Source organism: Nocardia sp. NPDC060255, assembly GCF_042727395.1.
Classification (GTDB): Bacteria; Actinomycetota; Actinomycetes; order Mycobacteriales; family Mycobacteriaceae; genus Nocardia.
Genome location: NZ_JBHXAU010000017.1, coordinates 142,698 through 199,502 on the forward strand (window position 1 = coordinate 142,698; position 56,805 = coordinate 199,502).

The window sequence follows — 56,805 nt, forward strand, 5'->3', positions numbered from 1 at the left end:
CGACGTCAAACTGCGAGCAGCCCGATCGCTTAGGCCGCCGCCACTCGCGCGCATGCGTTCTCACACCGCGCACAAAATCGCCAGCAAACTCGCGCGCGGCCCACAAACTCATGCGCGGCCCACAAACTCACGCGCGGCGCATTCAGAGGCCAACGCTGAGCCTCCCGTCCACTTGCACGGTCGCGATCCCTGCTCGCGCGCAAGTATTCTCACGCTGCGCGTGAAATCGCTGGCTGCGCGCGAGATCGTTGGCGAACTAGTGCGCGGCGGCACAATCTGTGCGCGGGGGCGGGCTCAGAGCAGGGGCTTGATTTCGGCGGCGGCTTCGGCGCCGTAGGCGCCGGCGAGGCGGTCGAGGGCGGTTTCCTTGTTGAGGGTCCACTCCTGGGTGCCCATGGTTTCCAGGACCAGGACGGCGATGAGCGAACCCAGCTGAGCGGAACGTTCCAGGCTGAGGCCCGCGGTGTGGCCGGTGAGGAAACCGGCGCGGAACGCGTCGCCGACGCCGGTGGGTTCGACCTTGGTGGTCTCCGGGACGACGCCGACGCTGAGTTCGGTGCCGTCCTTGTCGACGATGTGCACACCGTCGGCGCCGAGCGTGGTCACCCGGATGCCGACGCGCTGGGCGATCTCGGCCTCGCTGAGACCGGTCTTCTGCAGCAGCAGCGCCCACTCGTACTTGTTGGTGAAAAGGTATGCGGCGCCGTCGATCAGCTGCACGGCCTGCTCGCCGTCGAGGCGGGCCAGCTGCTGGGACGGGTCGGCGGCGAACGGGATGCCGAGCTCGCGGCACTGCGCGGTGTGCACCAGCATCGCATCGGGGTCGTTGGCGCCGACCAGCACCAGGTCCAGCGTGTGCGCCTTGGCGAGCTCGCCGATGGAGATGTCACGGGCCTCGCTCATCGCGCCCGGATAGAACGAGGCGATCTGCGCCATGTCGTCGTCGGTGGTGCAGACGAAACGCGCGGTGTGCGCACGCTCGGAGATCAGCACGCCGGAACAATCGACGCCGTGCGATTCCAGCCACTGGCGGTACTCGGCGAAATCGGCGCCCACGGCACCGACGAGCAGGGGTGTGCGGTTCAAAAGGCCCATGGCGTAGGCGATGTTGCCTGCGACGCCACCGCGGCGGATCTGCAGATCGTCGACGAGAAAACTGAGCGACACGTGATCGAGTTGATCGGCCAGCAGTGCGTCACGGAACCGTCCGGGAAAACGCATGAGGTGGTCGGTGGCAATGGACGCGGAAACGGCGATGGACACGAGGCTGGCCCTTCAACGGTAGGCGGCAGGCGGTGCAGACCGGGAACGGAAGTCCCAGCATTACCGTACCAATGTTGAACGCAGGCTCAGACCCCTCAACCCGGGGGATGACATCGGCGAGATGCCCGGCGCCGCGCGATCGTTGGGCCGGGACGCCCCTCTGAGCAGGGCGCCGAACTGCCCGAATCCTTACGAAATCCGACGCCGCCACGCTGGCCGTGACGCTCCAGGATCACCACGTCCGCTCCCTAGCCCGTCCGCGCCGATCGCCGCGAACGCTTCCACCGGTTCGGACCTGACGCGCGGTGCACGCCACTGGGCCCGCCAGCCATGAGCCCTCGAACGGGAAACAGTGGCAGCAAAGTGTGAGTGGCGCCGCCGTCATGTCCCGTTGGGTGCGGGAGGCGCCTGTTTCTCGGCCACTGCTGCAGTTGTTCGCTGGCCCACATGTAGGCGGCCACTGCCTACGACAATGCGGCGCTGTCGTCGTCGGGCCACGGCACCAGGATGGACACCCGGGCCAGAAAAACGCGTAACCCCACGTGAACGCTTCACGTGGGGCCGGGCTGTTACGCGGTGAACCCGCTTACGACGAGTCGGACGGGTTCGGTCAGTTGAACGAATCGCCGCAGGCGCAGGAGCCGGTGGCGTTCGGGTTGTCGATGGTGAAGCCCTGCTTCTCGATGGTGTCGACGAAGTCGATGGAGGCACCCTGGATGTACGGGGCGCTCATCCGGTCGACGGCCAGCTTGACGCCGCTGAACTCGACAACGATGTCGCCGTCGAGCGAGCGATCGTCGAAGAAGAGCTGGTACCGCAGGCCGGCACAGCCGCCGGGCTGCACGGCGATCCGCAGCGCCAGGTCGTCGCGACCCTCCTGGTCCAGCAACGCCTTCGCCTTGCTGGCGGCAGCGTCGGTCAGCACGGCACCGTGAGTTTCGGTGGCGGTCTCGTTCTGCACAGTCATGAACTCTCCTCGAGGAACCTGTCGTCGACCCGTGAACAGCGCACGGGTCGTGTCGGTCAACACCACTCGGCGGGCTGCTATTCCCCATCTTGCCACCACCGCGCCCGCAGGAACACGCAACCTACGTGACCCGGCACACCTGCGCGAATCGGACCGCATTTCCCGCCGCGTATTCCATCGAATAGCCTGGTCGATGTGAAATTGTTCCGTCGCGGCGAGTCCAGCACCACCGACGCGGCCGCCGATCAGACGGCGGTCGTGGACGGCGGCTCGGCCGCGGGCACCACTCGCACGGCGGTCACCGCCACCGCGGGCAAGGGCCGTCCCACTCCGAAACGCCGTGACGCCCAAGGCAAGCGACGCGGCCCGATCGCGCCGGCACCGCTCACCGCGAAGGAGGCCCGCGCCCGCCGCAAGGCCACTCGCGGCAGCAAGGAGGAGCGCAAACTAGCCTCCGCCGAGCGCAAGGCGGCTGTCCAGGATCGGCGCACGCGCATGCTCGCCGGCGAGGACAAGTACCTGTTGCCGCGCGATCAGGGGCCGGTGCGTGCGTTCGTCCGCGACATCGTGGACGGTCGGCGCAACCTGGTCGGCCTGTTCATGCCGATGGCGCTCGTGCTGATCCTGTCGATGTTCGTGGCACCCGCGCTGCAGACGATCGTCACGCTGGCGATGCTGGTGATGATGTTCTTCATGATCGCCGAGGGTTTCCTGCTCGGGCGGATCGTGAACGGGCGGGTCAGGGAGCGTTTCCCGGACACAGAGGACACCGGTTACAAGCTCGGTTGGTATGCGTTCGTGCGTGCGTCGCAGATCCGGAAGATGCGGGCGCCGAAGCCTCGGGTCAGTCCGGGCGAGGCGATTTAGTTCGTCTGTCGCGGGTCGACGTGGGCCCGATCTGCGTTAACCGCCATTGACAGCCGTGACCGAGGGCGAACCGGACCGGTTCACAATTACCGTGTGACGACCCGGCCTGAGTTGACCGGGATTGCCTGTCCGCCCGAACGGTCGGTTCCGCGCAGCTGATCGTTCAACGCGGGTCCCCCTGAACATGATTGCGGCCCGGCTCGTGGACACGAGCCGGGCCGCCGCCGGTTGCGGGGACATCGGGGGTCAGATGTTGGTGGTTCGGCCGTGCATCGCCGACAGGTCGGCCTGCAGACGCTGGACGTCGCGATCGATGACGTTGGACGATCCGGCGGGTGCGTTGTAGTGCGTCACGAAGGTGGCGAAAGCGACGATGACTGCCATGGTGATCAGGAAAGTAATCATGGCAGTAATTTTGCGCTCGGTGAGTTACCGCCGAAAGTGGCTGGACTGCCACTGTTCGTAAAGATTCAGCCACTACACTGGACGCATGCTGTCGAAGGTTGCGGTCGTGCTGTCCGACCACATGGCCATGTTCGAATTCGGGGTGGTCTGTGAGGTTTTCGGCCTCGATCGGACCGCCGACGGACTGCCCGCGTTCGACTTCAAGGTCTGCAGCGCCACGCCCGGCAAGCCACTGCACTCCAGGACGCCCGGCATCACGGTCACCCCGGAGTACGGCCTCGACGAGCTCGCCAAGGCGGATCTGGTCGCCATTCCGGCCGCCTCCTCGAAGAACGGGTTCGATCCGCGCATCATCGACGCCGTCCGGGCGGCCTCGGCGGCGGGAGCGATCGTGCTGACCGTATGTTCGGGCGCGTTCCTCGCCGGCGCGGCCGGCCTGCTCGACGGGCGTAAATGCACCACGCACTGGACCTACGTCGACGAGCTCGCCGCGATGTACCCCGAGGCGACCGTCGACCCCGACGTGCTGTTCGTCGACGCGGGCAACCTGATCACCAGCGCGGGCACCGCCGCGGGCATCGACGCCTGCCTGCACCTGGTGCGCCGCGAACTCGGCAGCGCGGTGGCCAACGCGATCGCGCGCCGGATGGTCGTGCCGCCCCAGCGCGACGGCGGGCAACGTCAGTTCATCGAGCGGCCGGTCGCCACCTGCACCTCCGACAGCCTCATCCCGACCCTGGAGTGGATGAACGCGAACCTCGACCTCCCGCACACCATCGAAGACCTGGCCGCGCGCTCGACCATGTCCACCCGCACCTTCGCCCGCCGCTTCGCCGCCGAAACCGGAACCACCCCGGTGAAATGGCTGACCAACCAGCGCGTCCTGCTCACCAAACAGCTGCTCGAGGAAACCGACCTCGGCCTCGAGCAAATCGCCGCCCGCGCGGGCTTCGGCTCCGGGGCGCTGCTCCGGCACCACTTCCAACGCCTCGTCGGCATCGCACCCACCGAGTACCGTCGCCGCTTCGGCGCGGAAATGGTCGAAACCCCCGCCTGACCGCACCCCGTGTCAGGATCCGCATCCCGGGAAGGCATGCGGCCATTGCTGACCGGACATCGTTCAAGATCATGAGGAAACGGTGCTGTTGGCCTCTCGGGCGATGCCAGCACCAGTTCCCCATGATCATGAACGGCGTTGATACCGTGCTGACGTGTCGCACAGTGTCTCGTCGGTTGAGCCGCGCCGGACTCTCGTCCTCGGCGGCGCTCGGTCCGGTAAGTCCGGTTATGCCGAGGAGTTGGCCGCGAAGGCGCCCGGGCCGGTCCGCTATCTCGCGACCTCGATTCCCGACCCCGCCGACCTCGACTTCGCCGAACGCATCGCCACCCACCGCGACCGCAGGCCCGCCGACTGGACCGTGCTCGAAAGTGCCGACCCGGCAGCCGTTCTCGGCGCTCCGGGACCGGCGGGCACCACGCTGATCGATGACATCGGCACCTGGCTCACCGCGCGCATCGACGCCCGCGACGCCTGGGCATCCCCGCGCGGCACCGTCGCCCCCGACGCCGACGCGCTGGTCGCCGCCGTCGCCGCCTACCCGCACCGCCTGGTCATCGTGAGCCCCGAGGTCGGCATGGGCATCATCCCCGCCACCCGCTCCGGCCGCCTGTTCCGCGACGAGATCGGCACCCTGAACCAACGCCTCGCCCAAGCCTGCGACGAAGCATTCCTCGTCGTAGCCGGACTCCCCCTGCGCCTCAAGTGAATCGGCGCGGACACCTACGCGTCGTAGTGGTCCACCGAGACCTCGCCATGACTTCGCACAGCGAGTCGTCGGGTGTCGAGCAGTCGGTCGGGTCGACGGGCCCAGCGGAAACCGCCGAGTAGGCGCTCGAACCCGCATGACACTTCGGACATGCCGCAGCACCGGGCGGGACGGCGCACGTGGGCGAGGACACCGGCGGGTTGGGGCGGGTGATGTGCGGGGTGCGGGTCGGGGCGGGCAAGATTGAGCCGCGTATGCGGATATGGACCGTCCTGACCGGAAAGGCTCGACAGTGACACACGGATTTGGACCGGTGACGCCACCTGACGCACAGGTTCGGGCGGCGGCCGAGCAGCGGCAGGCGCAGTTGACCAAACCCGGTGGGGCGCTCGGGCGGCTGGAGGAGCTCGGCAACTGGGTGGCGGCCTGTCAGGGGGTGTGCCCGCCGAAGCAGTTCGAGCGGGCCAGGGTGGTGGTGTTCGCCGGGGATCATGGCGTTGCGCGACACGGGGTTTCGGCGTATCCGAGCGAGGTCACCGCACAGATGGTGGCGAACTTCCTCGGTGGCGGCGCGGCGGTGAACGCGCTCGCCGTGGTCGCGGGCGCCACCGTTCGGGTCGCGGATATTTCCGTCGACGGCGAGACCGATGCGCTCATCGCCAAGCACAAGGTGCGCCGCTCCAGCGGGTCGATCGACCGCGAGGACGCGCTCACCGCCGACGAGGTCGCGGCCGCGCTCGCCGCGGGTAAGGCGATCGCCGACGAGGAGATCGACGCGGGCGCCGACGTGCTCATCGCGGGCGATATGGGCATCGGCAACACCACCCCCGCCACCGCCCTCATCGCGACGCTCACCGACACCGAACCCGTTGCCGCCGTTGGCCGCGGCACCGGCGTCGACGACGCGGGCTGGTCGCGCAAGGTCGCCGCGATCCGCGACACCATGCGCCGGGCCCGTCCGATCGCCAAGGACCCGGTCGAACTGTTGCGCGTCGCCGCAGGCGCCGACTTCGCCGCGATGGCGGCGTTCCTCGCTCAGGCCGCCGCGCGCCGGACGCCGGTCATCCTCGACGGTGTGGTCGTCACGGCCGCCGCACTGGTCGCCGAGGACCTCGCCTCGGGCGCCTCCGCCTGGTGGCTGGCGGGCCACCGCTCCACCGAACCCGCCCACAACCTGGCCCTGCAGCGCCTGCGCCTGGAACCGCTGCTGGACCTGAACATGCGCCTCGGTGAAGCGTCCGGCGCCCTCACCGCCCTGCCGATCCTGCGCGCCGCGGTCGCCACCCTCGCGGAGATGTCCACCTTCGCCGAAGCGGGCGTCAGCACCGCCGACACCGACACCGCCGAAAACACGGAACTCACTGTCCCCGCGGACAACCCGGACCTCACTCCGGATACTCCCCCGGCCACGCCAGACTTGCGGAAATGAGCGACAGGCCGTCGCCGGTCGAAGCGCCCGCCATCAGGCTCGGCGCGCCCATCGGCGACGGCCACCGCGGTTCCCTTGTGACACAGCGTCTTACAACAAGCCGTGACGACGGTTCTTTTCCTCGCGACTGGGGCACTGGCGCACTCACTCATCTCTCCCAGCTCGACCCGAGTCTGGAAGTCGCGCAGACTGCCGACCGCCGGGCCATTACCGCGCCGGCTCGGCAGACATCGGACGGATGCCACAGCTCGGCAACATCGGTGGGTGCGTTCGGGTCGGCGTTGACGACTTGCCGGCGCGTGAATGCTGTGTCATCGAAACCGATCTCACGCAGCCTCCGAACGATCCAGCTCGGCACAGTGCGGCCCGCCGCGAACATGGCATCTCCGTGCGGCACATCAGCATTCGACGCGTCATCGGTGGCCCGGCCATCTCGATCGGCCCGGACGGATGGCGCGGCGGCCTCGTCGGAGGTTTCCTCGCGCACAACCACACCACCGTTGGCGGATGCGACTCTGTGGAGCTATTCGGCTGCGGTACAACGCGTTCCGATTGCTACGCGATCTGCTGCTATGGAGCGGCGCAATCCAGGCCTGCCGGGATGAACGGGCTGCGGCTCGCGGTGTCCTGGCTCACCGTCCTCCCGGTGCGTGGGCCGGAGAGTGTTGATCGGGCGGCGGCCAGGCGGGCAATTGCGTTGGCGCCGTTGGTCGGTGGGCTGCTCGGTGTGGGGGCGGCCGGGCTGCTGTGGTTGTTGGGCTGGGCCGGGGCGAGTTCGATGCTGGCCGGGCTGTTGGTGGTCGGGGCGCTGGCGTTGGTCACGCGGGGTATGCATCTGGACGGGCTCGCCGACACGATGGACGGGCTCGGCAGTTACGGTCCGCCGGAGCGGGCCAGGCAGATCATGAAGAGTGGCGGCGCGGGTCCCTTCGGTGTCGCCGCCATCGTGTTCGCCATTGGCGTCCAAGCGTTTTCGTTCGCGGCGCTGGCCGCGGCGGATCGCTGGTTCGCCGTCGCCCTCGCGGTCACCGTCGGCCGCGTCTCGGTTGTTCTCGCCTGCCGCACCGGCATCGCCGCCGCGCCGGACGCCAACTTCGGCGCCCTCGTCGCGGGCACCCAGCGCCCACTCACCGCCGCGGCCTGGTCCGTCGCTGCCCTCGCCGCCGCCCTCTTCGCCACCCCCGACCGCTGGCAAGGCCCCCTCGCCGTCCTCGTCGCCCTGGCCGCATCGGCCGTCCTCGTCCGCCACTGCGTCCGCCGATTCGACGGCCTCGCTGGCGACACCCTCGGCGCCGCCATCGAACTCACGGTCGCCCTCACCGCCGCCACCCTGTCCTTCTGCCTCTGAGCGGAACCTGTCAGCAGGACGCCCTCGGCCTGCCGTTGATCTTGGACAGCCCCCGGATGGGCGGATGTTTAGGTTCGTGCGGGGTACGGACTTCGGCGTAGCAAACTATTTGACGCGGCGGCGCGCGGATCGTCTGGGTCGGGCAATAAGGTGTGCGGTATGTCTTCTGAGCGCCTGTATTTTCGCCAGCTGTTGTCGGGGAGGGATTACGCCGTCGGCGATCCGATTGCGACGCAGATGCGGAATTTCGCGTATCTGATCGGCGATCAGGAAACCGGCGAGTGCTTGGTGGTCGATCCGGCGTACGCGGCGGGCGATCTGGTCGATATCGCCGAGAGCGACGGGCTCCGGCTGACCGGGGTGCTCGCGACCCATCACCATCCGGACCATGTGGGCGGAACGATGCTCGGGTTCACCCTGGGCGGAGTGCGGGAATTGCTCGAAAAGACAAGCGTCCCAGTGCATATCAACGCGCAGGAGCTCTCCTGGGTGGCCAACGTCACCGGTATCGCGCCGAGCGAACTCACCGGCCACGAACACGGTGACAAGGTCAGCGTCGGCGCCTTCGACATCGAATTGCTGCACACCCCGGGGCACACGCCCGGCAGCCAATGCTTCCTGTTCGACGACCGACTCATCGCGGGCGACACCTTGTTCGTCGACGGCTGCGGCCGCACCGATTTCCCCGGCGGCGACTCCGACGAAATGTTCCGCAGCCTGCGCTATTTAGCCGAATTGTCCGGCGACCCGGTCGTCTACCCCGGCCACTGGTATTCGGAGGAGCCGTACGCCCCGCTCTCCACTGTCCGGGACAAGAACTACGTGCTGCGCCCCAAAACCCTCGACGAGTGGCACGTTTTCATGCCCAGCTGAGCCCGAGTGGCACACCATATCGCGTGGTGTGCCACTCGATTGATCACATGCCGCGCATCCACCCGTGGATGTCGGCGAAGGTGCCGCGCTGGATGCCGGTGAGGGTGTCGCGCAGCGCCATGGTGACCTCGCCGGGCTCACCGCCGCCGATGGTGAACTCGCCCTCGGCGGAGCGGACCCAGCCGACGGGGGTGATCACCGCGGCGGTACCGCACGCGAAAACCTCGGTGATTTCACCGGATTCGGCCCCCTTGCGCCATTCCTCGACCGACACCTTGCGCTCCTCGACCGGGTATCCGGAGTCGGCGGCGAGGGTGAGCAGCGAGTCGCGGGTGATGCCGGGCAGCAGCGAACCGGACAGTTCCGGGGTGACCAGGCGCGCCTCGGAGCCCGAGCCGAAGACGAAGAACAGGTTGTTGGTGCCCATCTCCTCGACGTAGCGGCGCTCGCACGCGTCCAGCCAGACCACCTGATCGCAGCCCTTTTCGGTCGCCTCCGCCTGCGCGAGCAGCGACGCGGCGTAGTTGCCCGCGACCTTGGCCTCGCCGGTGCCGCCGGGTGCGGCGCGCACGTACTCGGTCGACAACCACACCCGCACTGGCTTCACGCCGCGCGGGAAATAGGCGCCGGCCGGGGAGGCCATCAGCAGGTACTTGTAGCCGGCGGCAGGCTTCACGCCGAGCCCGGCCTCGGTGGCGAACATGAAGGGGCGCAGGTACAGCGAGTCCTCGCCGCCCGCGGCGGGCACCCAGTCGCGATCCACCTCGAGCAGCTGACGCACGGATTCGATGAACAGTTCCTCCGGCAGTTCGGCCATCGCCATCCGGCGGGCGGACCTGCGGAACCGGGCGGCGTTCGCGTCGATGCGGAAACAGGCGACGCTGCCATCGCTGTGCCGGTACGCCTTCAGACCCTCGAAGATGGCCTGCCCGTAATGGAAGACCATGGTCGCGGGGTCAAGGGCGAGCGGGCCGTACGGTTCGACGCGCGCGTTGGTCCATTCGCCGTCGGTGTAGTCGATCGAAACCATGTGATCGGTGAAGAACCGCCCGAACCCGGGCGCCGCCAGTACCTCCTGTACCCGCTGCGCCGGGGCGGGCGCGGGATGCGGGACACGGGCAAACTGTGCAGCAACGGTCATGCGCTCGATCCTAACCAAGCCACTTTCCAGCTTCGCGGCCGATCGCCCCCCACACCGCAAAACTTCCCGCCACCCCCGCCACTCGCGCACCAATGTGCACCCCACGCCCCAATTCGCCCCAGGAAATCACCCGGGCCGATACGCACCCTGCGCACTCGCAAACGCGCCACGCCGCGACTTGCCGCGCGACACGCCGTGTCGCGCGCCGGGATGCTGCCAGCCTGTCGGCAAATGCCACGCACCACTTAGCGGCGTCCGAAACAACCCGCCACAGTCGCGACCACGTACATGCGGCACGATCCCCCACCGCACCGAACAATGCGGACAGAGGCTCAGCACTCGGCGATCCTCGATCAGCCCTTCATCGAGCCAGATGTGCACACCTGCCCTCGGCGGTCCCGCACTCCCGACTTGCTCCGCAGCACCACTGATGTGACTCGCCGCGCACGTTTTACGCTCCCGCACACTGACTCGCCGCACGACACACCGTGTCTCACGTAAGAACGTGCGCGCGGACAGAAGCTGCGGCACAGCCCGCGCGGTTCGCGCAGCGGAAGCCCCTGCGGTATCGCTAACACGGTTCTCGCAGAGGTCCCGATCAACTAGGCGCACAGCGCGCCAGACGTCCTCCCGCGCAAGTGCCGCTCGCCGCGCACGTTCCGCGCTCCAGCGCACCGGCTCGCCGCACGACACACCGTGTCTCGCGCAAGAACGTGCGCGCCGACAAAGGCTCTGCTGGGTTCGCGCAGCGGAGGCCCCCTGCGATACCGGTATCACGGTTCTCGCAGAGGGCCTCTGTCAGTGCCGGCGACGCACGCGCCGCGTGATGAATGTTCTCGCGCGAGCGGCGGTGTATCTACTTGGTGTTCGTCTCCACGAACGGCGGGCGGATCACCTCGCAGCGGAGGCGGCGGCCGCGGACGTCCACCTCGACCTCGGTGCCGGGCTCGATGCCTGCTTCGGTGTCGAGGAGGGCGAGGGCGATGCCGATCTTGAGGGTGGGTGAGAAGGTGCCGGAGGTGGTTTCGCCGATCGGCTCGCCGTCGCGCAGGACATTCTGTCCCTGGCGCAGCACGCCGCGGTCGAGTGCCTTGAGGCCCAACAGGGTTCGGCGCGGGCCGGCCGACTTCTCCTGCTCCAGTGCGGCTTTGCCCCAGAACTCCGGCTTCTTCCAGCCGACGGCCCAGCCGGTGCGGGCCTGGACCGGGGAGATCTCCAGGGACAGTTCGTGGCCGTGCAGCGGGTAGCCCATCTCGGTGCGCAGGGTGTCGCGGGCGCCGAGGCCGGCGGCCTGGCCGTCGGCGGCGCGGACCTGCGCGACGAGGGCGCGGAACAGCGGCTCGGCGTCGGCCCAGCGCGGCAGCAGTTCGTAGCCGTGCTCACCGGTGTAGCCGGTGCGGCAGACGCGCACCGGGCGGCCGTCCCATTCGGCGTCGGCGTAGGCCATGTATTCCATCTCGGTCGGCAGGCCGAGCGCGGCAAGCACCTCGGTCGAGCGGGGACCCTGCACCGCGAAGACGCCGTACTCCCGGTGTTCGTCGGTCACCGTGATGCCCTCGGGCGCCACCTTCTGCAACTCCGCGACCACCGACGCGGTGTTGGCGGCATTGGGCACCAGGAAGATTTCGTCGTCGCTCACGTAGTAGGCGATCAGGTCGTCGATCACGCCACCGTCGGGCGCGCAGCACAGCGTGTACTGCGCCTTGCCCGGCCGGATCCGGCCGAGGTCGTTGGTGAGCGCCGAATTCACGAAGGCCGCCGCGCCCGCACCACGCACCGTCGCCTTGCCGAGATGGCTCACATCGAACAGGCCGACCGTGGTGCGGACCGACTGATGTTCGGCCACCGTCCCCTCGTACGAGACGGGCATTTCCCACCCGCCGAACGGCGCGAAAGTCGCCCCCAGCTCGACGTGTACACCATGGATAGGGCCTTGCAGCAGGTTCGAGTCGGTCACCCGGCGAGCTTATCCGCCGACCCCGAACTCCGGGCCCACTCCCTCCCACCCACCGTCTGCCCCTCCAGACGATCCCCTCCCCGCCCCGAAGCCAGACCCAACCAAACCCCCCGAGGCCCGTCATCGAACAGGACATGGTGGCGGCGACACTCGTACTTTCCCGCCACCATGTCCCGTTGGATGGCTCCGGATCCGTGGCTAGCCGCGGAACCACATGGGGCGCAGGGTTGGGCCGCCGTCGGGGAGGTCGTGGGTGGTGCTGGTTTGGGTGAAGCCCATGCGGGTGTAGAGGCGGGCGGAGCGGTCGGTGCTTGCTTCGAGGTAGGCCGGGGCGCCTGCGGAGGAGGCGGCCTTCGTCTGGTTTGCGAGGATCGCCGCGCCCGCGCCTTTTCCGCGATGCTGCGGCACCGTGACGATCACCTGCAGGTATCGGTGTGGGAGTTCGCGGGGATGGATGTGCGCGAGCAGGTCGGTGACCACGGCCATTCGCTGTAGCGGGCGTACGTCGGGCGCGCCGTCGGCTGCCGCACGCGCCGCTTGCAGGTCGCTCGCGAAACGGTCCACCGAGTCCACGTGCTGCCAGATGGACACCGCCCAAATGTCCGATTCCACTCCTGCGAGCCAGATCTCGTCGTCACGCAGCGCGCGGTCGATCATTTCGGGGACGTAGTCCGGACCGAACTGTTCGAAGGGATGCCCCTCGAGCACCCAGGCCGTCACCGCTTCATCCGGGCAGGCGAGGCTGAACGCCTCGATCACCGCGTCGCGATCTTGCTTGCCCGCCTGTCGAACCGTGATCTCCATCGGTAACCCCTTTCGTTGTGAACGCTGTGCGTGATTGCCAAGGTAGGCAGGTCAAGGCAGTACAGCTATCATTTCGTCACACCTGTTCGTGTGTCGAAATGGAGGCGGCATGGCCTGTGGAATCTGCAACGGCGCGCTCGCCCAACCGTCGCGCGGCCGCAAACGCCGGTACTGCTCACGCGCCTGCCAGGCCCGCGCCTATCGAGCCCGCCGCGACGACGTGCGCCCGGCGCCACGCACCGCGCGTCCGGCCCGGCTGACCACGATCGGCATCTTGCGCGCCGCCGTCGACCTGGCCGATCGCGACGGCCTCGACGGACTTTCCATGCGCCGCCTGGCCAGCCAACTCGGCGCGGCGACCGCGGGCCTGTACCGGCACTTCCCCGATCGCGAGGCGCTGCTGGCAGGCATGGCCGAACTCGTGCTCGCCGAAATCCGCGCGCCCGCAACCGAACTCACCGACTGGCGGGCCAAGCTCAGCTACGAGGCGCACGAGGAGTGGCAGCTGTACCAGCGTCACCCGTGGATGCTGCCGATCCTCGCGCGCACCCGCCCGCCGCTCGGCCCCGCGCTCGCCGACATCCTCGAACGTTCCTTCGCCGCGCTCGACCACCGCGGCCTGACCCGCGAGTCGATGCTCGCGATCTATCTGTCGTTCTCCGGTTTGGTGCAGGGCCTGGCATTGCTGACGAATTCCGAACGCGCCGACCGCCTGCGCGGCACCGGCGTCCCGGACCTGCCCGCCGACCTCCCCGAACTGCTCGACCCGTCCCTGCGCCCCGTCCTGCATCGGCTGTTCTCGGACGGCCCACCGGGCCCCGACCTGGACTTGGACCGAATCCTCGACGCCGGACTCGCACTGCTCCTCGACGGAATCGCGATCGGACTGCCCAGTAGCCTGAGCCCATGACCGCTGTTGCAGATCGTCCACTAGGACCGGAACTCGCCCGCACGCAGACCATCAGCACGGACACCGACGTGCTCGTGCTCGGATTGATATCGTCCGAGAACGGCCCGGCCATCGTGCCCGAGGACCTGTTCGGCGACGTACTCACCGCGGAGGTCCGTGCGGAACTGCTCGATCAGCTCGGTGCGGTCGGCGCGAAGGGCAAGTCCGAGGAACTGACCAGGGTGCCCGCCCCGGCCGGCCTGGACGGCGTGACCAGCGTGCTCGCGGTCGGCCTCGGCGCCGCCGAGAAGATCGATGCCGAACAGGTCCGTCGCTCGGCCGGTGTCGCGGCCCGCGCACTGTCCGGTACCGAGCTCGTGGTGACCACGCTGTCCGGCATCGATCTCGGTGCCGCCGCTGAGGGTTTCTACTTGGGCGCGTACACCTTTACGCCCTTCAAGTCGGACAAGTCCGCGCCGAAGCCGGACGAGCGCCCGGTGGCCAGGGTCGAATTGCTGGTGCCCGAGCCGGAATTCGGCGAGGAGGAACTCTTCCGTGCCCAGCTGATCGCCGAAGCCGTCGCCACCGCAAGGGATTTCACCAACACTCCGCCGAGCCACCTCTACCCCGCCGAATTCGCCTCCCGTGCGCAGGAATTGGCGGAGGCCGCCGGGCTCGAGGTCGAGGTGCTCGACGAAAACGCCCTGGATGCAGGCGGTTACGGCGGCGTGCTCGGCGTCGGCAAGGGGTCGTCGCGCCCGCCGCGACTGGTCCGGATCAGCTACCCGGGCGGCCCGAAGAAGGTCGCGCTGGTCGGCAAGGGCATCACCTTCGACACCGGCGGCATCTCCATCAAGCCCGCGCAGAACATGGAGAACATGACCTCGGACATGGCCGGTGCCGCCGCGGTCGTGGCCACCGTGCTGCTCGCCGCACGACTGAGCCTGCCGGTCACGGTCACCGCGACCGTGCCGATGGCGGAGAACATGCCGTCGTCCACCGCGCAGCGCCCCGGCGACGTGCTCACCCAGTACGGCGGCACCACCGTCGAGGTGATCAACACCGACGCCGAGGGCCGCCTCATCCTGGCCGACGCGATCGTGCGGGCCGGCGAGGACGAGCCCGACTACCTGATCGACGTGGCCACCCTCACCGGCGCGCAGATGGTCGCGCTCGGCACCCGCACGCCCGGCGTGATGGGCACCGAGGACTTCCGTGACCGGGTCGCCGCCATCTCCCGCGAGATCGGCGAGAACGGCTGGGCCATGCCGCTGCCCACCGAACTGCGCGCCGACCTGAACTCGAAGATCGCCGACCTGGCCAACGTCGCCCCGCACCGCTGGGGCGGCATGCTTTCGGCCGGACTGTTCCTCAAGGAGTTCGTCCCCGAGGGCGTGCAGTGGGCCCACCTCGACGTCGCGGGCCCGGCCTACAACACCGGCGGCCCGTTCGGCTACATCGGCAAGGGCGGCACCGGCGTCCCGGTCCGCACCCTGATCGCGGTCATCGAGGACATCGCCGCAGAGTGAACACCCCGTGCGTCGTCCGGACTGAACACCTCCGGACGACGCACCCCGCCCAGCAGAGCTGGACGAACGATCATGGGGAACTGAGGTAGGCAACGGCCGAGAGCCGGCCTACACCAGTTCCCCCTCGGTCGACCATGTCGAGGGGCCACGCCGCCCGTGCCGGGCGACCTCGAACCGCGCGGATCTCGCGTCTCGGCTCGCTAATTCGCACGCGATTCCGCGCACCGAAAATCAGGACATCTGCGACACGAAAACGGGGTCGCCCGACGGTAGCCGGGGGCTATAAATCGCGGAGATCGGCCTCGAACGCGCGCTGACGTTCGAGGCGCTTGCGAGCGTCGTAGTCCCGCATCCGCTGTGGATATCCGGTCTTGGCGACGTCGTAAACAGGGATCCGCAAATCCTTGGCAAGCCGCTGTGCTCCGCGCTCGCCGACGATCCGGCGTGTCCATTCGCCGTCGGCGGCGATCAACACGACAGTGACATCGGTCACCGTCGTTTTCGGCTCCAAATAACCTTCGACGCCGACGTGGGTGCGCACCCACTCGGCCAGATATCGGGCATCCTCGCTACCCCCGGAACCCGCACGTACCGCGCTACCACCCCGGGTCGCGCCGCCTCGGAAACGATCCAGCAAACCCAACGACGCGCACCTCCTTTCCAACCCCGATGCATCGTGCGCACCGGTCCCTCTATCTTGCCAGCTCCGCGAAGTTCACTGCCCTTGTGCTACGCGCCGCGCAGTCGAGTGCAAGGATGGATCGCGGTACAAGAACCACACAGATCTCCGGTGCCACGCACAATGATCGGTGGCTTTCGGACTCGCGCCGCAACCCGCGACGGGGGTCCGCCGAGAGATCAACTGTTGTAGAAACCCGTCGAGCAGTCAGAGGAGTCAGAGGACATGGCCTTCTCCGTCCAGATGCCAGCTCTTGGTGAGAGCGTCACCGAGGGAACGGTCACCCGGTGGCTGAAGCAGGAAGGAGACACGGTCGAGGTCGACGAGCCGCTGCTCGAGGTCTCCACCGACAAGGTCGACACGGAGATACCGTCCCCGCAGGCGGGCGTGCTGTCGAAGATCGTCGCCCAAGAAGATGATGTGGTCGAGGTCGGTGGTGAGCTCGGCGTGATCAGCGATGCCGGCGAGGCGCCCGAGCCGAGCTCGGCTCCCGCCCCCGAAGCCGCCGCCGCGCCCGCGCAGGAAGCACCCGCCGAGGAAGCTCCCGCTGAGGAAGCCCCGGCCGCCGAGCCCGAGCCTGCCGCTCAGGAAGCACCTGCCGCCGAAGCCGCGCCCGCCTCTTCCGGCGAGGGCACCTCGGTCAAGATGCCCGAACTGGGCGAGTCGGTCACCGAGGGCACGGTCACCCGGTGGCTCAAGGCCGTCGGCGACGACGTAGCCGTTGACGAGCCGTTGCTCGAGGTCTCCACCGACAAGGTCGACACCGAAATCCCTTCGCCGGTGGCGGGCAAGCTGCTCGAGATCACCGCGCAGGAAGACGATGTCGTCGCTGTGGGTGGACAGCTCGGCGTGATCGGCAGCGGTTCGCCCGCCAAGGCCGAGTCGGCGCCCGCGCCGAAGCCCGAGCCGAAGCCGGAACCCAAGCCCGAGCCGAAGCCCGAGCCCAAGCAGGAAGCGGCTCCCGCACCGAAGCCGGAGCCCAAGCCCGCGGCCGCACCGGCTCCCAAGGCTCCGGCACCCGCCGCCGCCAAGGCTCCCGAGTCGGATTCCAGCGGCAACGGCGCTACCCCGTACGTCACCCCGCTCGTCCGCAAGCTGGCCGACGAGAACGGCGTCGACCTGTCCGCACTCACCGGTTCCGGTGTCGGCGGACGCATCCGCAAGCAGGACGTGCTCGCCGCCGCGGAAGCCAAGAAGGCACCGGCTCCGGCCGCCGCCGCACCGGCCGCCGCGCCCGCGGCGAAGGCCAAGGCCGCCCCCGCGGCCGCGAGCCCGCAGCTGGCCCACCTGCGCGGCACCGTGCAGAAGGCCAGCCGCATCCGCCAGATCACCGCGACCAAGACCCTGGAATCGCTGCGCACCACCGCACAGCTCACCCAGGTGCACGAGGCCGACGTCACCAAGATCGCGGCGCTGCGCACCCAGGCCAAGGCGGCGTTCAAGGAGCGCGAGGGCGTCAACCTGACGTTCCTGCCGTTCTTCGCCAAGGCCGTCGTCGAGGCGCTCGGCGTGCACCCGAACGTCAACGCCAGCTACGACGACTCCACCAAGGAACTCACCTACCACGCCGCGGTGCACCTCGGCATCGCCGTGGACACCGAGCAGGGCCTGCTCTCCCCGGTGATCCACAACGCGAGCGACCTGTCGCTGGCCGGCCTGGCTCGCGCCATCGCCGACATCGCCAACCGCGCCCGCAACGGTGGCCTGAAGCCGGACGAGCTGGCCGGTGGCACGTTCACCATCACCAACATCGGCAGCCAGGGCGCCCTGTTCGACACCCCGATCCTGCTGCCGCCGCAGGCGGGCATGCTCGGCACGGGTGCGATCGTCAAGCGTCCGGTGGTGGTCAAGGACGACACCGGCAGCGAGTCCATCGGCGTGCGCTCGATGTGCTACCTGCCGCTCACCTACGACCACCGCCTGATCGACGGCGCGGACGCGGGTCGCTTCCTCACCACGATCCGGCACCGGCTCGAGGAGGCCGCGTTCGAGGCCGACCTCGGGCTCTAACCGTCGTACTCGCATGAAGGTCGTGATCGCCGGTTCGTCCGGATTGATCGGGACAGCGCTCGTCGCGGCTCTGCGCCGCGACGGGCACGAGGTCGCCCGCCTGGTTCGCAGGCGGGCGGCGGGGCCGGACGAGTTCACCTGGGATCCGGTCCGGGCCGAACTGGACGAGCGGGCGTTGCGCGGTGCGGACGCGGTGGTGAACCTGTGCGGCGCGAGCATCGGGCGGCGCCGCTGGAACGGCGGCTTCAAGCAGGAACTGCGCGACAGCCGGATCACGCCGACCGACGTGCTGGCCGCGGCGGTGGTCAAGGCGAGCGTGCCGACGCTGCTGAACGCCAGCGGCGTGCACTTCTACGGCGGCGACACCGGCGACCGGGTGGTCGACGAAACCGCGCCCGCCGGTTCGGGTTTCCTCGGCACGCTCTGTCGCGACTGGGAGGCCGCGACCCGGCCGGCCGCCGACGCGGGCGTGCGAACCGTCTTGTTGCGCAGCGCCGTCGTGCTGTCTCGGCACGGCGGCCTGCTCAGCATGCTGCACCCGCTGTATTCGCTCGGCCTCGGCGGACGCCTCGGCAGCGGGCGGCAGTACACGCCGTGGATCTCGCTGGCCGACGAGATCGGCGCGATCATCTTCACCCTCGGCACCGACACACTCACCGGGCCGCTCAACGTCGTCGGCCCGGCGCCGGTCACCAATGCCGAATTCAGCCGTGCGCTCGGACGTTCCGTGCACCGGCCGACCCCGCTGGTGGTCCCCGCGTTCGCGCTGCGGGCCCTCATCGGCGAGTTCGCGCAGGAGGCGATCCTGCACGGACCGCGCGCAATACCCACGGCCCTCGAGGAGGCGGGCTACGAGTTCCAGCACCCGACCATCGGCGCCGCACTGGCCGCGATGGTGGGACAACCCGGAGACGATCGATGACCGACCAGCTCGACACCCGCCCCACTCTCATCCGGGACGCGCACCGCGACGACCTGTCCGCGATCCTGGAGATCCACAACGCGAATATCGCCACCTCGACCGCGATCTGGGATCTCGAGCAGGTCGGCCTCGACGAGCGCCTCGCCTGGTTCGAGGCGCGCACCGCGGCGAACCTGCCGATCCTCGTCGCCGAGATCGACGGCGCGGTCGCCGGATACGCCAGTTACGGTCCGTGGCGGCCCAAGGCGGGTTACCGCTTCACCGTGGAGAATTCGGTGTACGTCGACGAGCGGTTCCAGCGCCGCGGCATCGCCACCGCCCTGCTCACCGAGCTGCTCGACCGGGCACGGCAGTCGGGTCACGTGCACGCGGTCATCGCGGGCATCGAATCCGGCAACACCGGCTCGATCCAGCTGCACGAACGCTTCGGCTTCCGCATCATCGGTGAGTTCCCCGAGGTCGGCCACAAGTTCGGTCGCTGGATGAACCTGACCCAGATGCAACTCACCCTCCCCGTCCACGCGCACTGACCCAGCACACGCAGGCTTCCTGATTTCCAGCACCGGGAATCGGATGCGACTGTCGGTGCAGGAAATCAAGAGGCGTGCGGCAGTCGTGCGCACGCACACCGAGGCGGCGACGCAATCGGCGAGCCGCGTCGCGGCTGGCCGCGCCCGCTAACCTGTGGCACTCCCCACAGAGCGCAGCTGGAATAGAAGTGCCCGTCCGGCGTACCGTCGAGCACGTGAACGACACGCGCACCACGGCGTCCGCCCGATTCGATACCACCCCGATCGTGGTCGAGGATCTCGGACTCATCGACTACCACAACGCCTGGGAACTGCAGCGAACCATCGCCGCGGAGCGGGCCGACGGCATCGGATCCGATCGCCTGCTGCTGCTCGAGCACCCCGCCGTCTACACCGCGGGCCGCCGGACCGAGGCCGAGGATCTGCCGATCGACGGCAGCCCGGTGGTCGAGGTGGATCGCGGCGGCAAGATCACCTGGCACGGCCCGGGCCAGCTGGTCGGCTACCCGATCGTGCGGCTCGCCGAGCCGGTAGACGTCGTGCATTACGTGCGCCGACTCGAGGAAGCCCTGATCACCGTCTGCACCGACCTCGGCCTGAACTGCGGCCGGATCGAGGGCCGGTCCGGTGTCTGGCTGCCCGCGACCGACGTCTTCGCCGAGCGCAAGATCGCCGCGATCGGCGTGCGCGTGCAGCGCGGCGTTGCCCTGCACGGCATCTCGCTCAACTGCAACTCCGCCATGGACGGCTTCCAGGCGATCATCCCCTGCGGCATCCGCGACGCCGGCGTCACCACGCTGTCGCGCGAGTTGGGCCGCGAGTTCACGGTGGCCGAGGCCAAGCCGCTCGTCGCCGAGGCCATCGCGAGGGCGCTCAATGGCGAACTGCCGGTAACCGCTCACGATATTGCGCGCGTCACACCGGCAGGAGGGGCCGCGAACGCCTGATCCGGTAGGCGTAATGTCGATCTAGTGACCTCAGCTTCAGCACCGGCAGGACGCAAACTGCTACGCATCGAGGCGCGCAACGCGGAGACCCCGATCGAGCGCAAACCTCAATGGATTCGTACCAAGGCCAAGATGGGCCCGGAGTATTCCGAGCTCAAGGGTCTGGTCAAACGCGAGGGCTTGCACACGGTGTGCGAGGAGGCGGGCTGTCCCAACATTTTCGAATGCTGGGAAGACCGTGAGGCCACCTTCCTGATCGGCGGCGAGCAGTGCACCCGCCGCTGCGACTTCTGCCAGATCGACACCGGCAAACCGGCCGCACTCGATCGGGACGAGCCGCGCCGGGTCGCCGAGAGCGTGCAGGCGATGGGTCTGCGCTACTCGACCATCACCGGCGTCGCCCGCGACGACCTGGAAGACGGCGGCGCCTGGCTCTACGCCGAAACCGTGCGCGCCATCAAGCAACTGAACCCGAGCACCGGCGTCGAGCTGCTCATCCCCGACTTCAATGCCGTGCCCGATCAACTGGCCGAGGTGTTCTCTTCACGCCCGGAGGTGTTGGCGCACAACCTGGAAACGGTGCCGCGCATCTTCAAGCGCATCCGCCCTGCGTTCCGCTACGAGCGCTCGCTGTCGGTGCTCACCGCGGCGCGTGAAGCAGGGCTGGTCACCAAGTCCAACCTGATCCTCGGCATGGGCGAGACCCCTGAAGAGGTCACCCAGGCGATGCGCGACCTGCACGAGGCGGGCTGCGACATCCTCACCATCACCCAGTACCTGCGCCCCTCCCCCCGCCACCACCCGGTGGACCGCTGGGTGAAGCCGCAGGAATTCGTCGACCACTCGAAGATGGCCGAGGAGATCGGCTTCGCGGGCGTGATGGCCGGACCACTGGTCCGCTCGTCCTACCGCGCGGGTCGCCTCTACAGCCAGGCCATGACGCACCACGGTCGCGAGATCGCGCCCGCCATGGCGCATCTCGCCGAGGGTGGCGCGGCGTCCCAGGAAGCCTCGTCCGTCCTGGCCCGCTTCGGCGGCTGATCAGGGTTCGCATGCCGGACACCCCAAGGTGGTCCGGCATGCGACACACGGGGGGATCGGAATATGCTCGGCCGCAATAACTTCGCTCGGCTCATCCGCGCCGGTGCCGGTGCGCTCGCCGTGGCGGTGGTCACCACCGTGCTGGTCGGCTGCATGCCCGACAACGAGTGCGGGCCCCGGAACAGCTGTGCCATGGTCGTGCTTCCGGCAGATGCGCAGAGCAAGATCGATGACATCGTCCGCAAGAACATCGACGCCGGCCTGATCCCCGGCGCGCTGGTCTCGGTGAACGCCCCCGGTCGTGGCGCCTACACCAAGGCCTACGGTGTCGCCGATCTCGCCACCGGACGTCCGATGACGGTCGACGATCACGTCCGAATCGGCAGTGTCACCAAGACATTCACCGCGACCGCGATCCTTCGCGCCGCCGACGAAGGCAAGCTCTCCCTCGATGACACGCTGAACAAATACCTGCCCGCCGTGCCCAACGGCGACACCATCACCCTCCGCGACCTGCTCGGCATGCGCGGCGGCGTGTGGGATCTGGTGGGCGACACCGATTTCGCCGCTCAGTTGGTGACGAAGACACCGGGCGAGTGGCACGACGGTGACCGACTGCGCGCACTCACCACGCATCCGGAGCACGCGAAACCGCCACACACCAACACCGAATACTCCAACTCCGAATTCTTTCTGCTCGGCCTGGTGCTGGAGAAGGTGCTCGGCAAGCCGGTCCACGAGATCCTCTCCGAACTCGCGCAAGCCCACGGCCTGCACGAAACCTCCTACCCCGCCGACGCCACCATGCCGGCCCCGGCCGGCCAGGGCTACAGCTACTTCGACGAGACCGCCACGAACGTCACCGCCCGCACCACCCCGGCGATCTTCGGCGCCGCGGGCTCCATGGTGTCGACCATCTCCGACCTCGCCAGGTACGCGCCCCTGCTCGCCGCGGATTCCCCGCTCGCCGAAGGCTCCCTGCTGCAGCCTGAAACCCTGCTGGCCAGAAGGCAGTTCACCAGCGGAACCGCAGGCGGCTCCCCCTTCGACTACGGCCTCGGACTACAGCGCTTCGGCCCTTGGCTCGGCCACACCGGCGGTGTGCTCGGATACACCACCCACGTCGCCTACCTTCCGGCCCAGCGGGCAACCGTCGTGGTGGCCGTCAACCAGTACACGATCCCGCCCACCCTCCTGCGGATCACCGCATCCGCCATCTGGGCATCCATCGTCGAGCAACTGTTCCCCGACTCGCTGCCCGGCGCCCCACCGGCACCGCCGATGCCACCCCGGGCACTCCCCGACTCAGCGAGCCTCGCCACCCAACTCCAGCAAGCCTTCGACACCCAACTCCCCGCCGCGCAGAAGACGTTGCGCGCCGCAGCCGACGACAAAGACCCCGAACTGCTCACCAAGCTGGCAAAGGTCTACGCCGGATACCCCATGACCTTCCAGGTAGACAAACTCACCGACCTCAACGGCACCACCCTCCTCGCCACCACAACGGTCAGCTCCCCCGCCGACAAACGCCGCATGGTGATCCCCTTCACCGCCCGCGACACCACCTGGCGCCTCGACACCAGCTGGATCTGCGAATCCCTACTACTCGGCGGCGAATCCTCCCCCGCCTGCGGCTGATTGGTCAGCAATAAGTCCCCGGACGTCAGCGATATCGGATGCCTCGCGACCTCACTCCTTCTTCAGCGAGACCGAATCTTCTTGCGCACCAACGCTGGTCCGGCGCCACAGGACTAGCGCGCCGATGGCCGAGCCGATCATGGCGAAGCCGACCACCCAGAGTCCCGCGCGCTGTGATCCGGTCCAATCCTTCAGTCCGCCAGTGATATACGGTGCGGCGAAGCCGCTGATGTTGCCGATCGAGTTGATCAGGGCGATGCCGCCCGCGGCGGCGGCGCCGGTGAGGAAGGCGCTGGGGAGGGCCCAGAAGGTGGGGAGGGCGGCGAGAACGCCTACGGCGCAGACGGTTACGGCGGCCATGGCGGCGATGGGATTTCCGAGGTAGAGGGCGATCGGGATGGCCAGGCCGCCGAGTAGGGCGGGAAGGGCTACGTGCCAGGGACGTTCGCCGGTTCGGTCACCGTGACGGCTCCACCAAACCATCACGAAGGCGCCGATGACGTAGGGCACCGCGTTGATCAGTCCGCGCTGCACCACCGAATAATGCGTCCCGTACTGCTGCTGGAATCCGTTGATGATCGTCGGCAGGAAGAAGCCCAAAGCGTAGAGCCCGTAGACGATTCCGCCGTACACGAGGGCGAGGCCGATCACCCGCACGTCGGTGAGCGCCTTGCGCAACGTCCAGTGCTCGCCCTGCTCCACGGCGGCCTGCTCGGCGGCGAGTTCGGTACTGAGCCACTGCCGTTCGGCGCTGGTCAGCCACTTCGCGGTGGCCGGACTGTCGGTGAGGAAGAACCATGTCACCACGGCGAGCAGCAGCGCGGGCACCCCCTCGACGAGGAACATGAATCGCCAGCCGCTGAGCCCGAACACGCCGTGCCCGTACTGGATGATCAGACTCGACATGGTCGAGCCGAGCGCGGTCGAGATCGGCACGGCGACCATGAACAGCGCGACGAACTTCGCCCGCTGCTTCTGCGGGAACCAATACGTGAGGTACAGCAGGATGCCGGGAAAGAATCCTGCCTCCGCCACCCCGAGCGCGAATCGCAGGACGTACAGCACGGTTTCGTTGGGCACGAACGCCATCGCGGTCGCGATCACGCCCCAGCTGGCCAGGATCCGGGCGATCCAGCGGCGCGCCCCGAACTTGTGCAGCGCCAGATTGCTCGGCACCTCGAGCACCAGGTAGCCGAGGAAGAAGATCCCGGACGCGAACCCGAATGCCGTCTCGGTGAGCCCGAGGTCGGCCTTCATCCCGCTGGGCCCGGCGAAGCCGATGTTGACCCGATCCAGGTAATTGACGAAATACAGCAGCCCGAGAAACGGCACCAGGCGAAGCGTGACCTTGCGCAGCGTCGCGCGCGGCACGTCCTGTGTGACAACCATGCGCGCACTCTCGCCCGGCAGGCCCCCGCCGGTCAAGCCCCCAACCGGGGGTCACCGCGGCTCGACCTGTCCGCGGCGAGGGGCTCGACCGTTCGGCGGAGACGCGTAAGTCATAGCAAGACCGCAAGATTCACGCCTTCTCGGCGTTCCGGAAGCCCGTCTACGCTGTGCCCATGGCGAAGATCAACAAACGACTGACCGACATCCCCGGCGTCGCCCCCGGCTTCGGCTACGCCCACGCGGTGACCACCTCCAACGGTCTCGCCTACGTGTCCGGCCAGATCGCGGTGGACGCCGACGGCAACCTGGTCGGCGAGAACGACCTGGCCGCGCAGACCAGGCAGGCGCTCACCAACCTGCAGAACGTGCTGCACGCCCTCGGCGCCGACTGGACCAACCTGGTCAAGCTCACCTGGTTCGTCACCGACACCAGCAGGCTGCCGGACCTCCGCGACGTCCGCGACGAGTTCCTCCGCCCCGCACTGGGCGACCTGCCCAACCCCGCCAGCTCGCTCATCCAGGTGGCCGGACTGTTCCGGCCGGAGTTCCTGGTCGAGGTGGAGGCCGTGGTCGCGCTCGGCTAGATCGTCCCCGCGTCGGCCCGGATACGGACCGGACAGTCCGTGGCACCGGATCTTCCGATCCGTGGACGCGCGGTGACCGCCGGTGGGAAGCTCGAAGGACCGCAGGTGTCGGGGCGCGAGGAAGCGAGACGCACAGTGGACAAGACGAGTGGAACCGTAGGGGGCAACGGCAGAGTGGTTGCGGCCGAGCGGCCGGAACAGATTCGAAATGTGGTGCTGGTCGGGCACAGCGGGTCGGGGAAGACGACACTGGTCGAGGCGATGGCGCTGACCACGGGGACGGTGAATCGGGCGGGGCGGGTCGAGGACGGAACGTCGCTCTCGGATTATGACGAGATCGAACATCGGCAGCACCGTTCGGTGCAATTGTCGGTGGTCCCGCTGGCCTGGTCGGGGATGAAGATCAATCTGCTGGATACGCCCGGCTACGCGGATTTCGTCGGCGAGTTACGGGCCGGATTGCGGGCGGCGGACGCGGCATTGTTCGTGATCTCGGCGGCGGAGGGTGCGGAGGGCGTCAGCGGTGCGACCCGCGCGCTGTGGGAGGAATGCGCGGCGGTCGGGATGCCGCGGGCGATCGTGCTCTCGCACTTGGACACCGCGCGAGCCGACTTCGAGGAGATGACCGAGACCTGCCGCACCATCCTCAGCGGCGGCGCATCGGAAAACGTGCTCCCCCTGCATCTTCCGGTTTACGGCCCGAAGAGCGCGGACGGTCACCGCCCGGTCACCGGGCTGATCGAGCTGCTGCCGAACTGCGTGGTCGACTACTCCTCCGGCGAACGGGTGGAAACCGCGCCGACCCCCGAGCAGCAGCCGATGCTCGACGAGGCGCGCAACCGGCTCATCGAGGGCATCATCGCCGAAAGCGAAGACGAAACCCTGATGGACCGCTATCTCAGCGGTGAGGAAATCGAACTCGCCACCCTCGTCACCGATCTCGAACGGGCCGTGGCCAGGGGGAGCTTCCATCCCGTGCTGTTCGGCGCGCCCGCACCGGAGGGCGCCAAGCAGGGCTTGGGCACGGTCGAGCTGCTCGACCTGATCACCGGCGGCTTCCCGACGCCGTCGGAGCACATCGTCTCCGCCGTCACCGCCGCGGGCGGCAACACCCGGCGCGAACTCGACTGCGATCCGGACGGCGTGCTCGCGGCGGAGGTGATCCGCACCGCGTCGGATCCGTACGTCGGCCGGGTGTCGCTGGTGCGGGTGTTCTCCGGCACGCTGCGCGCCGACGACACGGTGCACGTCTGCGGCCACGGCCTGGAGGAGCGCGGCCACGAGAGTCATGACGTCGATGAGCGGATCGGCGCGGTCTCGGCGCCGTTCGGCAAGGGGCAGCGCCCGCTCGGCCAGGCCATCGCCGGCGATATCGCCTACGTCACCAAGCTGAGTCGCGCGGAAACCGGCGACACCCTCTCCGGCACCGACAAACCGCTGCTGATCGAGCCGTGGCTGATGCCGGATCCGTTGCTGCCCATCGCGATTACCGCGCACAGCAAGGCCGACGAGGACAAGCTCTCGCAGAGCCTGGCCCGGCTGGCGGCCGAGGATCCGGCCGTGCGGCTCGAGCACAACGCGAACACCCATCAGCTGGTGCTGTGGTGTCTCGGCGAGGCGCATCGCGATGTCGCGCTGGAGCGGTTGCGCAGCCGGTTCGGGGTGCAGGTCGATGTGGTCGATCATCAGGTCGCGTTGCGAGAGACGTTCGCGGGCAAGGCGAATGGGCGCGGCAGGCATGTGAAGCAGTCCGGCGGGCACGGTCAGTACGCCGTGTGTGAGATCGAGGTCGAGCCGCTGCCCGGCGGATCCGGCATCGAGTTCGTGGACCGGGTGGTCGGCGGAGTCGTTCCGCGCCAGTTCATTCCGTCGGTGGAGAAGGGCGTGCGCGCGCAGGCGACGCGCGGGGTCGCGGCCGGATATCCGCTGGTGGATGTGCGGGTGACGCTGTTCGACGGCAAGGCGCATTCGGTCGACTCCTCCGACGCCGCCTTCCAAACCGCGGGCGCGCTCGCGTTGCGCGAGGCCGCGGCCAGCGCGGGTGTCGCCCTGCTCGAGCCGATCGCCGAGGTGTGGGTGCTCGTCGCCGACGACTATGTCGGCCCGGTGCTCACCGACCTGTCCAGCCGCCGCGGTCGCGTCCTCGGCACCGAACCGCACGGCGTCGGCCGCACCCGAATCCACGCCGAGGTACCGGAACTCGAACTCAGCCGCTACGCCATCGATCTGCGCTCGCTCTCGCACGGCACCGGCGACTTCACCCGCTCCTACACCCGTCATGAACCGATGCCCAACCAGCTCTCCGCCACGCTGCGAAGTCAGGCGAAAAAGCAGTCGTAGCAACGACATCAGGCCCATCCACCGGTAAGTGAATGGGCCCGAATATCTTTCGATAACTAGCCGACCAGGTTCTTGCGCAGCTTCAGGATGGTGCCTGCGTCCAGACCGAGCCCTTGGGTGAGGAACTTGCCGAGATCGCCGTAGTCCTGCTCCATCTTGTTGACCGCGGCGTCCAGGTACGCGTCCCGGACCTCCTGCAACGGGATGAGCAGATCGGGGTTCTGCATCAGCCCCGCCTGCTGCACCTGCTGGCGCAGTGCGGCGTCCGCCGCGGCCCGATACTGGTTGGACAGCAGATAGTCCTGCCGCGCAGTGCCTTCCGGCACGCCGACCGCGCGCAGCAGCACGTAGGTCAGCCAGCCGGTGCGGTCCTTGCCCGCGGTGCAGTGGTACAGCGTGGCCTTGTCGGTGTTCGCGAGATCCTTGATCGTCTGCCCGAACGCCGTGCGTGACTCCGGACGGCTGATGAACGTGGTGTACATGTTCAGCATGATCTGCTCGGCCTTACCGTTGCCGAGCGCGTCCTGCTGCTTCTGCGGATCGCGGGTCTGGATCACGGCCAGCATCTGCTGGAACAGCCCGGTGTCGTCGATCGGCCGCGCCACCGCCTGCGCGCCCGGAATCGCTTTGTCCGCACCGGCGAACTGGATCTCCCCCGGCGTACGCAGGTCGATCACGGCCTTCACCTTCAGACCCGCCAGCTTCTGCACGTCGGCGTCGGTCAACTTCTCCAACGAGTCGGACCGAATAGCCTTGCCCGTCTTCGTCTTCGCCCCGTCATAGGTCCGATACCCGCCGATATCACGGGTATTCACCGCCCCCTGCAAAGTGATCTTCCCACCCCCCGCCGCCAACTCGGCTTCGGGCTGAGCGCTAGCTAGCGGTGGAGCCATCGACATCGTCACGGCGAAAATCGCCAAAGCAGCAGTTATCAATGAAATTAACGAAATCTTCATGACGCGAAACAGTAGAACCTGTTTCAGTCAGGTATCGCCGTTCGCCCCCACCCCGCCGCATTTACCCCGCTCACCGAGACTCCCCACGCAGCCAACGAGATTCACCCTGGACAACCACCCCAATAGCCCTAGCCTGCACGGCGATCTGGCGACGAAATACTGCCGCACGAAGGCGAATACGACCCTCGTTTACCGTGATCGTTCAGCTCGTCGACTTATGTTGCGATCAGACGCACAGTCTCGCCACACAACTTACCCATGTCGTCGATATCACTGGTGAGCATGACCACCGGAACCTGCTGTCGCAGTGCCATTTCCGCGATAACCGCATCGATCGCGTACTTGTGCCCATGCAGTCCGGCGTCGAGCAGCAGTGCCGACGCAGCCTTCGCGGACGCCTCGTCGACTTGCTCGACGCGCAAAGCCGACAATAGCCAGGCGAGTCTGGCCTTGTCGGACTTGCGGTGGTTCGCCTCAACGATGGTGAGCGCACTGATCACGACTTCCATGCCGCGAGAACGCGCTTCGGCGACGATCGCGACGACCGACACCGAATCGTCTACCAGGCGGGACAATCCGTCGCAGTCCAGCACCAATGTGCCTTGCTGCCCGGACGTCGGATTGTCGCGCCCAGGTTTCAGCTTGCCGCGTGCCACTGCCCGGACTCACCGAGAGCATGATCGAACAGATCCCTGGCACGTTGCCGTTCCGCCTCGGGCACCGGCCCATTGCGCCGTTCATGATCGGCGATGTACTCGTCGAGCAGCATTCCACGCAACTCGCGCTCGACGGCCGAGGTGACAAACGACGAGAACTCACGCTTGCCCACCCGACGGCGGATCGCCTCGGCGGTGCCCTCCGGCAACGACAGACTCACCCGCGTCGCGGGGCCTTCGCCGATCCTATGCTCGGGTTCAACGCTCACAGCCCAAGATTATCAATCGAAGTAGGAAACCTCAACCACCGGAAACGGGCGACGGCCCACCCGCGGAATCGCGGATGGGCCGTCGCTGAACGAGTCGGTGTACGAACGACTTACACGTCGTAGTACAGCTCGAATTCGTACGGGTGCGGGCGCAGGTTGACGGGGGCGATTTCCTGCTCGCGCTTGATGCTGATCCAGGTCTCGATCAGGTCGTCGGTGAAGACGTTGCCTTCGGTCAGGTAGTCGTGATCCTGCTCGAGGCGGTCGATGACGGTGGCCAGGCTGGTGGGGGCCTGCGGGATGTTCTTGGCCTCCTCCGGCGGGAGCTCGTAGAGGTCCTTGTCGACCGGGGCCAGCGGCTCGATCTTGTTCTTGATGCCGTCCAGGCCGGCCATCATCATGGCGGCGAAGGCCAGGTACGGGTTGCCCGAGGAGTCCGGCGCGCGGAACTCGATGCGCTTGGCCTTCGGGTTGTTGCCGGTCACCGGGATACGCACGGCCGCAGAGCGGTTGCGCTGCGAGTACACCAGGTTGATCGGCGCCTCGTAGCCCGGAACCAGGCGGTGGTAGGAGTTCACCGTCGGGTTGGTGAACGCCAGCAGCGACGGCGCGTGGTGCAGGATGCCGCCGATGTAGTGGCGCGCCAGATCCGAGAGACCGCCGTAGCCGGCCTCGTCGTGGAACAGCGGCTTGCCGTCCTTCCACAGCGACTGGTGCACGTGCATGCCCGAGCCGTTGTCACCGAAGAGCGGCTTCGGCATGAAGGTGACGGACTTGCCCTCGGCCCACGCGGTGTTCTTCACGATGTACTTGAACAGCTGCAGGTCGTCGGCCGCACCGAGCAGCGTACCGAACTTGTAGTTGATCTCGGCCTGACCGGCGGTGCCGACCTCGTGGTGGCCGCGCTCCAGCTCGAAGCCCGCGTTCTGCAGGTTGGTCGAGATCTTGTCGCGCAGGTCGACGTAGTGGTCGTACGGGGCGACCGGGAAGTAACCGCCCTTGTTGCGAACCTTGTAGCCGAGGTTCGGGGAGCCGTCCGGGTTGGACTTCGAGCCGGTGTTCCAGGAGCCCGAGACCGAGTCGATCTCGTAGAAGGCGCCGTTCATCTTCGAGTCGTAGCGGATCGAGTCGAAGATGTAGAACTCCGCCTCGGCACCGAAGTACGCGGTGTCGGCGATGCCGGTCGAGCGCAGGTACTCCTCGGCCTTGCGCGCGATGTTGCGCGGGTCGCGGCTGTAGGCCTCGCGGGTGAACGGGTCGTGCACGAAGAAGTTGAGGTTCAGCGTCTTGGCGGCGCGGAACGGGTCCAGGCGCGCGGTGCTGAAGTCGGGCAGCAGGAGCATGTCCGACTCGTCGATCGACTGGAAGCCACGGACGGAAGAGCCGTCGAACGCTAGGCCTTCCTCTGCGAGGTCGGTCGTGAAGGCCTTCGCCGGGATCGAGAAGTGCTGCTGAACGCCGGGAAGGTCGCTGAAGCGGATGTCGACATACTCGACCTCTTCATCAGCGAGGAATTTGATGACCTCGTCGGCCGTGCTGAACGTCACTTGTTCTCCTTACGGATCGGTTCCCAGCGAGTGTCGATTGCATGGGTTCGTCGCGTCCAGACGGTATGGACGCGGTGTTTCCCGGCAGTCAAGTCTGTGTTTCGCCAGTGTTACACGTACGGCTGGCCGGGTGACTAGGCCCACCCGGACTCGAACAGCATGGTAATCCTGCCATCCGTGCCGATGCGCGCTGACGTGAACTCCCCTTATGCGGTGCCGGGCGGCCGGTCGGCCCCGCATATTGTGGAGCCATGGCACGCATGACGGGATCGTGGCTCTCCGGCCCTTCGGAGGGCGCCAGCGATCCGGCAACCCCCGAGTTCCCCGGCGAACACCTGGGACTGCCGAAGTCCGGTGCGGGTTCACTGTCCGGGATGGCTCGACGGATCGCGGCACTGTTCGTGGACTGGTTGATCGCGCTCGGCATCGCGGCGCTGATCATGCGCGGCGGGTCGGCGTCCAGCCTGACGTTGCTGATCTGGTTCGTGATCGGAGTTGCCGCGGTGACGCTGTTCGGGTTCACGCCGGGGCAGTACTTTCTGCGGCTGCGGACTGTGCGGATCGATGCGCCGGTGACCGTTGGATTCGTGCGGGCGCTCGCCAGGCAGGCGTTACTGGTATTCGTGGTGCCTGCGTTGTTCACGGATGCCGACGGTCGTGGGATGCATGACCGGGCGACCGGGACAGCGCTCGTTCATTCGCGTTGACACCTGACTGCAGCAGGTATGGCCGCACCGGTCACACAAGGCCCCGCCCGGCAGGTCCATTCCGGCCGCGCATGTCGCACCTTCGGCAGTAGGCGCGCAACCGCCGCGCTGGTCCTATGCCTGATCCGACAGCACCCATTGCGCCCCCGGCAGCCGGCCCGACATCCGGCGGTATTCGGCACAGCTCCGACCCGACCGCACCAGCACGACCCTCCAGCAGGGCGTTCCTCCCGTCGCGCGAACCACGGAAATAGCGTCTGACACAGGGCGACCGCGCCGGTTACGCTCCGGCGGTGTCACTCAATCCGGCGATGCTCGCGATCCGGTTTCTGCTCGAGCTCGTCGCTATCGTTTCTTTCGGTGTTTACGGTTGGCGGGCCTTCGATTCGCCGTGGAAGTTCCTGCTCGTAGTTCTGTTGCCGCTGGCCGCCGCGGCACTGTGGGGCACGCTGGCCGTGCCTGGCGATCCGAGCCGCAATGGCGAAGCGCCGGTCTCGGTGCCCGGCGTGGTGCGCCTGGCGGTCGAACTCGGCATCTTCTTCGGCGGTGCCGCAGCCCTCTGGGCAGCCAGCCTGCCCAGGTGGGCCATGGTCTCCGTCGCAGTCCTCATCGTCTACCAAGCCCTCGCCTACGACCGCATCGCCTGGCTCGTCAAAACATGATCGAGAGGGAATTGGTGCAGGCATCCGCCGAGTAGCGAACAGCACCAGTTCCTCATGATCTTGAAGTCGGCCGACAACTCGGCGAGACCAATGCGGTCGTGACCAGCCGAAACAGACGAAAGGCCCGTGTCCTGGGGACACGGGCCTTCGTGGTGGTCTAGCTCAACGCCGGCGAATCGTGCGCTGCACGCCGCGCATCTTGGCGCCCGCGGGCATCGGGCCCTTCGGCAGGGCCGGGCCGGTGCGCGAGCTCAGCGCGGTCAGCCGCCCCTCGATGAGGTCCATGCGCTTGGCGTCGATGTTGCGGGGCAGCTTGGTCAGGTAACGCTGCAGCTCCTTCAACGGCACCTGCCCCTCGTCGTTGCCGATGACAACGTCGTAGATCGGGGTGTCGCCGATGAGCCGGGCGGTGCGCTTCTTCTCCTGCGCGAGCAGCGATTTCACGCGCTGCGGGGCACCCTCGGCGACCAGCACCACGCCGGGCAGACCGATCACCCGGTGCACCGCGTCGAGCTGGGTGGTCGCGGCGATGCCGTTGGACACCCGCCACTTGCCCTGCAGGTTGTCCAGCACCCAGGCCGCGGCGCCCGCCTGGCCCTCGGCCTTGCCGTAGACGCTCTTCTGCACCCGTCGACCGAAGATGATGAATGCGGCCAGCGCGCCGAGTACCACGCCGAGCGGGACGAGGAACCAGGTCAGACCGAAGATCAGGCCGACGACCAGGAAGACGGCGGTGATGCCGAGCAAGGCGCCGATCATCAACGGCAGCAGCAGCTTGTCTTCCTTGCGCTGCATCTGGAACGCCTGCCAGAGCTGCTGCCTGCGCTCTTTCGACTGCTGCTTGCGGGCCGCTTTCGCCGCGGCCTTCGCTTCCTTGGAGGGCTTACCTGCTGCCATGTCACTCAGGATAGTGCCCATGTCGTGCGGATTTCGCCACGCCTACCCGGGCGGCGGCTATTACCGTCGGGGCGGCGTCAATTCCAACCGCGCCTGGCCATCGATCCGAGCACGGTGAGATCCAGATCACCGGACGCCTCGGTCCACCCCATCGCCCGCAATTCCACCGGTGCGGCCACGCCGAGCGCGTCGCGGAAACCGATGGCGACCGAGCGGGCGAAGTCGATCAGGCTGCGCGGGGAGATGGGCCAGAACATGGTCTTGGTCCAGTTGTCCACCTCGCGGCGCAGCATCGGCTCGTTCCAGCCGAGGTCGCGTAACTCCTGCGCGGCGGCGTCCGGGATGGGCTGCGTCAGATAATGATTACCGGCCAGCTCGGCGGACAATTTGATGTCGTACTGCAGGAACTGGACATACCGATTACCGGGTGCCGCGATGATCAACGTGGCGCGCGAAGGTAGCTCAGACAGACACTGCGCCAGTGCTTGAACGAACTGTTCCCAGTCCGCGGTCACCGGCTCGTTCATTCTTCCCCCGGGCGCTCGCACTGGCCCGATCATACGCCGCCGCGCCTCAGACACCAGGTGAATCATGTTGTAGCCCCGAATACTTCGCCACGTCCATAGCAAACACCAATGGCCCGCAGTTCGCTGGAACGAGCACCCATTTCTCCGCCGCCCCCATCCGACGAGCAGCCGAGCCCGAAGCCGCGTAGGTGGCGCCCCGAACGGGACCTGGCGGCGGCGAATCACGGGTGATCGCGCCGTGATGTCCCGTTCGGCGTGGAGTCAGGGCTGGTACTGATCCGTTGGGTACCGGCACCGTGCTGTTCAGCTGGTGGCCACCGGGCGGTGTTAGTTTGCGGTGCGTGTGTGCGCGGTTGGTGGTGAGCATCCATGACGTCGCGCCGGCTAGTGCGGCGGAGACGGCGCGCTGGTGTGCTGATGCTGATGGGTTCGGGATTCCGGTGTCGCTGCTGGTGATTCCTGGCCCGTGGCGCGGTTCGTCGTTGGCGGAGCAGCCGGATTATGCGAGTTTTCTGCGGGAGCGGCGGGCCGGTGGGGACGAGATCATGGTGCACGGATGGTCGCATCGGGCCGGGCCGGAAGGTGGCTGGCCGCGGCGGGCCCTCGGGCGGGCGGTGGCGCGCGGTGCCGCCGAATTCGCTGCGCTCGATATCGATGAGGCAGCGGCCAAGCTTCGGGATGCCACGGCGGTGATGGCCGAATCCGGGCTGTCCACAACAGGTTTCACGCCGCCCGGCTGGCTTGCCTCGCCCGCGGCGGAACGGGCTCTGCGCGCGGCAGGCTTCTCCCACACCACGGACCACTTCGGCGCCAAGGACCTGCGCACCGGCCGCCGCCATCGCGGCTTCGCGCTATCGCACCGCCCCGGCGGCGGCTGGTCCGAACGCTTCGGCGCCGCCATGCTGGAAACCGTGGCCCGCCGCAACACCGCACGCGGCGGCTTGGTCCGCCTCGCCCTGCACCCCGACGACCTGCACCACCCCGGCCTCCGCAAGGCCACCCTGCGCGCCATCGACGCCGCCCTCCGAGCAGGCGCACACGCCACCACCTACGCCGACCTCGTCGGATCGGCGGCCGAATGATGATGCGAACAGCCAGCTGCCACAACGCTGCCGCCAATATCCATCTATCCCGAGCCGGTTGCATCGACCGCTGGGCAGCTCGAACTATCCACTGCCACAACGCAGTCCTATTTGCCGGGCTGACCAGATCGGCGGTTCGCTGATGCGCATCGTGCAGATTGCCAACTTCTATACCCCCGCTTCCGGGGGGCTGCGTACTTGCCTCGACGAGATCGGGCGTGGGTATCTCGCGGCCGGGCACAGTCGGGTGCTGGTGGTTCCTGGGCCTGGTGACGGGGATGAGTTGACCGGGTCGGGGCGGCGGATCACGGTGCACAGTCCCAAGTTCGGGGCGGGCGGGTATCACGTGTTGACGTCTCGCCGGACTCGGGCGATTCTCGATCGGCTGCGGCCGGATGTGCTCGAGTGCAGTGACAAGTTGAGTGTTCGGTGGCTTGCGCCGTGGGCGCGCGGGGCCGGGGTGCCGCTGGTGTTGTTCTCGCACGAACGAATCGACGCGATCCTGCGTACTCGGGTGCCACCTGGTTTTCCGTTGACCACGGCTGCCGATCTGGCCAACCGACGTCTGTGTGTGCGGGCCGAAAAGGTAGTGGTCACTTCGAGTTTCGCGACGGCGGAGTTCTCGCGCATCGGAGCGACCAACGTGCGGCGCGTGCCGCTCGGCGTGGACCTGACCACCTTCCGTCCGATCGATCCGGCGGACGAAACCCCTTGGGCCGCAGACGAGCCGGTGCGACTGGTACTGGTGAGCAGGTTGTCGAAGGAGAAGCGGGCCGAACGCGCCATCGAGGCGGTACGCGTGCTGGTCGAGTCCGGCCTGCGCTGCGAACTGTCCGTCATCGGCGATGGCCCGCTGCGCCCCCGGCTCGAGCGCCTCGCCGCCGGTCTCCCGGTGATCTTCCACGGCCACCTCACCGACCGCGCCACCATGGCCAACCTGGTCGCCGAAGCCGATATCGCGGTATTCCCCTCCCCCGCCGAGACTTTCGGCCTCGCCGTGCTGGAGGCCCTGGCCTGCGGCACTCCCGTGGTCGTCCCGGACGAGGGCGCCGCGAACGAACTCGTCGGCGCACCGGGCTCCGGCATCGTCTCCGACGGCTCCCCGCACGGCCTGGCCGAAGGCGTCCGAGAACTCCTCACCGTCCCTGCCGCCCAGCGCCGCCACGCCGCCCGCTCATCAGCGGAACGCTTCCCCTGGTCAGCCACGGTCGCAGGCATGCTCGCCCTCTACGCCGACTACGAATCCCCCGCCCGCACAGCCTGACCCGCCAATGGCATCTGGTGCCGGCAGACCCGGCTAACCCCAGCCACCAAGTGCCGGTTGATCAAGAAAGCGGCCGTTATCAGCAGCCGCCGCAGCCTCTTTCGGAATCAACGCCGCCTTGGCCGTTGCAAGGGCGCAGCCCTCCACCGGGCATCGGACCACTCACCTATCTCGAGGCGTCCATACCGTCCGCACAGCCTTGAGCCCTGTGGACCGTATGGACGTTTTGTGCGTGCGTACCCGAACCTACGAAACACCCTCGCGCACGGGTTGTTTCGGCGGTATCGAGTGGGACTGGTCCAGTTCGTCGTGCAGGGTCGGCGAGTTCGCGAGCAGGGCGATCCCGCTGATCACCAGTGCTGCCGCTAGGACCAGCAGGACGGGGCGTGGGTGGATGGTTACCGCGAACAAGGTGAGGCCTGCGGTGTAGCTGAGAACCGGGTCGGTGATTGTCATCGCCGTCAGTGCGGTGGGAAGTGAGCCGCGGGCATACGCCTCCTGGGCGAGGAGGCCGCCGAGCACGGTGGATATCGGGATGCCGAGCAGTGCCCAGCTCAAGTTGGGTAGCGCTGAGGTCGAGACGACCACCAGTACCGCCGTGGTCGAGAAGCAACTGCCCGCCGCGACCGCCACCAGCGCCGAACGCAGTTGGGGCGAGTGAGTCAATCGCGAGAGCGCGATCAGGGTGAGGATCGCGACGAAGACTCCCGCGCCGACGCCCGGCAGCAGCTGCGGTCGCACGTCCGCGTGGCCGGGCGCGCTCTGCCCGACGAGCAGGATCAGGCCGCCGCACACGAAAACCGTCCCCGCCCAATCCCGTCCGAGCAGCGACCGTTTGCGCCGCGCCGCCGCGAACGGCAACGCGAACAGCAACTGCACCACCAGCAGCGCCTGCACCACCGCGATCGCCCCGAGCCGCAACGCCACCGCGTGCACCGCGAACCCGGCCACATTGGCGCCCTGCCCGGCCAGCCAACGCCGATCGGTGATCAACCGACGCGCGATACCCACGATCACCAGGAACCGGCCTTGGGTGGCTTCCGTCGCAGCCTGCCGCGCCGCGCCCTGCTGCAGCGCCGCCGAGACGGCGAACAAGAGCGCGGCGAACAGCGCGAGGGCGATCGTCCCCACCGCGAGCGCGTCCACCGACGCACGACCGAGCATGTCGGCGGCATCCGGCATACCGCCCATGCTGGCGGGCCGCAGTGAACACCGGATGGCATCCACCCGGCGGCTCGGCAACAGCTCGGCAGTCCACCTCACCCCGAACCTCCGATGGTCTGCATGGGACAGCTCGGTCACCGCGGTCGACGACCGAGCACGCGACCTCCGCTGAGCAGCCGCTGACAGGCCGCACAATGCACCGACCACGAGGCGACCGAGTGGATAGCCGCTGCTCTGCGGCCCGATGGAAGCGGTGCACCTCGCCGAGCACGAGGTAGCCGCCGACCAGGAGTAAGAAGCATCCGCCGAGCAGTCCGGAACGAGGGTGACGAACCGTCCGGCTGTGCAACGCCAGGCGACGGACTACCCCGGTTCCAGGGGCTGGACGGTGGTCCGGGCACACTCGATAGTCCTATGGTGAGCGAACGGAACGTCCTGGTGCGGGCGCTGTGTGGGTTGCTGCTTCTGGTGGGGCTGGCTACGTCGGTGACTGCGACGGCGGAGCCGCTCGGGGTGCCGTTTCAGTGGAGGCAGGCGTTCATCGATGCGCCGGATGGCACGCGGTTGCATGCGGATGTGCTGCGGCCGGAGGGTGTTGCCGATGACGTGCGCACCCCGGTGATTCTCACTGTCAGCCCGTATCGCGCGCACCTGGCTTACCTGAGTGAGCCGCGGCTGGCCGGTGGGCCGTCTACCGACAATCTGCAGGCGGACATGTTTCTGCGGGCCGGGTATACCTACGTCATTGTTGATCTGCGGGGTTTCGGTGGGTCGTCCGGTTGTCCCGATTTCGGCGGGCCCGGGGAGCGGTCCGATGTTGCGACGGCGGTGGAATGGTCGGCGAACCAACCGTGGTCGACCGGGAAAGTGGGGATGTTCGGCGTCTCGTATGAGGCGTGGACCGGGCTGATGGGGTTGGCGGGGAAGCCGAAGGGGTTGGCGGCGGTCGCGTCGTTCGAGCCGGTGGTCGATCCGTATTCGTATCTGTACATGCAAGGTGTGTCGTGGAAGTTCTCCGGCAAGCCGATTACCGAGAATGGTGTTCGCCCAGCGGATTTCGCGGGTTTTGAGCACCTATTGATCGCGTCGACTCCGGGACGCCCGGACGATTCGCCCGAATATCAGGCTGACGCAGCACAATTGCCGCTGCAGTGCTATCAGCAGTACCTGGCCGATATGACCAACCATGACGGCAATTCACCCTTTTGGCGCGACCGTGATCTCATTCCTCGGTTGCGCGGCAACACGATTCCGTTGTTCCTCGGCCAGGGTTTCGTCGACTACAACACTCGCCCGTACCGGGTGTTCGACCTGTGGAACGGTCTCGGCCCCGGCGAGCACAAGGCGTGGTTCGGCCAGTGGGGTCACCGCACCTGCCACGACAAATGCGACACACCGAATTTCGACGCCGAACTGCTCGCCTTCTTCGACAAACATGTCGCGGGCCGGGACGTCCAGGTGCCGGGACCACGAATCACGGTGGGCCAGTTCGACGGTCGCTGGCGTGCCGAAAGCTCGTGGCCGCCTGCCGATGCCACCCGGGTGCCGGTCGAGTTGCGCCCCGGCGGCTACACCGATCGCGGCCTGCTGCCGGGACCGGATCGCGAATTCTGGTCCGTCTCCGAACCTTTGACTCAGGACCAGCACCTGTCCGGTTTGCCGTCGGTATCCATGCACGTGAGCGGACCCGCCAATGCCACGGTCGCCGTGGAGCTCTATGACATCGGCCCCGACCAACTGGCCACCGTCATCACCCGAGGCATCGCCCCGATCAGCGGAGATACCGCCGAAGTCCGCCTGCTGGCGCAGGATTGGCCGATCCCTGCGGGCCACCGAATCGGCGTACGCATCACCGACGTGGTCGACGACGTGTGGTCGCACTCCCCCGCCTTCGCTTCGGTCACCGTGACCGAGGCCCATCTCGAGCTCCCGATGCTGACCGCACCGCGCACCCCGGACCTGTCGGGCGGTGTCACCGAGGGCATCGTGAAGTGGCGAAACGAAAAGACCATACCGGTGAGCCCGGACATGCTGAACAATGCAATGGTGTCCATGAATTTGCCGAACCGCACCGGTAACCGATGACGGATCCCGTCGACGACCTAACCGCCGAACGCCTTGCCGTCGCATTGCGCTGCGCAACCGTGTCCACGGACCAACGCGGCGAGGTCGACGACCAGGCCTTCGCGCAACTCTCCGCACACCTCGAGCAATCGTTCCCGCTGGTGCACGCCGAGCTGGAGTTGGAGCGATTCGGCCACAGCAGGCTCTACCGGTGGCCCGGCGTCGAGCCGGCGGGCGTCGCCGCGATCCTGCTCGCCCATCAGGATGTGGTCCCGGTCGACGACGCGCACCGGTGGACCCATCCGCCGTTCGCGGGTGTGGTCGACGACGAATTCATCTGGGGCCGTGGGGCGATCGACGACAAGAGCCGGGTGCTCGCGATCCTGGAGGCCGTCGAATCGGCCCTGGCCGAGGGAATTCGACCGCGGCACACCATCTTTCTCGCGTTCGGCCACGACGAGGAGGTGTTCGGCGACACCGGCGCGGTGCACATGGCCGACCGCCTGCGCGCGCTCGGCGTGCGCGCCGAGCTGCTGCTCGACGAGGGCGGCATGATCACCGAGGGTGTCGCCGACGGGTTCGACCAGCCGGTCGCCAACATCATGCTCGGCGAAAAAGGTTATGCGACAGTGCAACTGTCGGTGACCGAGGTGGGCGGCCATTCGTCCATGCCCGGTAAGCAGACCGCGGTCGGCCGGATCGCCCGCGCGGTGAGCCGCATCCAGGATCATCCGATGCCGTTGCGGATGACGCCGGTGACCGCCGACATGCTGGCCCGGGTGCGGCAGTACATGCCCATGCCGCGCCGCCGCCTGCTCGGCGTGGCCGGTATCGCCGCACCGCTGATCATCCGGCTGATGGCGATGCGGCCGCAGACCGAGGCGATGGTGCGCACCACCACCGCCCCCACCGTGATCCGGGGCGGCGTGAAGTCGAACGTGCTGCCCCAGCATGCCGAGGCGTTCGTCAATTTCCGCATCCTGCCCGGCGATTCGGTCCATTCGGTCCTGGAACACTGCCGGAAGGTGGTGCGCGACAACGGTGTTCACATCGAAGCCGAAGGCATGGCGTCCGAGCCGACGGTGCACACCCGGCCCGGACCGGCGTTCGACATGATCGCGGATATCGCCAGGGTCATGGTGCCCGGCACCATCGTCACCACCGGCATCGTCCCCGGCGCCACCGACTCCCGGCACTACCACGACCTCGCCGGCACCCGCTGCAACTTCGCCCCGATCGTGCTCGGCGAACGCGATCTGGCCTCGATCCACGGAACCGACGAGCGCCTGTCCCGCCTCAACTACGCTCGACTGATCGAGTTCAACCGCAGGCTGATCGCGCACTTCGCGCAGTCGCCGAACACCGCGCCGCAGACATCAGGAGCCGATCTATGACCGCCGAGCCCGAGACAACCGGAAATCCTGAGCCGGCAACCACTACCGAGCCGAGCGCCAACGCTACACCGCCACCCACCGCCGAAACTCAGGCAACCGACGCCGAACCAGACACCATCGCTGAGTCACAAGCGGGTACCAACGCTACGCCGAAACCAAGCGCCGAGCCACAGGTGACCGATGCCGGAGCAAGCAGCGTCGCCGAGGTGCAAGCGGGTACCGACCCCGCGCCGAAACCAAGCGCCGAGCCACAGACAGAGGCCGTCGAATCAGCGACCGGCGGCGATCCGGCGAATCCTCAGATCCACACCAAGACCGGCCGATTCGATGGCACCGGCAGTGGAATCGCTTGGCGCGCATGGCTTCCCGACTCCCCTGCGCGCGCCGTCATCGTCCTCGTACACGGTGTAGCCGAACACTCCGGCCGCTACGTCCACGTCGGCCAGTTCCTCGCTACCGCCGGGTTCGCGGTCTACGCCCTCGATCACATCGGCCACGGCAAATCCGCTGGCAGCAAAGCGAATATCGGCTCGATGGACGGTGCGGCCGACAACGTGGCGGCCATGCTCGACATCGCGACCCGCGAACATCCCGGGGTCCCCCGCTTCCTGGTCGCTCACTCGATGGGCAGCCTCATCACGCTGCACCTGGCCACGCGCGCGCCGATCGATGTCGACGGCATCGTGCTCTCCGCACCGCCGCTGGACATCTCCGCGGGCAACGCCGTGCAACGCGCACTCGCCCCGATCCTGACCAGGCTCACCCCGAATCTCGGTGTGCTCAAACTGGATTCGTCACATATCAGTCGCGACCCCGCAGTGATCCGCGCCTACGACAACGACCCATTGGTGTACCGCGGCGCGCTCCCGGCCCGCACCGCCACCGAGATCCTCAACACGACCGTCCTCGTCAAGGGCCGTCTGGCAAAGCTCACCGTTCCGGTGCTGGTGCTGCACGGCACCGCCGACGCATTGGCCGCCCCGTCCAGCACCGACCTCATCGAGCGGGGCGCGGGCTCGAAGGACCTCACCGCGATCCGCTACGAGGGCCTCTACCACGAGATCTTCAACGAACCCGAGAAGGACAAGGTGCTCGGCGACGTGCTGGACTGGCTGGAAACCCACGTTACCGGCAAGTAAGATTCGGGGATGGGAACCACCGGATCCGTCGCGTTCATTCGCGCCAGCTGGCACAGCAACATCGTCGGCAAGGCCTACGAGGGCTTCACCGCGGAGTACGCCGACCTCGGCTACGACCCGGCCACCGTCGAGGTCTTCGACGTGCCCGGCGCGTTCGAGATCCCGCTGCACGCGCAGCGCCTCGCCCGCTCGGGCAAGTACGCGGCGGTCGTCGCGGCGGCGCTGGTCGTGGACGGCGGCATCTACCGGCACGATTTCGTCGCGTCCGCGGTGATCGACGGCCTGATGCGGGTGCAGCTCGACACCGACGTCCCGGTGTTCTCGGTGGTGCTCACCCCGCACCACTTCCACGAGCACAGCGAGCACGTCACGTATTTCACCGAGCACTTCGTGACCAAGGGAGCCGAGGCCGCACGTGCGCTGGCGACGACCCTCAACTCCCTGCGGTCGCTGCCGGTGTAGCGATCACTTGTAGCGAGACAGGCAGACCTGCTCGCCTTCCAGCACTCCGGTGCGGAACGCCTCCACGCGCTGATAGCCGCTCGGCACCACTTTGCCGTTCACGTCACTCGCGGCGAGGCCCTCGCTGAGTAGCTCGGAGACGGCCTCGTCGAGGTCACCCGCCGACAGGCGCGGGTCGCTCCGCGGCTCGCTCAGCTTGGTCGTCACCACACCGGACAGGCAGGCCGTGCGCAGCCCGGCGGTCTCCGGGCCGGTGAGGCCGAGTTTGCGATCGTTCTGCACCGCAAGGACATACCGCGATACGAAGATGATGAACGCGTTGTAGTCGCCGTTCACCGCCGCCGAGAGCGGATCCTCCTCGCCCTTCGCCGGTGCGCCGCGCTTGGCCAGCGCGCGCACGTCGGTGCCGATCTTGTTCGCGCCGGGACAGTACGAAACCGGTTCGACAGCAGTGACATTCGGGCAGTTCCGGACGATCCCCGCATAGTCGAACTGCGGTTTCTTGCTGGTCGGGAAGATGGTGGTCAGGGCCTGACTCACGCTGTTCAGCGACTCGGCGGTCACTGGAAGCTGAGCGAATTCCTCGCCCGGCTCGAACGAGACGGGCAACGTGCCGCGCCGCTGCGCGATCTGCTGCGTGGTGATGGACTTACAGCCCTGCGCACCATCGGAATAGCCGATCTGCACCGCCGTCACCCGCTCGAACGCCGAACCGTGCGCGTTCTTCGGATCGCTCGGATCCTGGTCGCGAATCGCCACCGTGGCACCCAGCACCGCGTTGAGTCCATCGGTGGTGTTCAACGTGAAGTGCGCCGAATTCCCTTCCGCCACATGACGTAAGAACACACCGGCCAAGCAGTCCGCCTGCTGCTCCAGCACCAGCGTCGGCGTCCGCATTCCGGCGAGCTTGGCCTGTCCCTGAATGGCGTGGCCGTATTCGTGCGCGAGCACCATCACCACGGCCATCTCGCCGAACTTCTGCACCACCGCGGGCAGCAGCACGCCGCGGTCCCAGCCGATGGTGTGGTCGAGACTGCAATAGGCGGCGTTCACCACGTGATACGTACTCCCACCGCAGAATTGGATCGCCTGCTGCCGGGGCGCCTTGGCATCCCAAGAGTTGAAAACGGACACCGGGGTGAACGTGCCGGGAAAGTTCTTGGGGTAGGCCGCAGTCCAGAACTCTTGCAGATCGGCGATCGAGTTGAGCGCGATTTTGTCGAACTTGCCGCCGTCACCGTTGATCGCGGTGAGTGGCGCGTCCGGCACCCCCTTGCGCGGCCCGTTCGGACCGGTGGCCGTCATCGACCCGGCGACTTCCCACGTCGTCTCGGCGCTCGGCGCCTTGGCATTCGGCGCGGGCGGATTCTGCACGCCCTTGCCGCATCCGGCCACTACCGCGCCGAACAGCACGAGCACGGCGACCACACCGAACCGCCGCCGTTGTGTACTCATCATCTTCGGGCCTCCGACTACCGATGCGCGCAGGCCTGCGCGTGCACACGGTAATCGCCGCGCATCCCGCGCGCGCATCACAATCGAGCGAAAACCCTACGCGCCGTGGCCCGTACCTACGAGATCAATTCAACCGCACTCGCGCGACCAACGCGCGGTGATCAGAACCAGGAACACTCAGCGTATGTATCTCTTGTGCCGTGGCATCGGCGAGCAGGACGTGATCGATGCCGATGATCGGCCCCCAGCTCCGATCGTTGGGAAACGTCGGCAGTAGTCCGGCGCCCACCTGATCGGCCGCGGCGGCGAAGCGGCCGTGCAGCAGTTCGCGGAAGGCCGCGTGATCGCGCGTCGCGTTGAAGTCCGCGCCGACGATCACGGGACCCTTTTGCGCGTCGAGGATCTCGCGGATCTCGCGCATTTCCACGAGCCAGTCCGAGAAGTTGAACGGCGGCGGGACCGGGTGGAAGGCGAACACGGTGATGGGTCCGCGGTCGGGATGGTCCATCGTCGCGGACACCTGCTCGAGGATGAAGCCGTCGTATTTCTTGGTGTCGCGCAACGGGTATCGGCTGTAGATGCCGGTGCCGCCGCCACCGTCGACGGTCGGCCGCAGGTACGAGTACGGCAGCAGGGTGCCGAGTTCCGCCGCCGCCAGCCGGTCGACCGCGCCCTTCGTCAGCTCGTCCACGGTGAGCACATCGATGCGGTTGTCCCGCACCGCCCGCACCACCGCGTCGACGTCGGCCTGCCCGAACAACAGATTGGACTGCATCACCATCACCTCCGGCCCGCTGGCCGCGCGCCCCTCGGGGACGAACGCGGGCACCACCGTCCACGCCACCACGCCGACCACCACCGCGGCCACCCCCGCACTGCGCCAACCCCGCGCGACCACAAAGATCACCAGCCCGACGACCGAGCCGATCATCAAATACGACGCCCCCGACTGCAGCAAGACCAGCGACCGATGCTGCCACGCCCCGAAATGCAGGACGACCCCGGCAACCCCCGCCGCAAGCGCACACCATCCCACCCCGAGCACCACTCATTCCAACCAATTCGGCATACCCCGACCCTAGGCGGCAGTTGTGGAGAACCTGTACGCCGACAGTGAAGGTCCCGAGACCATCGGAACAACGCCACCCCACGGGCGTTCGCCGAGTGCCCGCGTTATCGAAGATCTGCACTCTCTCTCGGGATCGGCACTCGGAATAGGGCCCTAAAGTCGGTGCCGATCCCGAGTGAGGGTGCGGATTCTGCTGCCGGCGTGGCGAGTTGGAGACCGCTCACCCTTTGTGTGGCCCGGACAACCTGTATAGAGGGGGTACGGGTCACACAAAGGGGCGGCTGGGTCCTGGGCCGGCGATCGTGCTGTGGGGGCGTTCGGAGGGCTTCGGCGATCGGCAAGGCGTGGCGGCTGGTGAGAATGAGGATCGGTGCATACGAAGGCCGGCCACCATCAGGTGCTGTCGATGATGAATGCCGCCGCTCAAAATGGACGCAGGCGACGGAGGAGGCCGGATGTACGTCGAAGAGTTCCGTATCGCGGGCCCGCTCACCGCTGACAGCGCCGACGAGCTCGTCGAGGTGCTGATCGGATACACCTCGCGAATCACCGTCAGCAGCAACGGACGCAGTGTGAACGCGCCCTTGCTGCCGACGTGCGTGGACGTGCTGCGACTGCGGGCAGGCAGCACGGTGACGGTGACCGTTGAGCACGGCCACCATCCGGAACTCGACGAAGACCGCCGCGCGATTCGAGGTTTCGTCGACCGCTTCCGGGCACTCACCGCCGGGTAATCCCTAGCTCACAGGCACATCCCTCGTCCCCACAGCGGATCGTTGTGGGGTGCCTGTGAGCTAGGGAGTCAGGGCCGGGTCATCAGATCGATCAGGGAGGCGGTGTCGGTCATCAGTGACCCGCCCGCGAATTCCAAAGTGGCGTAGGACCTTTGTGCCGCCGCCGGATGCCCCGCGCCGCACGCGTCGGTGACCATGATCGGCAGGTAGCCGAGGTCGAGGCTGTGCCGGACGGTGGGTTCGATGCCGACCTCCATGGCGATGCCCGCGATCGCGTAGGAGTCGATTCCGCAGTCGCGCAACGCGATATCGAGTGGTGTGGCCGCGAAGGCGGACATGGTGATCTTGTCGAAGACCACCTCGTTCGCGTCGGGTGTCAGCTCCGGGGTGAGCTGGTATTGCGGCGATCCCTGCGGAAAGCTGGCGTGCAGCTCGTCCAGGTCGGCCACCCGCTGCCATTGCATGGCGGTGCGCAGCTGGGCCACGCCGGAAGCGGCGATCGGCAGCGACACATGCCGGGTGTAGAAGACCCGGAACCCGTTGGCCCGAGCGGCATCTCGCAACTGCACGCAGGCCTGCACGATCTTGGCACCGTCGGGGATCTGACCGACGATGCCGACCTGCATGTCATAGATCAGCAACGCCATCCGGGTGGGATCACACGCGTCCGCCACGGTTTCCGGAATGCTGAGACCGAAGCCGTTTCGCATGGCAGCGCCCTCACTTGGTCCGGTCGTAGGGCTCGGCGACGTCGACCTTCGGATCCATCAGCGCCTCCAGTGGCAGCGGGGCCTGCACCGGGACGTAGGTCCACTCGAGATAGCCGGCCTTGGTGAGCGGGAAGTCGGCGACGTATTTCTGTGCCTCCTCGACGCTGTCCACCTCGAACACGATCACCACGCCCGGCTCGTCGGCGCGCGCGTAGTTCTCCCGCACGATGCCCGCCTTCCACAGCCGCCACACATTGGCGACCTCCTCGGGCAGATACGGGTTGATGGTCGCCAAGGTCACGCCGGGCTTGAAACGGTCGAAAACGATGACCTTCATAGGGATTCGGGCTCCATGTCTGCAGTAGGAATGTCCATCCATGGAATCGCGATGATTACAGTGTTACAAGAACGCACTTTTTAGTGAGTACCCGAAAGGCGTGCCATGCCCGAGAAGCGCTATCACTGCGCGGTGGAGGTGACCGTCGACCTCATCGGCGGCAAATGGAAGCCGGTGATCCTCGCCCACCTCAAGGAAGGCGTGCGCCGCTACGGTGAGCTGCGCAGGCAGATGCCGACGACCAGCGAGAAGATGCTCGTTCAGCAGTTGCGTGAGCTGGAAGCCGACGGCTTGGTCCGCCGCACTGTCTTCGACACCGTGCCACCGCAGGTCGAATACGATCTCACCGACGAAGGCTGGAGCCTCGTTCCCGCCCTCACCGCGCTGTACGAGTGGGGCGAAAAGCGTGCTGAGAGAACAGGTCTGCTCATAGAGCCCGCCCCCTCGGTCACGAACTAGCTCGGCCGCATCACCCCGGTGCCGCACCCGTGTTAGTGCGGCACCGGGGTGTGGCGTCAGGCGGCCCGGGTGGGACTGAGGGTCATGGCGAGGTGACGCGCCTGCTCGTGGGCAGCGGCCAGCGACGCCTTGTGCAGCGGAAGCAGCGGGGCGAGGGACGCCGAGTGCGGGGCCATGGTCAGCTCGGGGATCACCGCGGTCACGTTCAGGCCCAGGATGCCGTGACCGAGGACGGCCTCCAGCGTGGGCACCACGAAGTCCAGACCGTGTTTAGGGGTGCCGGGGCCGTAGCCGCCACCGCGGGGCGAGATCAGCACGGCCGGGCGGCCCGCGGCCGGGGAAGCGCCGGAGAAGAAGAGGGTGCGGTCGGTGACGATGATCTGGTCCAGCCACGCCTTGAACACCGACGGCATCGACAGGTTGTACATCGGCGCGGTGAACAGGTACGCGTCCGCACCGAGGAACTCTTCGATCAGCTCATCCTGGAGTGCGGCGGCCTTCGCCTGCTCGGGGGTGTGGCGGGCCGGGTCGATGCTGCGGGCGGTGATGCCCGCGGCGGTCAGGTGCGGCACCGGGTTCGCCGCGAGATCGCGGTGGACGACCGGGCCCTGCCACTGATCGCGGAAGGACAGCGCGACCTGACGGGAGACCGAGGCCGCGCCGGGCGCGGAGGAATCGATGTGCAGCAGATACGACATAGCGGTTGTGCCTTTCCTGGATGCGAGCGGAGGAGGTCAGGGGCACAGCCCCGATTTCATCCTCTCGACCTCGATTCATACTATTTGTGCGTAGCGACATGATGCGTCAGAATCGAAGGCGGTACAAAAGGCACACCGGTGTGCGCGACGGAGAGGAATGGGCGCTATGCAGGACAACGCTGATATAGAGATGGCGGCCGCGATCGGGCCGTGTGCGAACATCCCCGCCGACCACATGCCCTTCATCCGGCAGGTGCTGGACCGGGTCGGCGACAAATGGAGCATGCTGATCGTCGCCATCCTGCAGGACGGCCCCGTGCGCTACACCGACCTGCAACGCCGGATCCCCGGCATCTCCCAGCGCATGCTCACCCACACCCTGCAGCAGCTCCAGCAGGACGGCCTGATCACGCGGACCGCCTACGCCGAGGTACCGCCGCGGGTCGAGTACGCGCTCGCGCCCCTCGGCCACGGCCTGCACGCGATCGTCATGCAGCTGATCGGCTGGGCCGCCGACCATTACGACGAGATCCGCGCCAACCACGACCGCGACACCGTTTCGGCCCGGCCCTGAACGGCGAACCTCGACATCAGGCCGACGGCACCACCGTCAGCTCGAACGCGATTACGCCCGGCGACATTGCCTGGCCCGGCGTAGCCAACCGCCTACGCCTGAACAGCAGAATCGGCTCCGCCGTCACGAATCTCGGCTTTGTGGTCGGTTCAGCCCGCCCATGCTCCACCGAGCGTCCATAACCTTATGGGCCGCAACGGCTAGCGTAAATGACTCGGCCACAACCGTTTTCGGTGCGCATGAGCCCGGACGCACTGGCGAGCAACGAACTCGGATGTACCGCGTCCTCAGGGCCCGCAGTCACTGCCCGAATACCCGCTCCACCACCGCTTTTGCCCGCCTGGTGACGCGCATGTAGTGATCGAGGAACTCGCTACCGTCGTCGTTGGGCCAGCCCGCCACCCGGGCTACCGCGGACAACAACCGCCCGGGCCCGGGCAACTGGTCCGCGGGTTTGCCGCGCACCAACACCAGCGCGTTGCGGGCTTTGGTCGCGGTGAGCCAGGCGTCCCGCAGCAGCGCGACATCGGACGCGTCGAGCAGCTTCGTCTGCTCGATCACGTCGAGCGACTCCAACGTCGACGTGTTGTGCAACCCGAGAACGTCGTGCGCGTAGCGCAGCTGCATCAGCTGCACCGTCCACTCGATGTCGGCGAGACCGCCCCGACCGAGTTTGGTGTGCGTAGCGGGATTGGCGTTGCGCGGCAGTCGTTCGGCGTCGATGCGCGCCTTGATCCGCCGGATCTCGCGCACCGCCTCGGTCGACACCCCACCCTCCGGATAACGCACCTTGTCGATCACATGCAAGAAGCGCACACCGAGCTGCTGGTCACCCGCCACCTGATGCGCCCGCAGCAGCGCCTGCACCTCCCATGCCTGCGCCCACTGCTGGTAGTAGGCGTCGTAGGCCGCCAGCGTGCGGACCAGCGCGCCGTTGCGCCCCTCAGGACGCAGCCCGGCATCCACCAGCAGTGGCGGGTCGACGCTCGGTGCGCCCAGCAACTTCTGCACCCGGTCGGCGACGTTGCTCGCCCACTTCACGGCCTTCGTCTCGTCCTCGCCCGGACGAGGATCGCAGACGAACAGCACGTCCGCGTCCGATCCGTAGCCGAGTTCCTTGCCACCGAGCCTGCCCATGCCGATCACCGCGAAGTCGGCGGGCGCGGGCGCGCCCATTTCGGCCTCGCTGGCCCGAATCACCGCCGCGAGAGAGGCTTCCAGCACGGCGACCCACACCGAGGACAGCGCACGGCAGACCTGTTTGACGTCGAGCATGCCGAGCAGATCCGCCGACGCGACCCGGGCAAGCTCGTGCCTGCGCAGCGAACGTGCCGCCGCCACAGCACGTTTCGGATCGTTGTAGCGTCCGGCGGCCCGCATGATCCCGCGCGCAACGTCTTCCGGCTGCGGGCTGAGCAGCAGTGGACCGCCCGGCCCGTCCGCGTACATGCGAATAGTGTCGGGCGCGTTGATCAGCAGATCGGGCAGGTACTCGGAGGAGCCGAGCACGATCATCAGCCGCTGCGCGATCGCGCCCTCGTCGCGCAGTTCGCGCAGGAACCAGGTCTGGTCGCCGAGGCCTTCCGACACCCGCCGGTAAGCGAGCAGGCCCGCGTCGGGATTCGGTGTCTCGCCGAGCCATTCGAGCAGGGTCGGCAGCAGCAGCGCCTGGATCCGGCCCTTACGCGACACCCCGCTGGTGAGTGCTTTGAGGTGACCGAGCGCGTGTTCGGGAGCCTGGTAGCCCAGCGCGGCCAGCTGCCGGACCGCCGCGTCCGGACTGAGCCGCAGCGCTTCGGGTTCCAGCTTGACTACCGACTCGAGCAGCGGACGGTAAAACAGCTTGGCGTGTAATCGCCGCACCCGTACCGCATTTCGGCGAATCTCGGTGGCCAGCACACCGACCGCGTCCTGCCTGCCGTCCGCCCGGATGTGCGCGGCGCGGGCCAGCCAGCGCATGCCCTCCTCGTCGTCCGAGGCGGGCAGCGTGTGCGTGCGCCGCAGCCGTTGCAGCTGCAGGCGATGTTCGAGCAGGCGCAGGAACTCATACGACGCAGTGAGATTCGCGGCATCGTCGCGGCCGATGTAGCCGCCGGCGGCCAACGCGGTCAGCGCCTCGACGGTGCCCTGCACGTGTAGCGACTCGTCCACCCGGCCGTGCACCAATTGCAGGAGCTGGACGGCGAATTCGACGTCGCGCAGGCTGCCGTGCCCCAATTTCAGTTCGCGCTCCCGCATGTCGGCGGGAACCAGGTCTTCCACCCGGCGGCGCATCGCCTGCACGTCGGCGACGAAGTCGGGGCGCTCGGAGGCGGTCCACACCATCGGCATCAGCGCGGCTTTGTACTCCTCGCCGAGCTCGAGGTCGCCGGTCATCGGCCGGTTCTTCAGCAGTGCCTGGAACTCCCAGGTCCGCGCCCAGCGTTTGTAGTACGCGACATGCGAATCCAGCGTGCGCACCAGTGCGCCCGCCTTGCCCTCCGGCCGCAGCGCCGCGTCGACCTCGAAGTAGGCCGCGCTGGCGACGCTCATCATCTCGGCCGCCAGCCGGGTCGCGGTGGCGTCGGCGGGCTCCGCGACGAACACCACGTCGACGTCGCTGACGTAGTTCAGCTCGCACGCGCCACTTTTACCCATGGCGATCACCGCGAGCCGCACGGGCACCGGGCCGTCCTTGCACACGCGAGCCACCGCCACCGACAGCGCCGCGGTGAGCGCGGCATCCGCCAGCGCGGTCAGATGACGACCAACCACCTGGTACGCCAGTACCGGTTCGTTCTCGACGGTGGCCGCTAGGTCGAGCGCCGCGAGCAGCATCAGCTGATCGCGATACCGCTTGCGCAGCAGCGCCACCACCTCGGGGCCGAACTCACCGGCCCGGAACAGCAGCGGACCCGCGTTGGGTCCCTCCTCCGGCACCGCGTGCACCGCGTCGAGCAGATCGGCGATCAACTCATCGCGACCCGGTAGCTCCTTGCGCCGCAAGATCTCCCAGGCCGCCGGATCGACGACGAGATGGTCGGCGAACGCGCTGGACGAGCCGAGCAACCCGAACAACCTGCCGCGCAACGCCGTTTCCGACCGGATCGCCGAATCCAGTGCGGCCCACTTGTTTTCCATCCGCTCGCGCAGTTTGACCAGCGTGTTCAGCGCCAGGTCGGCGTCGGGCGCACGGGAGAGCGCCCACAGCACGGGGATACTTTCGACGTTGTCCCAGCCCAATTCGTGCAGCGAGGCGGCGGCGGACGGCTCGAGGAGTCCGAGCCGCCCGACGCCGGGGACAGCAGAGCGAGCAGTCGGGGGCCGGACCATAGGTCTCAAATTACATGGTCGCGGCTAACGACTCGCCCGTACCTGGACATACGTTCGGTTGCAGAAACGCGCCTTTTCGCTACAGCCCGAGATATTCCTTGAGCTCGTACGGCGTCACCTGGCTGCGGTAGTCGGCCCACTCCCGGCGCTTGTTGCGCAGGAAGAAGTCGAACACGTGCTCGCCGAGCGTCTCGGCGACCAGTTCGGACCGCTCCATCGCCTGCAGCGCCTCGTCCAGCGTGCCGGGCAGCTCGCGGAAGCCCATCGCGCGCCGCTCGGCGACGGTCAGCGACCACACGTCGTCCTCGGCCTCCGGCGGCAGCGTGTAACCCTTCTCGATGCCGCGCAGACCGGCCGCGAGCAGCACGGCGAAGGTCAGGTAGGGGTTGCACGCCGAATCTGGGCTGCGGATCTCGACGCGGCGCGAGGAGGACTTGTTCGGCGTGTACATCGGCACCCGCACCAGCGCGGACCGGTTCGACCGGCCCCACGAGGCCGCGGTCGGCGCCTCGCCGCCGTGGATGAGCCGCTTGTAGGAGTTCACCCACTGATTGGTGATCGCGCTGATCTCCGGCGCGTGCTCCAGGATGCCCGCGATGAACGCGCGCGCGGTGCTGGACAGGTTGATCGGGTCGTCCGGATCGTGGAAGGCGTTCGCCTCGCCCTCGAACAGGCTCATATGCGTGTGCATCGCCGAGCCCGGGTACTGGGCGAACGGCTTGGGCATGAACGTCGCGCGCACGCCCTCGTCGATGCCGACTTCCTTGATCAGGTAGCGGAAGGTCATCACGTTGTCGGCCATGGACAGCGCGTCGGCGTAGCGCAGGTCGATCTCCTGCTGGCCCGGCGCGCCCTCGTGATGGCTGAACTCGACCGAGATGCCCATCGACTCCAGCGCGTCGATGGCGTGGCGGCGGAAGTTGGGGGCCGAATCGTGCACAGCCTGGTCGAAGAAGCCGCCGGAGTCGGCCGGGATCGGCTGCGAGCCGTCCACCGGGCCGTTCTCCAGCAGGAAGAACTCGATCTCGGGGTGCACGTAGCAGCTGAAGCCGACATCGGCGGCCTTGTTCAGCTGGCGGCGCAGCACGTGGCGCGGGTCGGCCCAGGACGGCGAGCCGTCGGGCATGGTGATGTCACAGAACATCCGCGCGGAGTGCTGGTGGCCCTTGCTCGTCGCCCACGGCAACACCTGGAAGGTCGACGGATCCGGGCGGGCGACCATGTCGGCCTCCGACACCCGGGCGAAGCCCTCGATGGCCGAGCCGTCGAAGCCGATGCCCTCCTCGAAAGCGCCCTCTAGCTCGGCCGGAGCGATGGCGACGGACTTCAGATAACCCAGCACGTCGGTGAACCAGAGCCGCACGAAGCGGATATCCCGCTCTTCGAGCGTCCGCAGCACGAATTCCTTCTGGCGATCCATGTCCGCGAGAGTAAGCACCCGGCGTTAAATCCGTGTTACATACACGCTGAGTGTGTTGTGCTTGTTGTGCGAAAAAGACATCACCGGCCGCGCGGTCAGCAGGTGAGGCCCGGCTTCGGATCTGTCAGATCGACCAAATAGTCGATGACCGCGTCGTCCACGCACGCCGATCCGCCCGAGAGCGCGATCGTGTGCCGGTTGCCCTTGTAGGTCAGCAGTGAGGCACCGAGCTGCGAGGCCAGATCCACGCCCGCCTGGTACGGCGTCGCCGGGTCCTCGGTGGTCGACACGACCACCACCTTCGGCAACCCGGTGACCGTGATCCGGTGCGGCTCACTGGTATTCGGCACCGGCCAGACGGTGCACTGGTCCAGCGGGGCCGCGCCGGTGCCGCGACCGTCGTCCAGGAACGGCGCCGCCTTGCGGTATTCCATGTCCTGCCTGCCGGTGATGCCGCGGTCGCTGATGCGCGGATCGTCCACGCAGCGAATGGCATTGAACGCGTCGGTGGTGTTGTTGTAGGTGCCGTCGTCGCGGCGGCCGTCGTACAGGTCGGCCAGTTGCAGCAGGGTGTCGCCGCGGCCGTCGCGCAGTTCGGACAGGCCGAGGGTGAGCACCGGCCACAGGTCGTTGGTGTAGAGGGCTTGGCGCACGCCGGTGAGCGCGTCACCGTAGTTGAGGCCGCGTGGGTCGGTGGTCGGTACGGTCTTGTCCCACAACGGATTCACCAGTGCACGGAAGCGCTGCACCGTCTGCGTCTTGTCGGTGCCGAGCGGGCAGTCCGGCTTGTTCGTGCAGTCCGCGGCGTAGGCGTCGAACACCTTCTGGAAGCCCGCGGCCTGCCGCAGCGACTCCTGCACCGGGTCCTGCGAGGAGTCGATCGCGCCGTCCAGCACGAGGGCGCGCACGTGGTCCGGGAACTTCTCCGCGTAGGCCGAACCGATCTTGGTGCCGTACGAATAACCCAAATAGCTGAGCTTCGCGTCGCCGAGCGCCGCGCGCATCACGTCCAAGTCCTGCACCACCTCGCGGGTGCCGACGTTGGCGAGAAAGGCCTTGCCGGTGTGTTCGGTGCAGCGGTCCGCGTACTGCCGATTCTCGTTCTCCGCGGCGGCGATGCCCTCGGGCGTGTTGTCCTTCTGCGGTTCGGCCCGCTCGGCGTCCTGCTCCTTCGCGGTCTCGCAGACGATCGCCGGAGTCGAGGAGCCGACACCGCGCGGATCGAAGCCGACCCGGTCGAAGCGCTCGGCCAGCGGCGACTTGTTGCCCAGCGCCGACATGGTCAGGCCCGACTCCCCCGGCCCGCCGGGATTCATCAGCAGCGAGCCGATCTTCTTGCCGGACGCCTTGATCCGGGAGACGGCGATCTGCGCGGTCGGCCCGTCCGGGGCGGCATAGTCGACCGGCACGGTGATCCGCGCGCACTGCGCGGTCGGCGCGAAGCGATCGTCCGCGGAGCCGAACCCGGTGCAGGTCCCCCACTGGACGGGCTGGGTGTAGAACTTCGTCAACTCAGCGGGTGACGCCGGCATCGGCCCCGTCGGATGACCGTCGACCGTGCACCCCGCCGCCACCAACGCCAGCACCGCCACCATCAGCGCACCGCGCCCACTCCGAACCAAAGCCATCCACTGATACTGGCAGCTCGACCGCCCGACAGAGACAACGCACCGGTCAGAAGCCCTGACCACGCCCCCACAGCGACGCAACGACGCAACGACGCAACGACGCAACGACGCAACGACGCAACGACGCAACGACGCAACGACGCAACGACAACTTGATGTACGAAGCATGCTCTTGACGCAAGCTGCAGCGTGCGTCAAGAGCATGCTCCCTACGTCAAGTCCTCATCGTGAGGCGTGCGCTCGAGCCGGAGTGTGAAATGGAGTTGGGTATTTATCGAGGGGGTCGAAGTATTCGTTGCTGAGCGGTTTGCGGATGGGGAATTAATCTCGGTTTTGTCGAATTCGTCGGCTGACATTCACGTGTTTTGTCCTTTTGCCATTGGCGCGCTAATCTTCCGGCGATTTCCCCCCTCAGCTCACCTATCGGAAGGTGCACTCTTGCGCGCGTACCGGAGGGCAGGACTCCTTTGCGCGGTGACGGCCGTGCTCGTGCTCGGCATGCTGTCGCCGGCGGAGGCGGCGACAGCGCCGGAGCGGGTGAAGGCCGGGGAGTTCACCAAGGTCTACGATCCGACCACAAATCTGTTGGGGCAGTGGTACATCAACGACCACACGTTCGTCTTCCACAAACCCACCAGCACCTGGCACATGTTCGGCATCACCCACGTCGAGCCCGCCGATCCGGCGACCGAGGTCGTCTTCGCGCACGCCATCGCGCCGAGCCTGCACGGGCCGTGGGTGAAACAACCGCCGGCCCTGCACGCCGATCCCGCCTATGGCGAGAGCCACCTGTGGGCGCCACATATCGTTTTCGCCGATGACACCTATTACATGTTCTACGCGGCTGGACCGGACGGCAGTAACTCCGCGATCAACCTCGCCACCTCGACCGACCTTTATCACTGGGTCCGCGAACCGAGCGGCTCACTGTTCACCGACGGCTACGACGCCCGCGACCCGATGGTGACGCGCGTCGACAACCAATGGGTCATGTATTACACAGCGACCAGGCCGCAATCGCGCGGACATCACGTCGTCGCCTACCGCACCAGCAATGACCTGCGGCACTGGCAAGAAGGCGGCGTGGCGTACACCGACCCGACCGTCGGCACCAGCGGCGGGAACACCGAATCCCCCTTCGTCGTGCGGCACGGCGAGTATTGGTACCTCTTCATCGGCCCACGTCCCGGTTACGTCGGCACCACCGCGTTCTACAGCGACAACCCCCTGCACTTCGACCCGGACAACCGCGCCGGTCAGATCGACGCACACGCCGCCGAGGTCATCGACGACCGCAACCACTACTGGGTCAGCTCGGCGGGCGACAACCAGGGCGGCGTCTCGATCGCGCCGCTGATCTGGTACTCCGAGCCCGGCGCCACCGGCAACTGACCCCCGGTCACCTCCCCTGATGTGACCAATTACATCGGTCGCGAACCTTAATACGGCCCCGCTACAACTGGCACACTGGATTTCGTCAGACGAACCCGGGGACCCGAATGGGCCCCGAGGAGACACCAGACGAAAGGGACGAAGATGTCCGTATCCGATTCGGAAACCCCTGCCTACGGTGCGGCGCCCAGCCAGCCCAAGAAGGCTATGCGCAAGACCCGGGTGCAGCACCTGCAGCAGATGAAGGCCGACGGCCAGCGCTGGGCCATGCTCACCGCGTACGACTATTCCTCGGCCCGGCTGTTCGAAGAAGCGGGCATCCCGGTGCTATTGGTCGGCGACTCCGCGGCGAACGTGGTCTACGGCTACGACACCACGGTGCCGATCACCGTGGACGAGCTCATCCCGCTGGTCCGCGGCGTGGTGCGCGGCGCACCGCACGCGCTGGTGGTGGCCGACCTGCCGTTCGGCACCTACGAGTCCTCCGCGCAGCAGGCGCTGGCCACCGCGACCCGGTTCATGAAGGAGGGCCAGGCGCAGGCGGTGAAGTTCGAGGGCGGCGAGCGGGTGGCCGAGCAGATCGCGCTGATCACCTCCGCCGGTATTCCGGTGATGGCGCACATCGGGTTCACCCCGCAGAGCGTCAACACCCTCGGCGGGTTCCGCGTGCAGGGTCGCGGCGACGGCGCCGAGCAGCTCATCGCCGACGCCATCGCGGTGCAGGAGGCAGGCGCGTTCGCGGTGGTCATGGAGATGGTGCCCGCCGAACTGGCCGCGCAGGCCACCCGCAAGCTGACCATTCCCACCGTCGGCATCGGCGCGGGCGTGGAAACCGATGCGCAGGTGCTGGTCTGGCAGGACATGGCCGGATACACCAGCGGCAAGACCGCCAAGTTCGTCAAGCGGTTC

52 protein-coding genes (1 of these 52 cut by a window edge) are annotated in these 56,805 nt (G+C 67.5%); 29 read left to right on the forward strand and 23 right to left on the reverse strand.

What is annotated here, in order from left to right:
- Positions 1–294 precede the first annotated feature (294 nt).
- The gene (locus ACFWF1_RS28170; RefSeq protein WP_379287022.1) at positions 295–1,263 is read right to left on the reverse strand and encodes a carbohydrate kinase family protein; all 969 of its coding nucleotides are present in this window, start codon (positions 1,261–1,263) and stop codon (positions 295–297) included.
- Positions 1,264–1,873: 610 nt separating this feature from the next.
- Positions 1,874–2,230: an iron-sulfur cluster assembly accessory protein gene (locus tag ACFWF1_RS28175; RefSeq protein ID WP_069165132.1), complete on the reverse strand. Its 357-nt coding sequence runs from the start codon at positions 2,228–2,230 to the stop codon at positions 1,874–1,876.
- A gap of 258 nt (positions 2,231–2,488) precedes the next feature.
- On the opposite strand from ACFWF1_RS28175, the gene ACFWF1_RS28180 reads away from it, so the two are divergent.
- Positions 2,489–3,097 (forward strand): DUF3043 domain-containing protein, encoded by a 609-nt coding sequence (locus tag ACFWF1_RS28180; RefSeq protein WP_379287211.1) that lies wholly within the window; start codon positions 2,489–2,491, stop codon positions 3,095–3,097.
- 246 nt (positions 3,098–3,343) lie between these two features.
- On the opposite strand, the gene ACFWF1_RS28185 is transcribed toward ACFWF1_RS28180, so the two are convergent.
- Positions 3,344–3,502 carry a hypothetical protein gene (locus ACFWF1_RS28185; protein WP_379287020.1) on the reverse strand — a complete coding sequence of 53 codons (159 nt, stop codon included), beginning with the start codon at positions 3,500–3,502 and terminating at the stop codon, positions 3,344–3,346.
- Positions 3,503–3,587: 85 nt separating this feature from the next.
- Here ACFWF1_RS28185 and ACFWF1_RS28190 point away from each other — a divergent pair, with 85 nt between their 5' ends.
- From ACFWF1_RS28190 to ACFWF1_RS28210, 5 genes are all read left to right on the forward strand, one after another.
- A complete protein-coding gene (locus ACFWF1_RS28190; protein ID WP_379287018.1) occupies positions 3,588–4,559 on the forward strand; it encodes a helix-turn-helix domain-containing protein in 972 nt (323 codons plus the stop codon).
- A 154-nt stretch (positions 4,560–4,713) separates the two neighbouring features.
- Positions 4,714–5,268: a bifunctional adenosylcobinamide kinase/adenosylcobinamide-phosphate guanylyltransferase gene (locus ACFWF1_RS28195; protein WP_379287017.1), complete on the forward strand. Its 555-nt coding sequence runs from the start codon at positions 4,714–4,716 to the stop codon at positions 5,266–5,268.
- A gap of 262 nt (positions 5,269–5,530) precedes the next feature.
- Positions 5,531–6,697, forward strand: a complete 1,167-nt coding sequence (cobT, locus tag ACFWF1_RS28200) for a nicotinate-nucleotide--dimethylbenzimidazole phosphoribosyltransferase (protein ID WP_379287015.1) — start codon at positions 5,531–5,533, stop codon at positions 6,695–6,697.
- A 601-nt stretch (positions 6,698–7,298) separates the two neighbouring features.
- Positions 7,299–8,045, forward strand: coding sequence for an adenosylcobinamide-GDP ribazoletransferase (locus tag ACFWF1_RS28205; RefSeq protein ID WP_379287013.1), 747 nt, complete (start codon positions 7,299–7,301; stop codon positions 8,043–8,045).
- Positions 8,046–8,204: 159 nt separating this feature from the next.
- Positions 8,205–8,918 carry an MBL fold metallo-hydrolase gene (locus ACFWF1_RS28210; protein WP_379287011.1) on the forward strand — a complete coding sequence of 238 codons (714 nt, stop codon included), beginning with the start codon at positions 8,205–8,207 and terminating at the stop codon, positions 8,916–8,918.
- Between the two features lie 43 nt (positions 8,919–8,961).
- Here ACFWF1_RS28210 and ACFWF1_RS28215 read toward each other — a convergent pair whose 3' ends face one another.
- The 3 genes from ACFWF1_RS28215 to ACFWF1_RS28225 all read right to left on the reverse strand — a co-directional run bounded on the left by ACFWF1_RS28215 (position 8,962) and on the right by ACFWF1_RS28225 (position 12,820).
- Positions 8,962–10,059, reverse strand: a complete 1,098-nt coding sequence (locus ACFWF1_RS28215; RefSeq protein ID WP_379287010.1) for a branched-chain amino acid aminotransferase — start codon at positions 10,057–10,059, stop codon at positions 8,962–8,964.
- An 856-nt stretch (positions 10,060–10,915) separates the two neighbouring features.
- Positions 10,916–12,016: a glycine cleavage system aminomethyltransferase GcvT gene (gcvT, locus tag ACFWF1_RS28220; RefSeq protein WP_379287009.1), complete on the reverse strand. Its 1,101-nt coding sequence runs from the start codon at positions 12,014–12,016 to the stop codon at positions 10,916–10,918.
- 198 nt (positions 12,017–12,214) lie between these two features.
- The gene (locus ACFWF1_RS28225) at positions 12,215–12,820 is read right to left on the reverse strand and encodes a GNAT family N-acetyltransferase (RefSeq protein ID WP_379287007.1); all 606 of its coding nucleotides are present in this window, start codon (positions 12,818–12,820) and stop codon (positions 12,215–12,217) included.
- A gap of 109 nt (positions 12,821–12,929) precedes the next feature.
- On the opposite strand from ACFWF1_RS28225, the gene ACFWF1_RS28230 reads away from it, so the two are divergent.
- Complete coding sequence (locus ACFWF1_RS28230; protein WP_379287005.1) at positions 12,930–13,730, forward strand: TetR/AcrR family transcriptional regulator C-terminal domain-containing protein; 801 nt, start codon at positions 12,930–12,932, stop codon at positions 13,728–13,730.
- Complete coding sequence (locus ACFWF1_RS28235) at positions 13,727–15,238, forward strand: leucyl aminopeptidase (protein ID WP_379287003.1); 1,512 nt, start codon at positions 13,727–13,729, stop codon at positions 15,236–15,238. Before ACFWF1_RS28230 ends, ACFWF1_RS28235 begins: the two co-directional genes overlap by 4 nt.
- 280 nt (positions 15,239–15,518) lie before the next feature.
- Here the strand turns inward: ACFWF1_RS28235 and ACFWF1_RS28240 are convergent, their stop codons facing one another.
- Entirely contained in the window at positions 15,519–15,881 is a 363-nt protein-coding gene (locus ACFWF1_RS28240) for an oxidoreductase (RefSeq protein WP_379287001.1), read from the reverse strand.
- Positions 15,882–16,142: 261 nt separating this feature from the next.
- Between ACFWF1_RS28240 and sucB the strand changes: the two genes are divergently transcribed.
- The 6 genes from sucB to ACFWF1_RS28270 all read left to right on the forward strand — a co-directional run bounded on the left by sucB (position 16,143) and on the right by ACFWF1_RS28270 (position 23,005).
- The gene (gene sucB / locus ACFWF1_RS28245) at positions 16,143–17,927 is read left to right on the forward strand and encodes a 2-oxoglutarate dehydrogenase, E2 component, dihydrolipoamide succinyltransferase (protein WP_379287000.1); all 1,785 of its coding nucleotides are present in this window, start codon (positions 16,143–16,145) and stop codon (positions 17,925–17,927) included.
- A 13-nt stretch (positions 17,928–17,940) separates the two neighbouring features.
- The gene (locus ACFWF1_RS28250) at positions 17,941–18,849 is read left to right on the forward strand and encodes a TIGR01777 family oxidoreductase (RefSeq protein ID WP_379286998.1); all 909 of its coding nucleotides are present in this window, start codon (positions 17,941–17,943) and stop codon (positions 18,847–18,849) included.
- Positions 18,846–19,379, forward strand: coding sequence for a GNAT family N-acetyltransferase (locus ACFWF1_RS28255; protein ID WP_379286997.1), 534 nt, complete (start codon positions 18,846–18,848; stop codon positions 19,377–19,379). Before ACFWF1_RS28250 ends, ACFWF1_RS28255 begins: the two co-directional genes overlap by 4 nt.
- A gap of 215 nt (positions 19,380–19,594) precedes the next feature.
- Entirely contained in the window at positions 19,595–20,326 is a 732-nt protein-coding gene (gene lipB / locus ACFWF1_RS28260) for a lipoyl(octanoyl) transferase LipB (RefSeq protein WP_379286995.1), read from the forward strand.
- A 24-nt stretch (positions 20,327–20,350) separates the two neighbouring features.
- A complete protein-coding gene (lipA, locus tag ACFWF1_RS28265; RefSeq protein WP_379286993.1) occupies positions 20,351–21,367 on the forward strand; it encodes a lipoyl synthase in 1,017 nt (338 codons plus the stop codon).
- 63 nt (positions 21,368–21,430) lie between these two features.
- Positions 21,431–23,005, forward strand: a complete 1,575-nt coding sequence (locus ACFWF1_RS28270; RefSeq protein ID WP_379286991.1) for a serine hydrolase domain-containing protein — start codon at positions 21,431–21,433, stop codon at positions 23,003–23,005.
- A gap of 51 nt (positions 23,006–23,056) precedes the next feature.
- Here ACFWF1_RS28270 and ACFWF1_RS28275 read toward each other — a convergent pair whose 3' ends face one another.
- Positions 23,057–24,394, reverse strand: coding sequence for an MFS transporter (locus ACFWF1_RS28275; protein ID WP_379286989.1), 1,338 nt, complete (start codon positions 24,392–24,394; stop codon positions 23,057–23,059).
- A gap of 173 nt (positions 24,395–24,567) precedes the next feature.
- Here ACFWF1_RS28275 and ACFWF1_RS28280 point away from each other — a divergent pair, with 173 nt between their 5' ends.
- Both ACFWF1_RS28280 and ACFWF1_RS28285 read left to right on the forward strand, forming a co-directional pair.
- Positions 24,568–24,978 carry a RidA family protein gene (locus ACFWF1_RS28280; RefSeq protein WP_379286987.1) on the forward strand — a complete coding sequence of 137 codons (411 nt, stop codon included), beginning with the start codon at positions 24,568–24,570 and terminating at the stop codon, positions 24,976–24,978.
- Between the two features lie 135 nt (positions 24,979–25,113).
- Entirely contained in the window at positions 25,114–27,318 is a 2,205-nt protein-coding gene (locus ACFWF1_RS28285) for an elongation factor G-like protein EF-G2 (protein WP_379286986.1), read from the forward strand.
- Positions 27,319–27,374: 56 nt separating this feature from the next.
- On the opposite strand, the gene ACFWF1_RS28290 is transcribed toward ACFWF1_RS28285, so the two are convergent.
- From ACFWF1_RS28290 to glnA, 4 genes are all read right to left on the reverse strand, one after another.
- The gene (locus tag ACFWF1_RS28290; protein WP_379322228.1) at positions 27,375–28,274 is read right to left on the reverse strand and encodes a tyrosine-protein phosphatase; all 900 of its coding nucleotides are present in this window, start codon (positions 28,272–28,274) and stop codon (positions 27,375–27,377) included.
- 215 nt (positions 28,275–28,489) lie between these two features.
- Positions 28,490–28,825 carry a DNA-binding protein gene (locus tag ACFWF1_RS28295; RefSeq protein WP_379286985.1) on the reverse strand — a complete coding sequence of 112 codons (336 nt, stop codon included), beginning with the start codon at positions 28,823–28,825 and terminating at the stop codon, positions 28,490–28,492.
- Positions 28,826–28,911: 86 nt separating this feature from the next.
- Positions 28,912–29,199 carry a hypothetical protein gene (locus ACFWF1_RS28300; protein ID WP_379286984.1) on the reverse strand — a complete coding sequence of 96 codons (288 nt, stop codon included), beginning with the start codon at positions 29,197–29,199 and terminating at the stop codon, positions 28,912–28,914.
- Between the two features lie 110 nt (positions 29,200–29,309).
- Positions 29,310–30,746, reverse strand: coding sequence for a type I glutamate--ammonia ligase (glnA, locus tag ACFWF1_RS28305; protein ID WP_379286982.1), 1,437 nt, complete (start codon positions 30,744–30,746; stop codon positions 29,310–29,312).
- A 251-nt stretch (positions 30,747–30,997) separates the two neighbouring features.
- Here glnA and ACFWF1_RS28310 point away from each other — a divergent pair, with 251 nt between their 5' ends.
- Positions 30,998–31,453, forward strand: a complete 456-nt coding sequence (locus ACFWF1_RS28310; RefSeq protein WP_379286980.1) for an RDD family protein — start codon at positions 30,998–31,000, stop codon at positions 31,451–31,453.
- 293 nt (positions 31,454–31,746) lie between these two features.
- Complete coding sequence (locus ACFWF1_RS28315) at positions 31,747–32,115, forward strand: YrdB family protein (protein WP_379286978.1); 369 nt, start codon at positions 31,747–31,749, stop codon at positions 32,113–32,115.
- Between the two features lie 162 nt (positions 32,116–32,277).
- Here ACFWF1_RS28315 and ACFWF1_RS28320 read toward each other — a convergent pair whose 3' ends face one another.
- Positions 32,278–33,012, reverse strand: coding sequence for a DUF4191 domain-containing protein (locus tag ACFWF1_RS28320; RefSeq protein ID WP_379286976.1), 735 nt, complete (start codon positions 33,010–33,012; stop codon positions 32,278–32,280).
- A 77-nt stretch (positions 33,013–33,089) separates the two neighbouring features.
- Entirely contained in the window at positions 33,090–33,539 is a 450-nt protein-coding gene (locus ACFWF1_RS28325; RefSeq protein WP_379286974.1) for a hypothetical protein, read from the reverse strand.
- A gap of 359 nt (positions 33,540–33,898) precedes the next feature.
- On the opposite strand from ACFWF1_RS28325, the gene ACFWF1_RS28330 reads away from it, so the two are divergent.
- Together ACFWF1_RS28330 and ACFWF1_RS28335 are read left to right on the forward strand one after the other, a co-directional pair.
- Positions 33,899–34,621 carry a DUF2334 domain-containing protein gene (locus tag ACFWF1_RS28330; RefSeq protein WP_379322229.1) on the forward strand — a complete coding sequence of 241 codons (723 nt, stop codon included), beginning with the start codon at positions 33,899–33,901 and terminating at the stop codon, positions 34,619–34,621.
- Between the two features lie 142 nt (positions 34,622–34,763).
- Complete coding sequence (locus ACFWF1_RS28335; RefSeq protein ID WP_379286970.1) at positions 34,764–35,885, forward strand: glycosyltransferase; 1,122 nt, start codon at positions 34,764–34,766, stop codon at positions 35,883–35,885.
- Positions 35,886–36,131: 246 nt separating this feature from the next.
- Here ACFWF1_RS28335 and ACFWF1_RS28340 read toward each other — a convergent pair whose 3' ends face one another.
- Positions 36,132–37,148, reverse strand: coding sequence for a DMT family transporter (locus ACFWF1_RS28340; protein WP_379286968.1), 1,017 nt, complete (start codon positions 37,146–37,148; stop codon positions 36,132–36,134).
- Between the two features lie 315 nt (positions 37,149–37,463).
- On the opposite strand from ACFWF1_RS28340, the gene ACFWF1_RS28345 reads away from it, so the two are divergent.
- Genes ACFWF1_RS28345 through ACFWF1_RS28360 form a run of 4 tightly spaced genes read left to right on the forward strand, consistent with a single transcriptional unit; the run spans position 37,464 to position 42,108 of the window.
- The gene (locus tag ACFWF1_RS28345; RefSeq protein ID WP_379286966.1) at positions 37,464–39,134 is read left to right on the forward strand and encodes a CocE/NonD family hydrolase; all 1,671 of its coding nucleotides are present in this window, start codon (positions 37,464–37,466) and stop codon (positions 39,132–39,134) included.
- Positions 39,131–40,507 (forward strand): M20/M25/M40 family metallo-hydrolase, encoded by a 1,377-nt coding sequence (locus ACFWF1_RS28350; protein WP_379286964.1) that lies wholly within the window; start codon positions 39,131–39,133, stop codon positions 40,505–40,507. Before ACFWF1_RS28345 ends, ACFWF1_RS28350 begins: the two co-directional genes overlap by 4 nt.
- The gene (locus ACFWF1_RS28355; protein WP_379286962.1) at positions 40,504–41,646 is read left to right on the forward strand and encodes an alpha/beta fold hydrolase; all 1,143 of its coding nucleotides are present in this window, start codon (positions 40,504–40,506) and stop codon (positions 41,644–41,646) included. Before ACFWF1_RS28350 ends, ACFWF1_RS28355 begins: the two co-directional genes overlap by 4 nt.
- Positions 41,647–41,655: 9 nt before the next feature.
- Complete coding sequence (locus ACFWF1_RS28360; protein WP_379286960.1) at positions 41,656–42,108, forward strand: 6,7-dimethyl-8-ribityllumazine synthase; 453 nt, start codon at positions 41,656–41,658, stop codon at positions 42,106–42,108.
- 3 nt (positions 42,109–42,111) lie between these two features.
- Here ACFWF1_RS28360 and ACFWF1_RS28365 read toward each other — a convergent pair whose 3' ends face one another.
- A complete protein-coding gene (locus tag ACFWF1_RS28365; RefSeq protein ID WP_379286958.1) occupies positions 42,112–43,566 on the reverse strand; it encodes a metallopeptidase in 1,455 nt (484 codons plus the stop codon).
- A gap of 121 nt (positions 43,567–43,687) precedes the next feature.
- Positions 43,688–44,608 (reverse strand): endonuclease/exonuclease/phosphatase family protein, encoded by a 921-nt coding sequence (locus tag ACFWF1_RS28370; protein ID WP_379286956.1) that lies wholly within the window; start codon positions 44,606–44,608, stop codon positions 43,688–43,690.
- Between the two features lie 479 nt (positions 44,609–45,087).
- Between ACFWF1_RS28370 and ACFWF1_RS28375 the strand changes: the two genes are divergently transcribed.
- A complete protein-coding gene (locus ACFWF1_RS28375; protein ID WP_379286954.1) occupies positions 45,088–45,366 on the forward strand; it encodes a hypothetical protein in 279 nt (92 codons plus the stop codon).
- Between the two features lie 68 nt (positions 45,367–45,434).
- Here ACFWF1_RS28375 and ACFWF1_RS28380 read toward each other — a convergent pair whose 3' ends face one another.
- Both ACFWF1_RS28380 and ACFWF1_RS28385 read right to left on the reverse strand, forming a co-directional pair.
- Complete coding sequence (locus ACFWF1_RS28380) at positions 45,435–46,076, reverse strand: cysteine hydrolase (RefSeq protein ID WP_379286952.1); 642 nt, start codon at positions 46,074–46,076, stop codon at positions 45,435–45,437.
- Positions 46,077–46,086: 10 nt separating this feature from the next.
- Positions 46,087–46,413, reverse strand: a complete 327-nt coding sequence (locus ACFWF1_RS28385; RefSeq protein ID WP_379286950.1) for a hypothetical protein — start codon at positions 46,411–46,413, stop codon at positions 46,087–46,089.
- 105 nt (positions 46,414–46,518) lie between these two features.
- Between ACFWF1_RS28385 and ACFWF1_RS28390 the strand changes: the two genes are divergently transcribed.
- Entirely contained in the window at positions 46,519–46,872 is a 354-nt protein-coding gene (locus ACFWF1_RS28390) for a winged helix-turn-helix transcriptional regulator (RefSeq protein ID WP_379286948.1), read from the forward strand.
- A gap of 56 nt (positions 46,873–46,928) precedes the next feature.
- Here the strand turns inward: ACFWF1_RS28390 and ACFWF1_RS28395 are convergent, their stop codons facing one another.
- Positions 46,929–47,570 (reverse strand): FMN-dependent NADH-azoreductase, encoded by a 642-nt coding sequence (locus ACFWF1_RS28395; protein ID WP_379286946.1) that lies wholly within the window; start codon positions 47,568–47,570, stop codon positions 46,929–46,931.
- Positions 47,571–47,736: 166 nt separating this feature from the next.
- On the opposite strand from ACFWF1_RS28395, the gene ACFWF1_RS28400 reads away from it, so the two are divergent.
- Positions 47,737–48,144 (forward strand): winged helix-turn-helix transcriptional regulator, encoded by a 408-nt coding sequence (locus ACFWF1_RS28400; RefSeq protein WP_379286944.1) that lies wholly within the window; start codon positions 47,737–47,739, stop codon positions 48,142–48,144.
- Between the two features lie 300 nt (positions 48,145–48,444).
- On the opposite strand, the gene ACFWF1_RS28405 is transcribed toward ACFWF1_RS28400, so the two are convergent.
- From ACFWF1_RS28405 to ACFWF1_RS28415, 3 genes are all read right to left on the reverse strand, one after another.
- Positions 48,445–51,456, reverse strand: a complete 3,012-nt coding sequence (locus ACFWF1_RS28405) for a bifunctional [glutamine synthetase] adenylyltransferase/[glutamine synthetase]-adenylyl-L-tyrosine phosphorylase (RefSeq protein ID WP_379286942.1) — start codon at positions 51,454–51,456, stop codon at positions 48,445–48,447.
- Positions 51,457–51,535: 79 nt separating this feature from the next.
- Entirely contained in the window at positions 51,536–52,876 is a 1,341-nt protein-coding gene (locus ACFWF1_RS28410; RefSeq protein ID WP_107655058.1) for a glutamine synthetase family protein, read from the reverse strand.
- Positions 52,877–52,971: 95 nt separating this feature from the next.
- Positions 52,972–54,504 (reverse strand): alpha/beta hydrolase, encoded by a 1,533-nt coding sequence (locus ACFWF1_RS28415; protein ID WP_379286940.1) that lies wholly within the window; start codon positions 54,502–54,504, stop codon positions 52,972–52,974.
- A 474-nt stretch (positions 54,505–54,978) separates the two neighbouring features.
- Between ACFWF1_RS28415 and ACFWF1_RS28420 the strand changes: the two genes are divergently transcribed.
- Positions 54,979–55,896, forward strand: coding sequence for a family 43 glycosylhydrolase (locus ACFWF1_RS28420; protein ID WP_379286938.1), 918 nt, complete (start codon positions 54,979–54,981; stop codon positions 55,894–55,896).
- A 144-nt stretch (positions 55,897–56,040) separates the two neighbouring features.
- A protein-coding gene (gene panB, locus ACFWF1_RS28425; protein WP_357382156.1) for a 3-methyl-2-oxobutanoate hydroxymethyltransferase crosses the window boundary here: on the forward strand, positions 56,041–56,805 show its 5' portion. The gene runs 93 nt beyond the window's last position; only the first 765 of its 858 coding nucleotides appear in the window; it begins with the start codon at positions 56,041–56,043; its stop codon lies beyond the right edge, outside the window.

Excerpts from the sequence above, each read along its gene's own strand:
- ACFWF1_RS28175 (WP_069165132.1), bottom strand. The coding sequence starts at position 2,230 with ATGACTGTGCAGAACGAGACCGCCACCGAAACTCACGGTGCCGTGCTG.
- ACFWF1_RS28185 (WP_379287020.1), bottom strand. The coding sequence starts at position 3,502 with ATGATTACTTTCCTGATCACCATGGCAGTCATCGTCGCTTTCGCCACC.
- ACFWF1_RS28190 (WP_379287018.1), top strand. The coding sequence starts at position 3,588 with ATGCTGTCGAAGGTTGCGGTCGTGCTGTCCGACCACATGGCCATGTTC.
- cobT (WP_379287015.1), top strand. The coding sequence starts at position 5,531 with ATGGACCGTCCTGACCGGAAAGGCTCGACAGTGACACACGGATTTGGA.
- ACFWF1_RS28205 (WP_379287013.1), top strand. The coding sequence starts at position 7,299 with ATGAACGGGCTGCGGCTCGCGGTGTCCTGGCTCACCGTCCTCCCGGTG.
- ACFWF1_RS28210 (WP_379287011.1), top strand. The coding sequence starts at position 8,205 with ATGTCTTCTGAGCGCCTGTATTTTCGCCAGCTGTTGTCGGGGAGGGAT.
- ACFWF1_RS28215 (WP_379287010.1), bottom strand. The coding sequence starts at position 10,059 with ATGACCGTTGCTGCACAGTTTGCCCGTGTCCCGCATCCCGCGCCCGCC.
- ACFWF1_RS28225 (WP_379287007.1), bottom strand. The coding sequence starts at position 12,820 with ATGGAGATCACGGTTCGACAGGCGGGCAAGCAAGATCGCGACGCGGTG.
- ACFWF1_RS28230 (WP_379287005.1), top strand. The coding sequence starts at position 12,930 with ATGGCCTGTGGAATCTGCAACGGCGCGCTCGCCCAACCGTCGCGCGGC.
- ACFWF1_RS28235 (WP_379287003.1), top strand. The coding sequence starts at position 13,727 with ATGACCGCTGTTGCAGATCGTCCACTAGGACCGGAACTCGCCCGCACG.
- sucB (WP_379287000.1), top strand. The coding sequence starts at position 16,143 with ATGGCCTTCTCCGTCCAGATGCCAGCTCTTGGTGAGAGCGTCACCGAG.
- ACFWF1_RS28250 (WP_379286998.1), top strand. The coding sequence starts at position 17,941 with ATGAAGGTCGTGATCGCCGGTTCGTCCGGATTGATCGGGACAGCGCTC.
- ACFWF1_RS28255 (WP_379286997.1), top strand. The coding sequence starts at position 18,846 with ATGACCGACCAGCTCGACACCCGCCCCACTCTCATCCGGGACGCGCAC.
- ACFWF1_RS28270 (WP_379286991.1), top strand. The coding sequence starts at position 21,431 with ATGCTCGGCCGCAATAACTTCGCTCGGCTCATCCGCGCCGGTGCCGGT.
- ACFWF1_RS28275 (WP_379286989.1), bottom strand. The coding sequence starts at position 24,394 with ATGGTTGTCACACAGGACGTGCCGCGCGCGACGCTGCGCAAGGTCACG.
- ACFWF1_RS28280 (WP_379286987.1), top strand. The coding sequence starts at position 24,568 with ATGGCGAAGATCAACAAACGACTGACCGACATCCCCGGCGTCGCCCCC.
- ACFWF1_RS28290 (WP_379322228.1), bottom strand. The coding sequence starts at position 28,274 with ATGAAGATTTCGTTAATTTCATTGATAACTGCTGCTTTGGCGATTTTC.
- ACFWF1_RS28310 (WP_379286980.1), top strand. The coding sequence starts at position 30,998 with ATGGCACGCATGACGGGATCGTGGCTCTCCGGCCCTTCGGAGGGCGCC.
- ACFWF1_RS28320 (WP_379286976.1), bottom strand. The coding sequence starts at position 33,012 with ATGGCAGCAGGTAAGCCCTCCAAGGAAGCGAAGGCCGCGGCGAAAGCG.
- ACFWF1_RS28325 (WP_379286974.1), bottom strand. The coding sequence starts at position 33,539 with ATGAACGAGCCGGTGACCGCGGACTGGGAACAGTTCGTTCAAGCACTG.
- ACFWF1_RS28335 (WP_379286970.1), top strand. The coding sequence starts at position 34,764 with ATGCGCATCGTGCAGATTGCCAACTTCTATACCCCCGCTTCCGGGGGG.
- ACFWF1_RS28345 (WP_379286966.1), top strand. The coding sequence starts at position 37,464 with ATGGTGAGCGAACGGAACGTCCTGGTGCGGGCGCTGTGTGGGTTGCTG.
- ACFWF1_RS28350 (WP_379286964.1), top strand. The coding sequence starts at position 39,131 with ATGACGGATCCCGTCGACGACCTAACCGCCGAACGCCTTGCCGTCGCA.
- ACFWF1_RS28355 (WP_379286962.1), top strand. The coding sequence starts at position 40,504 with ATGACCGCCGAGCCCGAGACAACCGGAAATCCTGAGCCGGCAACCACT.
- ACFWF1_RS28360 (WP_379286960.1), top strand. The coding sequence starts at position 41,656 with ATGGGAACCACCGGATCCGTCGCGTTCATTCGCGCCAGCTGGCACAGC.
- ACFWF1_RS28365 (WP_379286958.1), bottom strand. The coding sequence starts at position 43,566 with ATGATGAGTACACAACGGCGGCGGTTCGGTGTGGTCGCCGTGCTCGTG.
- ACFWF1_RS28375 (WP_379286954.1), top strand. The coding sequence starts at position 45,088 with ATGTACGTCGAAGAGTTCCGTATCGCGGGCCCGCTCACCGCTGACAGC.
- ACFWF1_RS28380 (WP_379286952.1), bottom strand. The coding sequence starts at position 46,076 with ATGCGAAACGGCTTCGGTCTCAGCATTCCGGAAACCGTGGCGGACGCG.
- ACFWF1_RS28385 (WP_379286950.1), bottom strand. The coding sequence starts at position 46,413 with ATGAAGGTCATCGTTTTCGACCGTTTCAAGCCCGGCGTGACCTTGGCG.
- ACFWF1_RS28390 (WP_379286948.1), top strand. The coding sequence starts at position 46,519 with ATGCCCGAGAAGCGCTATCACTGCGCGGTGGAGGTGACCGTCGACCTC.
- ACFWF1_RS28395 (WP_379286946.1), bottom strand. The coding sequence starts at position 47,570 with ATGTCGTATCTGCTGCACATCGATTCCTCCGCGCCCGGCGCGGCCTCG.
- ACFWF1_RS28400 (WP_379286944.1), top strand. The coding sequence starts at position 47,737 with ATGCAGGACAACGCTGATATAGAGATGGCGGCCGCGATCGGGCCGTGT.
- ACFWF1_RS28405 (WP_379286942.1), bottom strand. The coding sequence starts at position 51,456 with ATGGTCCGGCCCCCGACTGCTCGCTCTGCTGTCCCCGGCGTCGGGCGG.
- ACFWF1_RS28410 (WP_107655058.1), bottom strand. The coding sequence starts at position 52,876 with ATGGATCGCCAGAAGGAATTCGTGCTGCGGACGCTCGAAGAGCGGGAT.
- ACFWF1_RS28415 (WP_379286940.1), bottom strand. The coding sequence starts at position 54,504 with ATGGCTTTGGTTCGGAGTGGGCGCGGTGCGCTGATGGTGGCGGTGCTG.